General features: G+C 43.5%; 55 protein-coding genes (1 of these 55 running past the window's edge). 28 read left to right on the top strand and 27 right to left on the bottom strand.

Annotated elements, in window-relative coordinates; genetic code table 11:
* Positions 1-650, top strand: partial view of a hypothetical protein gene (locus BLP33_RS22835; protein ID WP_090533507.1) — the final stretch only. The gene continues 745 nt to the left of window position 1, outside the view; only the last 650 of its 1,395 coding nucleotides appear in the window; its start codon lies off the left edge, out of view; the stop codon is at positions 648-650.
* An 8-nt stretch (positions 651-658) separates the two neighbouring features.
* On the opposite strand, the gene BLP33_RS22830 is transcribed toward BLP33_RS22835, so the two are convergent.
* Positions 659-1,825 carry a hypothetical protein gene (locus BLP33_RS22830; protein ID WP_090533505.1) on the bottom strand — a complete coding sequence of 389 codons (1,167 nt, stop codon included), beginning with the start codon at positions 1,823-1,825 and terminating at the stop codon, positions 659-661.
* Between the two features lie 166 nt (positions 1,826-1,991).
* On the opposite strand from BLP33_RS22830, the gene BLP33_RS27225 reads away from it, so the two are divergent.
* From BLP33_RS27225 to BLP33_RS22805, 6 genes are all read left to right on the top strand, one after another.
* On the top strand, positions 1,992-2,147 hold the full coding sequence (locus tag BLP33_RS27225; protein WP_139160049.1) for a lmo0937 family membrane protein: 156 nt from the start codon (positions 1,992-1,994) through the stop codon (positions 2,145-2,147).
* Positions 2,148-2,356: 209 nt separating this feature from the next.
* Positions 2,357-3,157, top strand: a complete 801-nt coding sequence (locus BLP33_RS22825; RefSeq protein ID WP_090533503.1) for an N-acetylmuramoyl-L-alanine amidase — start codon at positions 2,357-2,359, stop codon at positions 3,155-3,157.
* A 63-nt stretch (positions 3,158-3,220) separates the two neighbouring features.
* Entirely contained in the window at positions 3,221-3,613 is a 393-nt protein-coding gene (locus tag BLP33_RS22820; protein ID WP_090533501.1) for a hypothetical protein, read from the top strand.
* Positions 3,614-3,629: 16 nt separating this feature from the next.
* Positions 3,630-4,103, top strand: a complete 474-nt coding sequence (locus tag BLP33_RS22815; protein WP_090533499.1) for an HAD domain-containing protein — start codon at positions 3,630-3,632, stop codon at positions 4,101-4,103.
* Between the two features lie 61 nt (positions 4,104-4,164).
* Positions 4,165-5,046, top strand: coding sequence for an AraC family transcriptional regulator (locus BLP33_RS22810; RefSeq protein ID WP_175490095.1), 882 nt, complete (start codon positions 4,165-4,167; stop codon positions 5,044-5,046).
* Between the two features lie 71 nt (positions 5,047-5,117).
* Positions 5,118-6,059, top strand: coding sequence for a nitrilase family protein (locus BLP33_RS22805; protein ID WP_090533821.1), 942 nt, complete (start codon positions 5,118-5,120; stop codon positions 6,057-6,059).
* Between the two features lie 176 nt (positions 6,060-6,235).
* Here the strand turns inward: BLP33_RS22805 and serS are convergent, their stop codons facing one another.
* Positions 6,236-7,507, bottom strand: coding sequence for a serine--tRNA ligase (gene serS / locus BLP33_RS22800; RefSeq protein ID WP_090533497.1), 1,272 nt, complete (start codon positions 7,505-7,507; stop codon positions 6,236-6,238).
* 137 nt (positions 7,508-7,644) lie between these two features.
* Between serS and rsmI the strand changes: the two genes are divergently transcribed.
* Both rsmI and lnt read left to right on the top strand, forming a co-directional pair.
* Positions 7,645-8,373, top strand: coding sequence for a 16S rRNA (cytidine(1402)-2'-O)-methyltransferase (gene rsmI, locus BLP33_RS22795; RefSeq protein ID WP_175490094.1), 729 nt, complete (start codon positions 7,645-7,647; stop codon positions 8,371-8,373).
* 152 nt (positions 8,374-8,525) lie between these two features.
* Positions 8,526-10,160: an apolipoprotein N-acyltransferase gene (lnt, locus tag BLP33_RS22790; protein WP_090533493.1), complete on the top strand. Its 1,635-nt coding sequence runs from the start codon at positions 8,526-8,528 to the stop codon at positions 10,158-10,160.
* A 19-nt stretch (positions 10,161-10,179) separates the two neighbouring features.
* On the opposite strand, the gene BLP33_RS22785 is transcribed toward lnt, so the two are convergent.
* The 8 genes from BLP33_RS22785 to BLP33_RS22750 all read right to left on the bottom strand — a co-directional run bounded on the left by BLP33_RS22785 (position 10,180) and on the right by BLP33_RS22750 (position 19,314).
* Complete coding sequence (locus BLP33_RS22785; protein ID WP_090533491.1) at positions 10,180-10,761, bottom strand: TetR/AcrR family transcriptional regulator; 582 nt, start codon at positions 10,759-10,761, stop codon at positions 10,180-10,182.
* Between the two features lie 101 nt (positions 10,762-10,862).
* Complete coding sequence (locus tag BLP33_RS22780) at positions 10,863-11,612, bottom strand: SDR family NAD(P)-dependent oxidoreductase (RefSeq protein WP_090533489.1); 750 nt, start codon at positions 11,610-11,612, stop codon at positions 10,863-10,865.
* A gap of 365 nt (positions 11,613-11,977) precedes the next feature.
* Positions 11,978-12,844, bottom strand: a complete 867-nt coding sequence (locus BLP33_RS22775; RefSeq protein WP_090533487.1) for an N-acetylglucosamine kinase — start codon at positions 12,842-12,844, stop codon at positions 11,978-11,980.
* Positions 12,841-13,221 (bottom strand): response regulator, encoded by a 381-nt coding sequence (locus BLP33_RS22770; RefSeq protein ID WP_090533485.1) that lies wholly within the window; start codon positions 13,219-13,221, stop codon positions 12,841-12,843. Before BLP33_RS22770 ends, BLP33_RS22775 begins: the two co-directional genes overlap by 4 nt.
* Before the next feature lie 41 nt (positions 13,222-13,262).
* Entirely contained in the window at positions 13,263-14,585 is a 1,323-nt protein-coding gene (locus tag BLP33_RS22765) for a TolC family protein (RefSeq protein ID WP_229701719.1), read from the bottom strand.
* A 6-nt stretch (positions 14,586-14,591) separates the two neighbouring features.
* Positions 14,592-17,750 carry an efflux RND transporter permease subunit gene (locus BLP33_RS22760; RefSeq protein WP_090533481.1) on the bottom strand — a complete coding sequence of 1,053 codons (3,159 nt, stop codon included), beginning with the start codon at positions 17,748-17,750 and terminating at the stop codon, positions 14,592-14,594.
* Between the two features lie 6 nt (positions 17,751-17,756).
* Positions 17,757-18,839 carry an efflux RND transporter periplasmic adaptor subunit gene (locus tag BLP33_RS22755; protein WP_090533478.1) on the bottom strand — a complete coding sequence of 361 codons (1,083 nt, stop codon included), beginning with the start codon at positions 18,837-18,839 and terminating at the stop codon, positions 17,757-17,759.
* A gap of 7 nt (positions 18,840-18,846) precedes the next feature.
* Positions 18,847-19,314 carry a MarR family winged helix-turn-helix transcriptional regulator gene (locus tag BLP33_RS22750; RefSeq protein ID WP_090533476.1) on the bottom strand — a complete coding sequence of 156 codons (468 nt, stop codon included), beginning with the start codon at positions 19,312-19,314 and terminating at the stop codon, positions 18,847-18,849.
* Between the two features lie 183 nt (positions 19,315-19,497).
* On the opposite strand from BLP33_RS22750, the gene BLP33_RS22745 reads away from it, so the two are divergent.
* From BLP33_RS22745 to BLP33_RS22735, 3 genes are all read left to right on the top strand, one after another.
* Positions 19,498-21,252, top strand: a complete 1,755-nt coding sequence (locus BLP33_RS22745) for a M61 family metallopeptidase (protein ID WP_090533475.1) — start codon at positions 19,498-19,500, stop codon at positions 21,250-21,252.
* Positions 21,253-21,500: 248 nt separating this feature from the next.
* Complete coding sequence (locus BLP33_RS22740; protein ID WP_090533473.1) at positions 21,501-22,823, top strand: APC family permease; 1,323 nt, start codon at positions 21,501-21,503, stop codon at positions 22,821-22,823.
* 411 nt (positions 22,824-23,234) lie between these two features.
* On the top strand, positions 23,235-24,881 hold the full coding sequence (locus tag BLP33_RS22735) for a M28 family metallopeptidase (RefSeq protein ID WP_090533471.1): 1,647 nt from the start codon (positions 23,235-23,237) through the stop codon (positions 24,879-24,881).
* A gap of 141 nt (positions 24,882-25,022) precedes the next feature.
* Here the strand turns inward: BLP33_RS22735 and BLP33_RS22730 are convergent, their stop codons facing one another.
* From BLP33_RS22730 to BLP33_RS22720, 3 genes are all read right to left on the bottom strand, one after another.
* Positions 25,023-25,385 carry a TM2 domain-containing protein gene (locus BLP33_RS22730; RefSeq protein ID WP_090533469.1) on the bottom strand — a complete coding sequence of 121 codons (363 nt, stop codon included), beginning with the start codon at positions 25,383-25,385 and terminating at the stop codon, positions 25,023-25,025.
* Between the two features lie 511 nt (positions 25,386-25,896).
* The gene (locus tag BLP33_RS22725) at positions 25,897-26,205 is read right to left on the bottom strand and encodes a DUF2752 domain-containing protein (RefSeq protein ID WP_254780226.1); all 309 of its coding nucleotides are present in this window, start codon (positions 26,203-26,205) and stop codon (positions 25,897-25,899) included.
* Positions 26,198-26,608 carry a DUF4199 domain-containing protein gene (locus BLP33_RS22720; protein ID WP_090533467.1) on the bottom strand — a complete coding sequence of 137 codons (411 nt, stop codon included), beginning with the start codon at positions 26,606-26,608 and terminating at the stop codon, positions 26,198-26,200. The genes BLP33_RS22725 and BLP33_RS22720 overlap by 8 nt, the downstream gene beginning before the upstream one ends.
* Before the next feature lie 156 nt (positions 26,609-26,764).
* On the opposite strand from BLP33_RS22720, the gene mfd reads away from it, so the two are divergent.
* A complete protein-coding gene (mfd, locus tag BLP33_RS22715; RefSeq protein WP_090533465.1) occupies positions 26,765-30,112 on the top strand; it encodes a transcription-repair coupling factor in 3,348 nt (1,115 codons plus the stop codon).
* Positions 30,113-30,342: 230 nt separating this feature from the next.
* Here the strand turns inward: mfd and BLP33_RS22710 are convergent, their stop codons facing one another.
* From BLP33_RS22710 to hpt, 3 genes are all read right to left on the bottom strand, one after another.
* A complete protein-coding gene (locus BLP33_RS22710; protein ID WP_090533463.1) occupies positions 30,343-30,873 on the bottom strand; it encodes a hypothetical protein in 531 nt (176 codons plus the stop codon).
* Between the two features lie 105 nt (positions 30,874-30,978).
* Positions 30,979-31,479, bottom strand: coding sequence for a hypothetical protein (locus BLP33_RS22705; protein WP_090533461.1), 501 nt, complete (start codon positions 31,477-31,479; stop codon positions 30,979-30,981).
* Between the two features lie 115 nt (positions 31,480-31,594).
* Positions 31,595-32,134, bottom strand: coding sequence for a hypoxanthine phosphoribosyltransferase (hpt, locus tag BLP33_RS22700; protein WP_090533458.1), 540 nt, complete (start codon positions 32,132-32,134; stop codon positions 31,595-31,597).
* 152 nt (positions 32,135-32,286) lie between these two features.
* On the opposite strand from hpt, the gene BLP33_RS22695 reads away from it, so the two are divergent.
* The 4 genes from BLP33_RS22695 (at position 32,287) to BLP33_RS27815 (ending at position 35,423) form a co-directional block, all read left to right on the top strand.
* A complete protein-coding gene (locus BLP33_RS22695; protein WP_175490101.1) occupies positions 32,287-33,516 on the top strand; it encodes a M16 family metallopeptidase in 1,230 nt (409 codons plus the stop codon).
* Positions 33,517-33,533: 17 nt separating this feature from the next.
* Positions 33,534-34,106 (top strand): peptide deformylase, encoded by a 573-nt coding sequence (gene def, locus BLP33_RS22690; protein WP_090533454.1) that lies wholly within the window; start codon positions 33,534-33,536, stop codon positions 34,104-34,106.
* 195 nt (positions 34,107-34,301) lie between these two features.
* Positions 34,302-35,186 (top strand): sugar phosphate isomerase/epimerase family protein, encoded by an 885-nt coding sequence (locus BLP33_RS22685; RefSeq protein ID WP_090533817.1) that lies wholly within the window; start codon positions 34,302-34,304, stop codon positions 35,184-35,186.
* 108 nt (positions 35,187-35,294) lie between these two features.
* Positions 35,295-35,423 (top strand): hypothetical protein, encoded by a 129-nt coding sequence (locus BLP33_RS27815; protein ID WP_256382338.1) that lies wholly within the window; start codon positions 35,295-35,297, stop codon positions 35,421-35,423.
* Between the two features lie 20 nt (positions 35,424-35,443).
* On the opposite strand, the gene BLP33_RS22680 is transcribed toward BLP33_RS27815, so the two are convergent.
* Genes BLP33_RS22680 through BLP33_RS22665 form a run of 4 tightly spaced genes read right to left on the bottom strand, consistent with a single transcriptional unit; the run spans position 35,444 to position 39,221 of the window.
* Complete coding sequence (locus tag BLP33_RS22680; protein WP_090533451.1) at positions 35,444-36,811, bottom strand: MFS transporter; 1,368 nt, start codon at positions 36,809-36,811, stop codon at positions 35,444-35,446.
* 55 nt (positions 36,812-36,866) lie between these two features.
* Entirely contained in the window at positions 36,867-37,667 is an 801-nt protein-coding gene (locus tag BLP33_RS22675) for a molybdopterin-dependent oxidoreductase (RefSeq protein ID WP_090533450.1), read from the bottom strand.
* The gene (locus tag BLP33_RS22670) at positions 37,651-38,358 is read right to left on the bottom strand and encodes a cytochrome b/b6 domain-containing protein (protein WP_175490093.1); all 708 of its coding nucleotides are present in this window, start codon (positions 38,356-38,358) and stop codon (positions 37,651-37,653) included. Before BLP33_RS22670 ends, BLP33_RS22675 begins: the two co-directional genes overlap by 17 nt.
* 29 nt (positions 38,359-38,387) lie before the next feature.
* The gene (locus tag BLP33_RS22665) at positions 38,388-39,221 is read right to left on the bottom strand and encodes a DUF1223 domain-containing protein (RefSeq protein WP_090533448.1); all 834 of its coding nucleotides are present in this window, start codon (positions 39,219-39,221) and stop codon (positions 38,388-38,390) included.
* Positions 39,222-39,470: 249 nt separating this feature from the next.
* Here BLP33_RS22665 and BLP33_RS22660 point away from each other — a divergent pair, with 249 nt between their 5' ends.
* Together BLP33_RS22660 and BLP33_RS22655 are read left to right on the top strand one after the other, a co-directional pair.
* Entirely contained in the window at positions 39,471-40,046 is a 576-nt protein-coding gene (locus BLP33_RS22660; protein ID WP_090533446.1) for a sigma-70 family RNA polymerase sigma factor, read from the top strand.
* Between the two features lie 6 nt (positions 40,047-40,052).
* On the top strand, positions 40,053-40,322 hold the full coding sequence (locus BLP33_RS22655) for a hypothetical protein (protein ID WP_090533444.1): 270 nt from the start codon (positions 40,053-40,055) through the stop codon (positions 40,320-40,322).
* A gap of 147 nt (positions 40,323-40,469) precedes the next feature.
* Here BLP33_RS22655 and BLP33_RS22650 read toward each other — a convergent pair whose 3' ends face one another.
* Together BLP33_RS22650 and dtd are read right to left on the bottom strand one after the other, a co-directional pair.
* Entirely contained in the window at positions 40,470-40,844 is a 375-nt protein-coding gene (locus BLP33_RS22650) for a GxxExxY protein (protein ID WP_090533442.1), read from the bottom strand.
* A gap of 190 nt (positions 40,845-41,034) precedes the next feature.
* Positions 41,035-41,490: a D-aminoacyl-tRNA deacylase gene (gene dtd, locus BLP33_RS22645; protein ID WP_090533441.1), complete on the bottom strand. Its 456-nt coding sequence runs from the start codon at positions 41,488-41,490 to the stop codon at positions 41,035-41,037.
* Positions 41,491-41,718: 228 nt separating this feature from the next.
* On the opposite strand from dtd, the gene BLP33_RS22640 reads away from it, so the two are divergent.
* Both BLP33_RS22640 and BLP33_RS22635 read left to right on the top strand, forming a co-directional pair.
* A complete protein-coding gene (locus tag BLP33_RS22640; protein ID WP_090533440.1) occupies positions 41,719-42,957 on the top strand; it encodes a cystathionine gamma-synthase family protein in 1,239 nt (412 codons plus the stop codon).
* Positions 42,958-43,091: 134 nt separating this feature from the next.
* Entirely contained in the window at positions 43,092-44,285 is a 1,194-nt protein-coding gene (locus tag BLP33_RS22635; protein ID WP_090533437.1) for a serine hydrolase domain-containing protein, read from the top strand.
* A 43-nt stretch (positions 44,286-44,328) separates the two neighbouring features.
* Here BLP33_RS22635 and BLP33_RS27570 read toward each other — a convergent pair whose 3' ends face one another.
* Both BLP33_RS27570 and rsgA read right to left on the bottom strand, forming a co-directional pair.
* Positions 44,329-45,171: a GIY-YIG nuclease family protein gene (locus BLP33_RS27570; protein WP_175490092.1), complete on the bottom strand. Its 843-nt coding sequence runs from the start codon at positions 45,169-45,171 to the stop codon at positions 44,329-44,331.
* A gap of 96 nt (positions 45,172-45,267) precedes the next feature.
* Positions 45,268-46,188: a ribosome small subunit-dependent GTPase A gene (gene rsgA, locus BLP33_RS22625; protein ID WP_090533435.1), complete on the bottom strand. Its 921-nt coding sequence runs from the start codon at positions 46,186-46,188 to the stop codon at positions 45,268-45,270.
* A 676-nt stretch (positions 46,189-46,864) separates the two neighbouring features.
* Between rsgA and thrA the strand changes: the two genes are divergently transcribed.
* The 5 genes from thrA (at position 46,865) to BLP33_RS22600 (ending at position 53,020) form a co-directional block, all read left to right on the top strand.
* Positions 46,865-49,315, top strand: coding sequence for a bifunctional aspartate kinase/homoserine dehydrogenase I (gene thrA, locus BLP33_RS22620; protein ID WP_090533433.1), 2,451 nt, complete (start codon positions 46,865-46,867; stop codon positions 49,313-49,315).
* A 48-nt stretch (positions 49,316-49,363) separates the two neighbouring features.
* Positions 49,364-50,362 carry a homoserine kinase gene (locus BLP33_RS22615; protein ID WP_090533431.1) on the top strand — a complete coding sequence of 333 codons (999 nt, stop codon included), beginning with the start codon at positions 49,364-49,366 and terminating at the stop codon, positions 50,360-50,362.
* 177 nt (positions 50,363-50,539) lie between these two features.
* Positions 50,540-51,850, top strand: coding sequence for a threonine synthase (gene thrC, locus BLP33_RS22610; protein WP_090533430.1), 1,311 nt, complete (start codon positions 50,540-50,542; stop codon positions 51,848-51,850).
* 211 nt (positions 51,851-52,061) lie between these two features.
* On the top strand, positions 52,062-52,418 hold the full coding sequence (locus BLP33_RS22605) for a hypothetical protein (protein WP_090533428.1): 357 nt from the start codon (positions 52,062-52,064) through the stop codon (positions 52,416-52,418).
* Positions 52,415-53,020 (top strand): HAD family hydrolase, encoded by a 606-nt coding sequence (locus BLP33_RS22600; protein ID WP_090533426.1) that lies wholly within the window; start codon positions 52,415-52,417, stop codon positions 53,018-53,020. Before BLP33_RS22605 ends, BLP33_RS22600 begins: the two co-directional genes overlap by 4 nt.
* A gap of 323 nt (positions 53,021-53,343) precedes the next feature.
* On the opposite strand, the gene cysM is transcribed toward BLP33_RS22600, so the two are convergent.
* Positions 53,344-54,216, bottom strand: a complete 873-nt coding sequence (gene cysM, locus BLP33_RS22595; RefSeq protein ID WP_090533424.1) for a cysteine synthase CysM — start codon at positions 54,214-54,216, stop codon at positions 53,344-53,346.
* A 24-nt stretch (positions 54,217-54,240) separates the two neighbouring features.
* A complete protein-coding gene (gene epsC, locus BLP33_RS22590) occupies positions 54,241-55,071 on the bottom strand; it encodes a serine O-acetyltransferase EpsC (RefSeq protein ID WP_090533421.1) in 831 nt (276 codons plus the stop codon).
* Positions 55,072-55,196: 125 nt separating this feature from the next.
* Between epsC and BLP33_RS22585 the strand changes: the two genes are divergently transcribed.
* A complete protein-coding gene (locus BLP33_RS22585; RefSeq protein WP_090533419.1) occupies positions 55,197-55,637 on the top strand; it encodes a nuclear transport factor 2 family protein in 441 nt (146 codons plus the stop codon).
* Positions 55,638-55,699: 62 nt separating this feature from the next.
* On the opposite strand, the gene BLP33_RS22580 is transcribed toward BLP33_RS22585, so the two are convergent.
* Entirely contained in the window at positions 55,700-56,581 is an 882-nt protein-coding gene (locus tag BLP33_RS22580) for a DMT family transporter (protein ID WP_090533416.1), read from the bottom strand.
* A gap of 602 nt (positions 56,582-57,183) precedes the next feature.
* On the opposite strand from BLP33_RS22580, the gene BLP33_RS22575 reads away from it, so the two are divergent.
* A partial coding sequence (locus BLP33_RS22575) for a two-component regulator propeller domain-containing protein (protein WP_305777675.1) occupies positions 57,184-57,671 on the top strand: 488 nt, incomplete at its 3' end.

Genomic DNA, 57,671 nt, shown 5'->3' with positions numbered 1-57,671 from the left:
ACTCCGCCGCAAATACAAGCAATGCCGCCGTGCCAAATGGAAAAACCTTGCTTTTAAAAGCCAATACCGCCCATGGAGGCGATAAACTGAATGCCCTGAAAACCGCCCGGTTAACAGGTTCCGTTTCGGGGTTAAAAGTTGTTGAGCTGATTGATATTCCCAACAGCAAGGTACGCGTTGAAATATGGAAAAACGGCAAACCTGTGTCGGTGCAACAAACCGAAGGCAGTAACGGATGGCAATGGAGCAGCGGCAACAAATCCGATCTTCCGGCCAATAACGTTGCCGAGATAAAAACCGCCTTATATACCGGGGTTATTGGGTTGCGCAGGTCATCGCTTGATCAAATGCAGATCATCAATACTCAAAAAATCCCCGATAATGATATGTATACGGTTCAATGCAGGTTAAATGGCAACGAATACGTGTTTGCTATAAATAATCAGAACCAACTAATGGCTTACGGCTATAAGGTAGGCGACAAAACCCTGTTCGCTATGCTGTCAGATCTTCGGCCGGTACAGGGTATTACCATTCCGTATCGTGAGGCCACAACAAGCGGCCAGCAAAAGCTCAATATTCAATACGAGAGCATGGATGTAAACCCTGTTTTAGACGGGCAAAGCTGGGCAGTACCTGCCGGCAACTAAATTCTATTTCAGGTAGATAATTTATTTGGCTTCAGGTACAGGTAATCATTCTTAAAATCGAGAATCATATTGAACCGTTTTAAAAGACCGTTCCCCAAATAGTTAATTTCAAAACCCATCGGGTTTTTATTGCTCAGCATAATGGCCGGCACATTACTAACAGGGAATCCATTGAGCCTGAATAGTGGTGTTTCTACAATCTTCATTTCATATTTTACCCCGCGCGGATCGCTGATGGTGGATGACTTGATGAGTTTAAGATCCCTGGGGAAATTATTTTTAACAGCCCATTCACTATCCAGGATCAATGACTGTTCGGATCCGGTATCCATAGAAAAATTGCCGGTGTATTTTTTGCCGCCTATTTCAAACGTACCGGTAACATATGGGAACGAATGGATAAAACCAATCTTCGAGCGTTCATAACCTTTTAAGTTTTCAGGCATTTTATCGCGGATGATGATACGGTTGTTATCATAATCAACCTCTACCTGTTTACCCTCAAACAGGTTCCAGCCAAAACGGCCATCCATTCCAGTCGAGGTTATGTTTGTGGGCAACATTTCCAGGTTGTGCCAAACTGATGTGCCGATTTGCAGCTTCAAAGCTTTGCTCATGTCATTAAAATTTGGCTTTGCTTTACCGGCCAAAACATCAGCCTGGTTAGGCAGCAGTTTCGTTTTATTTAATATGGCATCACTTGTTAAATGAAAGTCAAATGAGCTTAGGTCAAAGTGAAGAGATAAAGTGTCGGTATCATTCATCACTGCCTTTACTGCAATGGCATTATAGGCTGTAAGTTTAAAGGGAATAGTATCGTTTTTGCTGATTCGGGCTTCATGTTTGGCCGCCGGCGGTATAGCGCTTGCAATTTGCGTATAACATGAATCCTTACCGTTAAGCAGGATAACGAAGTTATACCTTGTGCCAGGCTTAACCTTTATCCTTATCGAATCGATATCTGTATAAAATGTAACCCATTTAGTTTCCCGGGTCCTATCGGCAGTATAAATGTCCGGTCGTGTTTTTGGCGAAAGCGACCATGCATTTTTATCCAAAAATCCGCCATCATTGATGGCTACTTTTTCAGAAGTGGCTTTGATTACCGGCAGTTTCGACTGGCCAAACACAAGCCCGGCAGGCAGCAGGCAGATAAGCAGCAGAAAATATTTCATCGTTTTTATGAGGTAAGGTGCCTAAAGATACACAGGGAATAAATCTTTCCAAAACACAACGTTAAATGAGCTGTATCTCCCCTAAAAAATACAAAATCTAAAACTTTTCAGTGGTCACAGTTATTATACTAATATCTATGAAAATCATTAATTAAAACAAAGTATTATGAACTCACTCCTGTATATCATTGCAGTCATCCTTATAATAGGATGGGCAATCGGCGTATTTTTTACAACGGTAGGCGGCCTGATCCACATTTTGCTGGTGATAGCTATTATCGCGCTTCTGTTAGGCGTAATCAGGCGGTCAACAGCTATATAATGCTGCTGAAAATATAAAACTAATAGGCTATCTCCAAAGAGATGAGCTATCTGAACCTTGATTCGATTGATTTGCGGATTACCTGATAAAATCAGAAAGTCTTTAAATCAAACGGATCAAGGTTTTTTGTATACTTGTTTAAATCATCAGGGAGAAATTCTTAATCAGGGGAGAATCAAAGTTTGAAAAATACATACATTTTATTATTTATGGCAGTTGCAGCCACCATCAGCGCATGTTCGCCTAAAGTTCAACCCTTCGCTGCCACTAATAAAGTATACCACAACCAAACCGATTCATTGACAGAGGTGATTAGCCGCGAGCAGCCGGCCATGCTGGTTGACAGTGCGGGAGGCGCCATCCCTTCGGAGTGGGTTGGCACCGTGAATTTCAACCTGCGTAAGCCCAATTATGTCATTATACATTATACTGCCCAGGATTCGGTTAAACAAACCCTCACCACATTCACTCTGGTAAAGCCGCAGGTGAGTGCGCATTATGTAGTAAGTAAAGATGGCAAGGTTTACCACATGCTAAATGATTACCTGCGGGCCTGGCATGCCGGCATCAGCAAATGGGGCAGTATTACCGATATGAACAGCTGTTCCATCGGCATTGAGATTGACAATAATGGGCACGAGCCTTTTAATGAGGTACAGGTAAAAAGCCTGCTGGCTTTATTGGCCCAATTAAAGAAAACCTACAACATTCCGCAGGCAAATTTCATAGGGCACCAGGATATAGCACCATTGCGCAAACCCGATCCGGGGCCATTATTTCCCTGGAAACTATTAGCTCAAAAAGGTTTTGGGTTTTGGAGAGAAGAACTGCTTGAACTTCCGCCCGATAATTTTGATTATGCTACAGCACTTAAGGTGATTGGCTATGATATCAGCAATCTCCCGGTAGCCATTGTTGCCTTTAAGCGGCACTTTGTACAAACGGATGAAACACCGGTAATGACACAGCTGGATTTGAATATTCTTTATAACGTTTACAGGAAATATTAGCCCGCAGGCTCTAAGGAGGAAGTGGAAATTGCTTTAGAAGCAACCTAACTTTTATCACATAAAATGAAAAAAATCACACCGCAGTTTATTGTGGAATTTATTGCAACTAATAATATTCCTTTTATTCCAACGCAATCCAGATTATCTATACCCATAATCTCAAGAATGTGTAGCAAGATGGAACATCATGTAAAATTTGGCGAGATAAAAATATGCGGCAAATTGATTATAGATGGGCATCACAGATACTTAAGTTCTTTGATCATGAATTTTGAGCTGGGACAAGTGGCGACTAACTTAACGTCGGCAACCAAAGAAACCCCATGGAACCAAATTGAGTTTGATGAAAATGATTGGGATTCTGCTGCAGGAATTGAACACCTAAATAGATTAGACGCGGAGTACAATAAATTAGAATTGGAATTTTTAAGACGAATAACATCTAATGACGAATAAGTAGTAATTTTGTATTATGTTGATTTTATTAGATATAGATGGAGTATTAGTCCCAGCAAACTCGTGGAAGAAACCTGAGTTTATGCCCGACGGCTTTCCCGTATTTAATTCAAGGGCGGTAAAGGCGCTTCAACATATTATAGCGGAAACTAATGCCTCTGTAATATTAACTACTTCACATAAATCGAAGTATAAAGTCGCCGAATGGAAAGATCTATTAAAGACGAGAGGGATTAGCCCTAAAAAGGTTCACCGACTGACGACAAATAGTTTAAAAAAGACACGTACTGAAGAAATATTGGAATGGTATAAAAAGAAACATCAACCGAGTCAAGAGTTTGTGATTATCGACGATGATAAAATGCTAAATGGATTACCTGAAAATATAAAACATAACCTTGTTTTAACCAGCCCATCGGTAGGGCTCACGGAAGATCTTGCAGAAGATGCCATTTCTATTTTAAGGAAAAAGAATTTTACTTTTTCTTAATTAAACAATAATATAAAGCCTCGGCGCAATGCACCAGGGCTTTATTATGATCTTTTTTAATATGTCATGGGTGAAAGCTATCGCCTACAGTTCCACATTTTTATTTATTTTTAGGATCTGGCTCAACATCACCATGCAAATAGCCCCACATCCCTTGCTTTCGGGTATTGTTAAGCACTATTTAATTATAGCGCATAATCAGCGGGTTGTCATGAATTACCGCCTGTTTTCGGACGGTAATCCGGGAATGGTGTTTCATCTGAAAGATCCTTTACTCCAATATAACCAACAACATACCCTTGCCAGCAAGCAACCGGGCAGTTTTGTTTACGGACAAATAACTCATTATAATGATATTACTTCGGTTGGCGAACTGGCTATGCTGATTGTGGTTTTACAACCTAATGCTTTACTATCTTTACTTGATGTGGCGACCTATGAGTTAACTAACAATACCGTACCGTTAAAAGACCTTTTCGGGCAGGAAGCCCTTGAACTTGAAGACCGGATCGCAAATACAGCTAACCTCCAGGCAGCTGCGGCAATTGCCGAACAGTTTTTATTGAACAAAACGGCTTCGAAAGGAAAACACGCCGGCATTACAGATCAGGCTATAAGCATCATTCATACAAGCAAGGGTATCATCAATGTTAAAAATTTACTTGATGTGATGCCCGTAACCGAACGGCAACTTGAGCGCAAATTCAATGAGGAAGTAGGTCTTTCTCCTAAAAAATTTATTGATGCCGTAAAGTTTCAAACCTATCTTAAACAACTTCAAAAACTATCTTCAATAAAAGAACTAAGCTCATTGAGTTATGCCTGCGGATATTACGATCAGGCGCATCTTAATCACTTTTTCCGGAAACATACAGGCCTTACTCCCCTGCAATACAAAGCCAATCATCATCTGTTGGCTATAAACTTTATGCCGCTCGTTTAAATTGCGTTTGTCGGTTTTTTACAATGCTTTTCGGTATAGCTCTGGTAGTTTTGAAAAAAGATGATCAGCGTATGGAAAACCTAACAATCGCCACTGCTCAATTTGAAAACAGAAGCGGTGATAAAGCCTATAATTTATCAGTTATTGAAAAAATGACAGCGGATGCCGCGGCACAAGGTGCCCAAGCAATAGCTTTTCATGAATGCTCGATAACAGGCTATACCTTTGCCCGGAAACTTAATAAAGCACAAATGCTTGAGTTAGCCGAAGAAATCCCCGGCGGGCCAAGCATCGCCACATTAACCGAATACGCCCGGCGATACGACATTGCCATACTGGCCGGGTTGTTTGAAAAGGACAAAGATGACAACCTTTACAAGGCTTATATATGCGTTGATAAAACCGGGATCGTTGCCAAACATCGTAAGCTGCACCCTTTTATCAACCCGCATCTTTTACCCGGCACAGCATATACCGTATTTGATTTGTATGGATGGAAATGCGGCATATTGATTTGTTATGATAATAATATAATTGAAAATGTACGTGCAACTACCCTCCTCGGTGCACAGGTTATTTTTATGCCGCACGTCACCATGTGCACACCATCAACCCGACCGGGCGCCGGTTTTGTTGACCCAGAATTATGGAAAGACAAAGAAGCAAATACAGTGTTACTTCGCCAGGAGTTTGACGGCCTTAAAGGCAGGCAATGGTTAATGAAATGGTTACCTGCCCGGGCATATGATAACGCAATTTATGCAGTATTCGCCAATCCGATAGGCATGGATGATGACCAGCTGAAAAATGGCTGCTCCATGATCCTCGATCCTTACGGCGATATTATAGCCGAATGCCGATCATTAGACAATGAGCTTGTTTTGGCTGAGCTAACCGCCGATAAACTAACCAAAGCGGGAGGCTATCGTTACATCCAGGCCAGGAAGCCCGAACTATACCGGAATATTATCGGCCGTGAACATGAAAGCTTTCAAAAAGTGGTTTGGCTTTAGGCCTTAACAACTTGCGCTCATTTGTAATGAGCGGTTAATCTGGTTTGGCTATTGCATCGCCAGTCGCGTTATAAACGCTAACCCATGTTTAAACCATCGCAAGAAAAAAAATGCCCCGGCACAACAAATGTACCGGGGCGCTATGCTTTTGACCTCCCCCTTTAGGAGGCCGGGGGCTAATCAATCCACTCAAACTTAGTATAAGGCACAAGCACTTCAGGCACTTTAATACCTTTTTCAGTCTGGTTGTTCTCTAACAAAGTAGCAACAATCCGCGGCAGGGCCAGCGCGCTGCCGTTTAGCGTATGTGCTAACTGCGTTTTACCATCGGCATTCCGGAAACGCAGCTTAAGCCTGTTACTCTGGAAAGTTTCAAAGTTTGATACTGATGAAACTTCCAGCCAGCGTTGTTGTGCCGCGCTCCAGGTTTCCATATCGTAAGTTAAGGCAGAACCAAAACCCATATCGCCGCCACAAAGGCGTAATACACGGTATGGTAAGCCTAATTTTTGTAACAGGCCCTGTACATGGCTGCTCATCAGCTCCAATATTTCGTATGATTTATCGGGATGGGCAATGGTTACTATCTCTACCTTATCAAACTGATGCAAGCGGTTCAGTCCGCGAACGTGTGCGCCATATGAACCGGCCTCACGACGGAAACATGGCGTATGCCCGCAGTTACGCACCGGTAACTGATCTTCTTTCAATATCACTTCACGGTACAGGTTAGTAATCGGCACCTCGGCGGTAGGGATCAGGTACAGGTTATCTACACCTACATGGTACATCTGTCCCTCTTTATCCGGCAATTGTGATGTGCCAAAGCCGGATGCTTCATTCACCATTAATGGTACACTTACCTCACTATAGCCTGCTTTTTCGGCCTCGTCGATAAAATAATTGATCAATGCGCGTTGCAATTTAGCACCCTTGTTTTTATATACTGGAAAACCGGCTCCGGTTATTTTAACGCCCAGTTCAAAATCAATCAGGTTGTATTTAGCGGCCAGTTCCCAATGCGGTAAAGCATCGGCAGGTAATTCGGGCCTGGTACCGTTTTCCAATACCACCTCATTGTCTTCAGGAGTTAAGCCTTTGGGTACTGAACTATGTGGCAGGTTGGGCAGCAATACCAGTTTCTGGTAAAGTTCCTCTTCGGTAATGGTAAGCAGATCGCCGAGCTTTTTGATCTCTTCTTTCCAGGCACCGGTTTTGCCCTTAAGGCCTTCCGCTTCTTCTTTTTTACCGGCACGCATCAGCTCGCCTATTTGTTTTGCAGCTGCATTGGCCTCGGCCGAAACATTATCCATACTGGTTTGAGTGGAGCGACGTTTGTCGTCCAGTTCAATTATTTCATCAACCAGTTGGGGCTGTTTAAAATTTTTTACAGCCAAACGTTCCAAAACCTGTTCCCGGTTATCACGGATATAACTAACTTGCAGCATTATTTTATTTTTTAGGCAAAGATATAAATAAGTCTATAGTCCATAGTCGATAGTCCATAGTAATTTACGTTAGCGGTGTAAGCCCGGAACGATGAAGAGCCATGGACCATCGACTATCGACTATCGACTCAAACAACATGAACAATCCAATAGGCAAACTATATTTAGTCCCCACCCCGATAGGTAATTTGGAAGATATGACCTTCAGGGCTATCCGCGTGTTGAAAGAGGTTGATCTGATACTGGCAGAGGATACCCGTACCTCCGCTCCGATGTTGAAACACTTCGAGATCCATCAAAAAGTATTTGCGCATCATCAACATAATGAGCATCAATCAAGCAACGAGATCATTAAGTTTTTGCTGCAGGGGAAAAATATCGCGCTTATTTCGGATGCCGGTACACCGGCTATTTCCGATCCGGGCTTTTTCCTGGTACGCGAGGCTTTGAAGTTTAATATCGCTGTGGAATGTCTGCCAGGCGCTACCGCATTTGTGCCGGCCCTGGTAAATTCGGGCTTTCCTACCGACAAGTTTTGTTTCGAGGGATTTTTGCCATTAAAAAAAGGCCGTCAAACCCGGTACAAGTTTTTGGCCGAAGAAGAGCGGACCATCATACTATATGAGTCGCCCCACCGTTTGTTAAAAACACTGGATGAGATGGCCACCTATTTTGGGGCCGACAGGCAGATCTCGGTATCCCGCGAGCTTACCAAAATGTTTGAAGAAACCGTGCGCGGCACTGTAGTTGAGGTAAAACAATACTTTGAAACGCACCCCATGAAAGGCGAGTTTGTGATGTGCGTGGCCGGCGCAGCGGCTAAACCGGCAAAAGGGAAATATGAAAGGGATGAGGAAGAAGAGTAAAACTTCAACTCTCCCGCATGTCATTGCGAGGCACGAGGCAATCGCATGCTATACAGAATTGCTTTGCTTCCGTGCGATTGCCACGCTACGCTCGCAATGACATTTTACAATTTTAAATATAAGCGACAACAGCATAATTCTTGTCACTCTACATGAAAAAAAACCTACCATTAGCCATACTATCTGGCTTGCTTTTATGGATAGCCTGGCCGCCTACCCCTTATACTACATTTTTACTCTTCATTGGCTTTGTACCTATGTTACTGGCGATTGAAAACATTATTAACGATGATAAACCTAAAAAAGGCAGGCGGGTATTTAATGTAACTTTCATCGGCTTTTTTATCTGGAACTCATTATCTGTTTATTGGGTTTATAACGCGTTAAAAATAGTGGGCGAGGTTGTGGCCATACCCATTACCCTTATCCCCTATTCGCTTGGGCCGCTGTTAATGGCGACGGCTTTCTGGCTGTATTACCGGTTTAGACTGGTTGCCCCTCGCTGGGTTGCACTAATTGGCTTAGTTTGCTTCTGGATCGGGTATGAATACCTGCATCAAAGCTGGGATCTCTACTTTCCGTGGATGACGCTTGGTAACGGTTTTGCCGTATCGCATCAATGGGTTCAATGGTATGAATATACCGGCGTTTACGGCGGCACTTTATGGATCTGGGTTGTAAATATCCTGGCTTTTTTAATTTATACAAGTCTTCACGAAGCTCAAACCAAACGCCACAGAATGGCATTGATCATGGCGATTGCAATTGTTGTAACAGTGCCTCTTGGCTATTCATTATCGGTTTATCATAACTATGTTGAAGAAGTAAACCCATCAAACATCGTTATTGCCCAGCCCAATATAGATCCGTACGAGAAAGATGGTACCATTCCCCCTGCTTCACAACTTGATATCCTGATCCAGCTTTCAAGACAGGTGGCCCAACCCAATACCGAGTTTTTTATATGGCCCGAAACAGCTATCCCCGCACCTGTTTATATTAACGAGGAACAGATAGGCCAAAATGATTTTATTAAGCAGGCCCAGCTTTTTTTACGGAAATATCCTAATGGCAACCTGGTTACCGGCGCCGAAACATACAGGCTATATAACAACAGGGCAACCCCAACGGCGGTTCCCTCACCATGGGGAGGCGACCAGTTCGCAGACTTTTATAGTACAGCCCTCAATATTGAAAATGGCGACAGGATTCAAACTTACCATAAATCACGGTTAGTACCCGGGGCCGAATCATTGCCTTTTGGCGATGCGCTTTCATTCCTGAAACCCGTATTTGAACATTTAGGCGGCGCTACCGGCAACTATGCTCCCGAAAAAGACGCAAAAGTGCTTTATTCGCAAAGCGGCATAGGGGTTGATCCGGTTATTTGCTATGAATCGATATGGGGAGGTTACATTGCCCGCTCTGTTAAAAAGGGTGCCCAGTTCATCGCTATTATTACTAACGATGGCTGGTGGGAAAACACATCGGGTAAAGATCAGCATTTAGATTATGCCAAACTTCGGGCTATCGAAACACGCCGCTGGGTTTGTCAATCGGCCAATACCGGTATTTCCGGGTTTATCAACCAGCGCGGCGATGTGGTTAAACATACTGAATGGTGGGTTAAAACCGCCATCAAACAGGATATCAACCTCAACAGCGAACTTACTTTCTACGTTAAACATGGCGATTATATCCCACAAACCGGCAGCGTATTGGCAGGGCTTGGCATTGTGTTTTTACTGGGGATGAGATTGAGGAAAAAACAAACGTTAACAGCTTAGGAGGCCAACTTAAAGGCTTTCAATCAAGTACAGAAAGGGTGGTTTTTATAATATCATCAAAAAAAGCCTTATCGGCTGTGGCTTTAGCTGATACCTGCATGCCTCTTACCGCATTCATGATGAACCGGGCCAATGCCAGGGAATCCTGAGGGCTACGGATCTCACCACTGTCCTGCCCTTTTTTTATAGCCTGAAGAATGGCATCTTCAAACTGCTGCTCATTTCGGCATACCACATTCTTAACTTCAGCATCCAGCGATGCCAGTTCAATTTCGGCATTTACCATGAAACAGCCTTTACGTTGTTCATCGTTTAGCAAATCGCGCATGGTAAGCTCTAAAAGCTTTTGTATAGCCTCTTTGGCCGATGCTGAATTATTGATAATATCACACATCTGGTTTCCACCCGCCTTTTGATAGCTATCCAAAGCTTTAATATATAAAGCGTGTTTATCACCAAAAGTATCATACAGGCTTGAGCGGCTGATGCCAAGGCCGTCAACCAAATCCTGCATAGACGTGCCATTGTAGCCCTTGTGCCAAAAAATGCAAACGGCCTTGCTTAATACCTCGGCTTCATCAAAATCTTTACTTCGTGCCATAACAAAAAAGCTTTACCCGTTTTGGGCAAAGCTATTCATTTTTAATTAATTGTTTAGTTATACCCTTCCCCGTTTACGTTAACCGGGTTTTACAGGCATGATTATCTCACACCGCCACTGGCCAGGATAATTTCACCGGTTAACCAGCGAGAATCATCAGATGCCAGGAATACGGCAACAGGTGCAATATCATCCGGCTGACCGATACGGCCAAGCGGTGTGGTGCTTTCAATTTGTGCTTGAAAATCACTGCCGATAAAACCTGCGGTGTGTGTTCCTTCGGTTTCGACCATGCCCGGGTTGATGGCATTCACACGGATCTTCTTAGGGCCAAGCTCTTTTGACAAAACCTGGGTAATAGAATCAACCGCGCCTTTGGTACCGGTATAGACAGCGCTTTGTGGAGGAGTGATACGGGTTACCGTTGAGCTTATGTTGATTATGCTGCCGCCTTTATCGCCAAAGCTATTTACCGCTCCCTGGGTAGCAAGCAATAAGCCCAGTACATTGATATCAAACTGGCGGTGAAATTCTTCTTCGGTTACAGCTTCTATTGGTGTAAACTGGTATACACCCGCATTGTTCACCAAAACATCAACACCACCGAACGCTTCTTTGGTTTCGGCAAAAAGACGGTCGACGTCGGCCTTCTTTGCCACGCTGCCTTGTACGGCGATAGCTTTGCCGCCTTCGGCGGTAATTTCGGCCACTACTTTATCAGCACCATTTTTATCTGATGCATAATTTACTACTACTGCAGCACCTGCCGAAGCCAGACTTTTAGCTATACCTGCGCCAATACCTTTTGAAGCTCCTGTTACTACTGCAACCTTGTTTTCTAATTTTTTCATTTTCTGGAAGATTAATTTAATTTTGGATCAATCGTTCCACAAATATAAACTCATTTCGGAACAATCATTCCTGAATTAATTTTTATTAGGCTGGGATGACAAATGAAGGGGGGGACACACTGGCGAACGTAATACAGATTTGTCAATCCAACAATACAATTGTCCATCATAGCTAAAAATTGGTGTCATCCCGAACTTGTTTCGGGAACCCACAGGACAAGCCACATGAAGTATACTTAGCAAGTGAGGTGCTGAAACAAGTTCAGCATGACGGATGGTGGAGACGTCATTTTACCTTCAGAGTTCGCCGGATTTAATTACTCAGAATGCAGGTGCTTTTTAATCTTGTATGGATATAATTCAAGTTACTCTTCTGTTGCCATTTCATTCCTTTTCAGAATAAAGGCCATCAGGTCATTGATGGGCTGTTTGATGATCTTGCCGGTTTTTACACCGTGCAGGTGGCACAGAGACACAAGCTCCTCAGAAAACGAATAAGCTATAGAGCCCACAAAGTGGCATTTATACTTGTGGTATTCGGGGTACGATTTAATATTGGTTTCAATAAATTCAACCAACCCGTCAACCAACATGGAATGTCCGTATTCGGTGGCCTTTATTTCGCTTACAAACTTACTGAACGATGCCAGGTAGGTATTGGCATTAGGCTTTTGATACACATTTTTGATCACGATCTCCTTGTTCAGGTGGTAGGCCTTATCAAATTGCTGGCTGATATCATACGGCATATTGCCATATAAAAAATCGGTAACCAGCTTTTTGCCAAACCATGTGCCGGCACCTTCATCGCCCAAAACAAAACCAAGGCCATGCTGCCCGTCATAGATATCTTCGCCATCAAAAAAGGAGATATTACTGCCGGTGCCCAGCACACAACAAATCCCTTTTTCCTGGCCACAGGTTGCATAAGCGCATCCCAGCAAATCGCTGTCAACACTGATATAGGCTTTGCTAAAATGCGTGCTCAGGGCATTTGATACTATTTCGTGCCTGTCGGGACTGCTGCATCCGGCACCAAAAAAATAAATTTCAGAAATTTCGCCGGCAAACGCCACCATTTCAGGGGCCTGCTCCAGCACAATGCGGGCTATCTCTTTTTCGGTTAAAAAATAGGGGTTTAATCCCGCAGTAAGGAATGAGCGGCTTTCCTGGTCTGAAACGGTCAGCAACCAATCAGTTTTTGATGATCCGCTATCTGCTACTAAGATCATTGACAAATTTCTTCGAGCGCTTTAACAGTAAGTGGCTTATGAATAAATTGTGTAATATGCTTATTATCTTCCGAGTCCCTGATATCGGTAGGATCAAGCGATGACGATAACATATATATTTTTATTCCTTTTTTAGCGATATCCAAACCGGCAAATTCGTGCAGAAACTCAAAACCCGTCATTATTGGCATCCTGATATCTAAAAAAATAACGTCGGGGTTCACCGATCCATCTTTTAATGATTCAATAGCTTCCATTGGCGAGTGACGCACAATGATATCTTCGGCAAAGTTGCTGCTTTCCAAAACCCGGCGTGTTATAAAGCTATCAATGTAGTTATCATCAATAAGCATACAGGTTTTGAAAGGCGCGGTCATGATTCAAAAATAAGTTTTTAAACTTACTATTAAAATATTTTTTATTTGATGTTAATACTGTTTGTTATCTGTTTTAACATGATCTCGGCCTGTTTACTTTGGTATTGCGCAGCAAAGAATTTTGATTGTGCGTCAAGATAGTTACGCTGTGCTTCCCTTACCTCAAGCGGGGTAATATTACCTAACTTATACTTATCAAGCGTAATATCCAGGTTTTTTTTGTTAAGGTTTACATTGGCTTCTTCCAGCTTTACAAGGTCAAGCCCCGAAAGGTATGCTACAAATAAGCTGTTGATCTGGCTTTCAATATCCAGTTTGGTTTGTTTAGCGGCAATGCCGGCATTGTCAATCTGGATCTTGGCATTCTTTTCGCGCCTGTTTTGGTTAAAGCCATTAAAAATGTTAATGCTTGCGGTGAGGCCGTAATTAAAGCCATGTACATTTTGCGACAAGGTAAACCCTGCCGGTGTTTTGCTGTTGGTAAAAGTATATCCCGATGTTACCCCCACCTGCGGATACCGTGTAGCGCGCACCTGTTTAAGATTGATCTCGGCCAGGCGCTGGTTTATTTGTGCCGATAATATCGCCGGATTTTGCAGTTGCGCGTTGTTAAGCACATCGGCCAGCGCAAGCTTTTCATCAATTACAATGGTATCGGCAACAGAAAAATCGGTTTGCAGGTCGCGGATCAGTAACTGGTTAAGCTGTATTTTGGTTGTCTTGAATTGCTGGTACTGGATCACCAGGTTGCCGGTATCTGTATTCAGATTTACCTGGGCATTCAATACTTCCAATCGCGAAGCCCTGCCTACAGCAAACTTATCATTGGCAATGCGCAACTGCGTGCGGGAAATATCAATAGCTCCTTTTAATGCCTTGATCTGTTCGTTCTGGCTGATCAAGTTATAATAGGTATCGATAACGCTGGCCACTGTTCTTTGTACGGTATCCTGTAATCTCAGCACACCCAGTTTATCCATCTGCTTTAGCTGATCATAGTTTGCAAACATGGCGAAGCCATCAAAAATTGTCCAGTTAAGGTTTACCCCATAATTATTATTGGAGTTTTTGGCATTGCGGATATTGTTAACCGTACCATCATTACGGGTTTGCTTGGTTGTTTGGCGACTGTTATTGTCATTAAAGTCGCCGGTAACCACCGGCAAGATCCCGGCATTACCAAGTGTAACATTATTTGATGCTATGGTTGAGTTGTTTTGCGACAACTTGATATTATAGTTGTTTTTCAGTGCTATTTCAACCGCGTCTTTTAAAGTAAGTAAGGGCGCATCCTGCTGGGCTAAAGCCATGGTTGATATCATAGCGAAACAACAAACCAGGCAGGCTATTTTCTTGATCATCATATTATGTTACAAGTTTTCGATCAGTTTAGGTTCTTGATGGTGCGGGTGACGGGCAGCTTCGGCTATTTCAGCCTCTGCAGCCAGGTCCTCAGGGTCGTGGTCATGGTCTTTACGGGTTTTAGCAGCCAGCAGCAGGTACATCATCGGGATGATGTAAAGGGTTAACACCAATGAAAACAGCATCCCGCCCATAATAACTATCCCCAACGACACACGGCTTTTTGCACCGGCACCCAATGCAAACGCAATTGGCACAGCACCAAGCACCACGGCTAAGCTGGTCATTAATATGGGGCGTAAACGCGCAGTTGCCGCTTCAATAACTGCCTCGTATTTGGCTACGCCCTGTTCCATCCGTTGGTTGGCAAACTCCACGATAAGAATACCGTTTTTAGTTACCAACCCTACAAGGGTGATGATCCCAATCTCGCTGAAAATATTGAGGGTTTGATTAAACAACCACAACGATAAAAACGCCCCCGAAATAGCCAGCGGCACGGTAAGCATCACGATAAGCGGGTCCATAAAGCTTTCAAACTGGGCTGCAAGTACCAGGTAGATCAGCAGCAAGGCAAAGCCAAAAGCAAAAAGAATGTTCGATGAACCTTCGGCATAGTCACGTGAGGGGCCGCTTAGCGCGGTACTAAAAGTATCGTCAAGTAAACTTTTGGAGATCCTGTCCATCTCCTTGATACCGTCACCTACGGTATAACCCGGAGCAAGCCCGGCCGAAAGAGTTGCCGATTTATAACGGTTAAAATGGTAGATGGCCGGAGGCGTGGCGCCCTCGGAGGTTTTAACTACGTTATCCAGTTGAACCAACGTCCCTTTTGAGCTGCGCACATAAATTGATTTCAGATCAAGCGGCTGATCGCGGTTAGCGCGGTCAACCTGTGCTATTACCTGGTATTGCTTACCGTTTATCAGGAAGTAGTCGAGCCGGCCGGCGCTATAATATAGTTGCAGCGTTTGGGCAATATCATCAACCGAAACACCTAAGTCGCGAGCACGCTCACGGTCGGTAACCACGCGCAACTCGGGTTTAGTAAATTTGAGGTTAACATCCGTTCCCTGGAAAACCGGGCTTTTGGATACCTCGGCAAAAAAGGTCGGCAGCACTTTACGGATCTTTTCAAAATCCTGGTTTTGGATAACATACTGCACCGGCAACGATGTTTTTGATCCGGAACCACCGCCGCTGATAGTTTGCTCCTGCACCACAATGGCACGTGCATCGGGCATTTTGCGTAGTTTACCATTCAGCCAGTCGGCAAGTTCCTGCTGGGTCCGTTTTCGTTCATCCGGACCAACCAGCCCTACCCTGCCAAAGCCGGTATTTGAAGCACCGCCGCCGCCAAATGATGGCGAAACAATTTCAAGGTTAACATTAGCCTCCGGAATTGAATCTGCAACCAGGTTAGACACCTTATCCATATACCGGGTCATGTACTCATAGGTTGCGCCTTCCGAACCGGTAACGCTGTAACGGAGCAAACTACGATCATCAAGCGGGGCAAGCTCGGATGGGATAACTTTTACCAGGACGCCGATGATAACCAAAGATGCAGCAAGAATGGCAAATGATACCCATTTACGCTTCATGAACTTAATGAGCGATTCGGTATATGAAGTGGTCATATTAATGAAGAACGGCTCCGTTCTTTCGTAAAACTTCGATTTCTTTTGGTTTTTGCGAATCAGCTTTACGTTAAGCATCGGGGTTAATGACAGGGACACGAATGCCGATATCAACACCGCTCCGGCCACTACTACCGCAAACTCGCGGAACAAACGCCCGGTAAAGCCCTGTAAAAACACAATAGGTAAAAACACAGCTGCCAGTGTAACCGATGTGGATACTACCGCGAAAAAAATCTCGGCCGAACCTTCAAAAGCCGCTTTACGGATCGCCATGCCCGCCTCTACCTTCTTATAGATGTTTTCTGTTACTACAATACCGTCATCCACCACCAGGCCCGTCGCCAGAACTATCCCCAAAAGGGTTAAGATATTAATAGAAAAACCGAAGATGTACATAATAAAGAAAGCACCGATCAATGATACCGGGATATCAATCAGCGGGCGGAAAGCTATCAGCCAATCGCGAAAGAAAAGGTAGATGATAATTACCACCAGTACAAAGGCCACGATCAATGTTTCCTGCACCTCAGATATCGACTGATTAATGAACCTCGTATTATCCAAAGCCACTTTTACCGAAATATCAGGCGGAAGGTCTTTTTTAATCTGTTCTAAACGGGTATAAAAATCCTTGGCTATCTGTACATAATTAGCACCCGGCTGTGGTACCAGTGCCAGACCAACCATCGGCACCCCCGACTCTTTAAATATGGTTTCCTCGTTTGCCGAGCCCAACACAGCATAACCAATATCGCTCAGCCTGATCACCCTGTTGCTATCGGCACGGATAATGAGGTTGTTAAAATCTTTTTCCGTTGCCAGTTTGCCCAAAGCCCTGATGGTAACTTCGGTATTATTACCCTCAATTTTACCTGCAGGCAACTCTACGTTTTCTTTAGCTAAAGCCGCACCAATGTCGGTAGCTGTAACGCCAAGTGCCGAAAGCTTGGTAGGGTCTATCCACAGGCGCATAGCATACTGGCGCTGCCCCTGTACGTTAATGGTACTTACACCGGGGATGGTTTGTAAGCCTTCCAGCAGCACATTTTCTGCATAATCATCCAACTGGTTGATGTTACGGGTGTCACTGCTCACGGTAAGGGTAATGATTTGGTCGGCGCTGGCATCGGCTTTGGTTACTACCGGCGGGGCGTTAATATCCTGCGGTAGCTGGCGCTGGGCCTGGCCCACTTTATCGCGCACGTCGTTTGCTGCTGTTTCCAGGTCGGCATCAAGGTCAAACTCAACGGTGATGTTGCTTTGCCCAACCGAACTGGTTGATGAAATGTTGCGGATGCCCGGAACACCATTAATGGATTTTTCGAGCGGCTCCGTGATCTGCGATTCAATTACATCGGCATTGGCACCGGAGTAACTGGTTGATACCGAAATTATGGGCGGGTCGACCGAAGGAAAATCCCTCACGCCCAAAAACTTATAGCCGATAATACCAAATACAACAATAACCACAGACATTACTGTTGCCAATACCGGCCGCTTAATACTTACTGAGGATAAACTCATATTGGTTTATTTAATAACTTTTAAAATTTTCAAAGGCACTTTTGGCCGCATTTGGATCAGGCCCGATACTACCACACTGTCGCCAGGCTTTAAGCCTTCAATTACCTGGATTTTTGTATCGGTACGCAGATCTGTTTTTACCGGTTTTGACATGGCTTTACCATTGTGGTAGATCCAAACCAGGCTGCTTTTCAAATCGGGAATAACCGCCTCTGTTGGCAGCAAAATGGTTTTAGGAATTTGATCAAGCGTTAAATTGATCTTGGCAAAGCTGCCCGCGGTAAGGATCCCTTTAGGATTGGGTGCCTTAGCGCGCACAGTAATAGTACGCGAGCTTGCATCAATTGAAGGGTCAATGGCATACACTGTACCCACAAAACTCTCCATCGAGCTTTCTGTTTTGAACCTGATCTTACTGCCGGGGCCAAGTATAGAAAGATACCTTTCAGGCACAGCAAAGGTTACTTTTGCCGGATCGATATTAACCAGATCGGCAATAGGCGATGATGGCGAGAGGTAACTGCCCGGGCTCACATTCCTTAAACCGATAGTCCCCGAAAAGGGCGCCCGGATCTCGGTACGGGCAATCTGCGCCTTAATTACATCGGCTGCAGCTTTTAACGAATTTAATGATGTTAATGAAGTATCATATTCCTCCTGGCTTATGGCTTCTTTTTGAAGCAACTGACGGTTGCGGCTTTCCTGTTGTTTTGCCAATGCCACCTGATACTGGTTTTGCTGCAACGATGCTTCCAGGTCCTGGTTGTACACTTTAACCAGCAACTGGCCCTTTGTTACTTTAGTGCCTTCATTAAAATAGATCCCGGTAATATTCCCTGCTGTTTGGCTTATCAGGCTTACCTTTTCATTGGCATCAATGGTGCCGGTAATATCAATAATGTTGTTTACGGCGGTATCTTTAACTATCATTACTTTAACCCCTACCGCGCCGCCGCCTTTTTTCTTATCACCTTTACCCGAAGCCATAGCCGCGGCCGATTTCTTTGCCCCTTCGCTAAAAAATTTATTGTAAATTAAATAGGCAACCAGCAGGGCCAGCGCCGTGTAAATAATATATTTCGTTTTCATACTTTGTTTAATCCGTGTGTGATTTAGCTTGTAGGGTTGTTTCGGGTGATACCAATGGTTTTAAATTTTTATGCATGCGGGTAAGTACGCTTTCAAATACCTGCATATCGGCTTCGGATATGCCTTCGGTAATATCCGCGTTGATGGCTTCAAATGTTTCAATGATCTGAGGAACGGCCAGTTTTGCCTTATCGGTAACGCGAAGCAATTGCTGCCGCCTGTCGTTCGGGTTGTTTTCGCGGTAAACAAAACCTTTTGCTGTAAGCAGATTAATGATGCTTACCATAGCCGATTTATCCTTGCCCAGCAGATGTGCCAACGCGTTTTGGGTAAGTTGCCCGTCATGAAAGTAAATGAGCGAAAGTATATAGTGATACCGGGTAACATCCAGGTGAACGGTATGCTTTACCAGTACATTAAGGTACAGTTTACCTAAGCGTATCAGCTTGCGCGAAATAGGTTCAATCAGTTCCATTTACTTAAAAATCGATGTAAAACTAATAGCATAATATCAACAATAGTTGCATGTATCAACCATTTTACAACGGTGTTTAGGGCGCTGTAACGCCACATACATAACTGATTATATAATATTTTATAAATTGCGGCCATGAAACTGACCAACCTACGCACGTTATTTTTTCTAACGATTTTTATTATGAGTACTACTATCAGCAAAGCCGCCGCCAGCGCTCAGATTACCTACAATGTTTCGTTTCCTGAAGCCCAGGCCCATTATGCTGATATTGAAATGCATATTACCGGCCTTCAGCAAAACACCCTTGAGCTCAAAATGCCGGTATGGACACCGGGCTCATACCTGGTGCGCGAGTTCGCAAAAAACATCGAATCATTAACTGCTGAAGCTAACGGCAAACCCGTTGCAGCACCCAAAATCAATAAGAATACCTGGCAAATTGTTACAAAAGGAATTTCATCGGTAACGGTAAAATACAGGGTTTATGCCTTTGAGCTCTCCGTACGTACCAGCTTTATAGATGCCTCGCATGGCTTCCTTTCCACTACGGGCATCTTTATTTACCCGGCCAGCATGCTGCATTCGCCCGCTATCATCCACATCAAACCATATAAAAACTGGGATAAAGTTTCAACAAGCCTCGATATGGTGAATAATGATCCGTTTACCCGTTTATCACCAAGCTTCGATATCCTGTTCGATTCGCCAATTGAAGTAGGCAACCAGGATGTTTTTGGATTTGATGCATCTGGTGTTCATTATGAAATTTGCATGTACGGCGGCGGCAATTATGATAAGGAAAAATTAAAAGCCGATATCCACAAAATTGTTGATCAGGAAACGGCCGTTTTTGGCGAAAACCCCAATAAACACTATGTATTTATTGTACATAACCGCCAACGTAATGGTGGCGGTTTGGAGCACCTGAGCTCGACAGTTTTAGGAGCATCTCGCGATAACTACACCAACGATAAAGGATATCAAAGCTTTTTAGGCCTTGTTGCCCACGAGCATTTTCACTTATGGAACGTGAAACGCCTGCGCCCGATTGTGTTAGGCCCTTTTGATTATGACAATGAAAACTATACTACCAATTTGTGGATAGCCGAAGGTTTTACCGAGTACTACCAGGGTATCATTGTACGTCGTACGCAGCTGTTCCCGGTCCAGAATTATTTTGATGTTTTGGAAGGCGAGTTCAATGTTCTGGAAAACCTGCCCGGAAAGAATGTACAAACCGTTGCCGAATCAAGCTTTGATGCCTGGATCAAGGCTTACCGGCCTAACGAAAATTCAAACAACACCACGATATCATATTATAATAAAGGAGCAATCATTGGGATGATGCTCGATCTGGAGATCATCAACGACAGCAAAGGCAAATACTCGTTAGATGATGCCATGAAGTACATGTACACCCAGTATTATAAAATCAAAAAGCGCGGTTATACCGATGCTGAGTTTAAAGCAGCCTTTGAAAAATTTGCAGGTAAAAAACTGGATGATTTTTATGCCAGATACATCAATGGTCTAACCCCTATCGATTATAATAAATATTTAGGTTATGCCGGTTATAAGGTAGAGGATGAACTGGCCGATAAAAACGATGCGGCTTTAGGTATCACTACTACAACAACCGCAGCTAAAAAAATTATTGTTACGAGCGTGCAGCGTGGTACTGCCGCTTATATTGATGGCATTAACGTAAACGACGAGATCACTGCTATTGACGGAACGCCGGTTACTGATGCTGCAACCCTGATCAATGGTAAAAATCCCGGCGATAAAATTGAAGTTACTGTAACCCGCGACGGGCAAGTTATGACCTTACCGGTTACCCTGCTGAAAAGCAACCGCGTTAAATACAATATTGTTACTGTTGATAGCCCAACCGAACAGCAAATGGTTGTTAGGAAGAAATGGTTAAGCATATAAAAACTACTATTTACAGGGAAAGGCTGGCTGAGAAGCTGGCCTTTCTTGTTTAACACCCGTCTCCAATCGTCATCCCGAACTTGTTTCGGGAACCCACAGGACAAGCCGCCGATTGCCTGGCAAACGTGCTACTTAGCGTGTGGGGTGCTGAAACAAGTTCAGCATGACGGTGAAAGGCTAGCATTTTAGAATGTCCCCGTCAACAAAAAAATTAAAATATTAAAGCATAAGTTATATTTTTATAGCTTATGCCCGCTGCAACCTCATTAAAAAAAATACGCCCGATACAGCTTGTCGCTGTTATTTTTTTTACTGTATCCGGTGGCCCTTACGGCCTTGAGCCGCTATTAAGTTATGCAGGCGATCATGGCGCGTTAATCATCCTGCTCATAACCCCGTTAATGTGGGATGTGCCGGCAATATTTACCGTGCTTGAGCTTAACAGCATGATGCCTGTTACCGGCGGCTATTACAAATGGGTAAAATATGCCCTCGGTACCCACTGGGGTTTTATTGAGGGCTGGTGGACCTGGCTCTATACTTTTGTCGACCTTGCCATTTACCCTGTGTTGTTTGTACAATACGCCGGTTTCTTTTTCCCCGAATTGCTAAATTTTCAGATTCCGGTTTGTTTGGTGATCATCTGGGCATCAGCCGGGTTAAATATTTTAGGCATTATGCCGGTGGGTAGGGTATCTGTATTTTTGAGTGCGGCCGTTCTCGCCCCGATCATATTAATGATAGCGTTAGGTATTTATCACCATAGCGGGCCAATGCACATCCCCTCAACATCATTAAAAGGGCTCAGCTTTCCGTCGTTTGGTATGGCTTTGTACACGGTAATGTGGAATTGCCTCGGCTGGGATAATGTAACCACCTATGCCGAAGAAGTTGAAAAGCCGGTACGCTCCTACCTTATTTCTATTTTTACAGCTTTCGCGTTGGTAATGGTGGTGTACTTTTTTGCCATCTGGGTTGCCCAGCAATCGGGCATTAACCATGATACCTTAACCGAAAATGGGTTTCCTGCATTAGGCGAATTGATTGGCGGGCATTGGCTGGGTATAGTAGTTGCAGCAGGCGGTATGGCCAGTACCCTCGGAATCTATACCGCTGTATTGTTATCGGTATCACGCGTGCCGCAGGTAATGTCTGAAGACAATTTACTTCCAAAAGGAGTTAACAAACTGCACTCTCTTTTTAAAACACCCTTTGTTTCCATCATCATTTGCTCCATAGTAGTGAGTTTTATGGTATTGTGGACTTTTGCCGATCTGCTCATCATTGATGTAACCGTTTACGGCGCGGGGCTTTCTTTAGAATACATCGCCCTCGTAAAACTCCGCGTCAAGGAGCCGATGAAAGAGCGGCCTTTCCGCATCCCGCTTAGCGTTACCGGCCTATGCCTAATAATGCTGTTGCCATTTATTGTTTACAGCGTAGCACTTGGCGGGGCATTAAGCTCAACACCGAAGGCCCTTTCGGCTGCTGTTTTTGCACTGGTTGCATTATCAAGTGCGGAAGTGGCCTGGCAAATTATTAAACTAAGCAAGCCTGAGCTGAAGCAATAATAATACATGAATCAATTGGCCATCTAATACAATTAATTCCAACTTCGCAAATCGTGGTGCAGAAACAGGGCAATCGTTTTTAAACAATTCGATCTGTTTTACAAATCTCACACTGAAAAATTTTCACACAAATGCTTTGCATGCTGTCCACAATTAATCGAATTACACGAATCTCAAATTAATTCAATTCGTGTAACTCGATTAATACGTAAAAATTAGTGTGAAAATTTTCATTTATTGCTTTTCAATATACAACTGGTTAAAAGCTATTTCCCTGAGTGAGGAAAGAAAAATTCGTGCAATTCGATTAATTCGGAAAAATTTGTGGCGATAATTTCTTCAACGTTTCAATGATTGGATAATTGACCGGGATTTGCGTAAATTCGATCCTTTCCCGAAAACTCACATCATATGAAAATCAAACACCGATACCTGATGCTCATTGGTGGCCTTGCTATTTTTGCAGGCTGCCAGAATAATAAAAGTGTGCCGGCCGAAAAAGCTATTACCGCTGCCGAAATAAAAAAATACATCTCGGCTTTAGCCAATGATTCCATGATGGGCCGCAAACCTTTCACCGCCGGCGAAGACAAGGCGATCAAATACATTTCGGAGCAGTTTAAACTGGCCGGGCTCGAACCGGGCAACAATGGCAGTTATTTCCAGGATGTGCCCATGGTGCAGATCACCAGTACGCCATCCCCTGTCATGGAAATAACCGGCGGTAAAACGCCGCTCAGTCTGCATGCTACTACAGATTTCGTAACCTTCAGCCGCCGCGAGGTTGATTCGGTAACGCTTAAAAACTCACCGCTGGTTTTTGCCGGGTATGGTGTTGTTGCTCCCGAATATCACTGGAATGATTATGCCGGACTTGATGTTAAAGGCAAAACAGTTGTGGTACTGGTGAACGATCCGGGATTTAAAAACGGCGATCCTACATTTTTCAAAGGCGATACGATGACCTACTACGGCCGGTGGACTTACAAATACGAGGAAGCCGCGCGTCAGGGTGCTGCAGGGGTGCTTATCATCCACCAAAAAGAGCCTGCAAGTTATGGATGGGAGGTGGTATCCAACAGTAACACAGGCGCCAAACTTTACCTGCAGCAAAAAGACAAGCATATGAACCGCTGCAAGGTTGAAGGCTGGATCACCGAAGATATGGGTAAAAAGCTTTTAGCTGAAGTGGGCATAACCGGCGATTTCCGCGCCCTGGCCCGTAAAAAAGATTTTAAAGCCATTCCGCTTAAGCAATCAGTTACTTTAACCATTAACAACCAGTTAAAGTATTCCACATCGCACAATGTGATCGGCACACTTAAAGGCAGTTCACAGCCGGGCGAATATGTATTATACACCGCCCATTGGGACCACCTGGGCGTAGGTAAGCCTAACGCCAAAGGTGATAGCATTTACAATGGCGCTGTTGATAATGCCGATGGTGTGGCTGCTATTATCAGTGTGGCCAAAGCATTTAACAAGGCCAAAGAAAAGTCCAAGCGCTCTATTGTATTTTTAGCTGTTACAGCCGAAGAGCAGGGTTTACTGGGTTCGGAATATTATGCCACCCATCCCATTTACCCGGTTAACAAAACAGTTGCCGATCTCAACATGGATGCCCTGGGCGATTACGGCGAAACCAAAGACATTGCTGTAACCGGGAAAGGTCAAAACGATTTGGAAGATTATGTTGACGAAATAGTAAAAGCACAAGGGCTTAGCACTGTTGGCGACAGGCACCCCGGCTCTGGCAGCTACTACCGGTCGGACCATTTTAACTTTGCCAAGGTTGGTGTACCGGCCCTTGACATTAACAATGGCAGCATCAGCGCAGTACACGACGGCAGCTACGGCGAAGCTAAACAAAAAGATTATGGCGACAACCGCTATCACCAACAGGCCGATAATTACACCGATACTATGGATGCCACAGGCATGGCACAGATAGCTAATATCCTTTATGAAGTTGGCACTAAGCTGGGTAACGAAACAACCTTCCCCGGCTGGAAAAATGGCTCGGAGTTTAAGGCGATAAGGGAAAAATCGATGAAGTAAAGTCTCTTAGGGGAGACTTGAAAATGGCCTTCTTAAGCCCTCCCCCTTGGAGAGGGTTTGGGTGAGGTTAAAAAAAATCCACCCCGTAACAGAAGGTGGATTTTTTTTTGATATATAGTGAAACTATACCCTTAAAGGGATTTAGTTGCTCATTTTAGCTATGTTGAAGCTTTCGTAAGCCATTTGCCTGTTGTAATCGTTGGCGATGGTTTTGTAGTTGATCAGGTCGACAATGGTACCGATGAAACAAAAACCAGCTGTGAAAAAATAAAGGATCCCCATACCGATCTGATCGGTCATGAAACGCTGTACACCTGATACACCAAGGAAACCTGCAAGCGTTGCGAACATGATATCCTGCGGATTGCGCCTTTTGCTGGCATAAAATGACATAAAAGTGCGAGCCTGGTTTTCTGTTAATGAGGCAGTAGCCTGTTGCAGAAATGTATATTCTTCGGGAGTGATACCGTCGAAAGACATATATGGATTTTGATAAGCGTTCATTTCAGTAAGTTTTAAAGTTTGCGATTGTTTTATGATATAAAGGTACAGTGGTGCTCATAAAACGCCTAAGGGAGATAGGTTAGCGGAGATAAGTAGTCGGTGAAATGACAGGTTTTAACGGTGAAAAGTAGCGTGGAAATTTTACCGAGGATAGGAGTAGCAATAAAATGTCATTGCTGTAAGAAACGACCTGAGAAATCCCAAAAAAAAACCGTGATGGCGTATAAAGTATATTTTGGTGATAGTGCGCTGGGGCCGCGTTAGTGATAGGAGCGGATACCGGCCTGTGGCTAATGCCTGCGCAGTATGAGCGGATAGCACGGGCCGCAGGCAACGCCCCAATTTATAATATCGATCAAAAACGCACCTAATACTCAAAAACTTACAATCACATCATTATACAGAAAGAAGCAATTGCACGGAAACATGGCCACTCTGTATAGCATGCGATTGCCACGTCGCGCCCTGCTCATACCCCTCCCGCTCCTCGCAATGATATGATTTATAAAATTTAGGTAAGGCTCTTAAACTGATTCCTTTCCAGGAGCCTTGTTTTGGTAAGCACATAAATCCGGTTAAAGATCACTGCTACAGCAGGGATGCCAAGCCAGTGGGCGCGGAACGAATTGCTGATATCGCCGTGGAAAAGATAAATAATACTATGCCCCAGGCCGCAGCCCGGGCACCAGCCTATACCCATCAGCTTAAGAGGGCACAGAGTAAAGTGCGATGCTTCGGTTGGCGAGGTCATCGCCAATGAAAGCATCGCCGCTATCCAGAACAAGAGTTCAAAATATTTTGAAAAATAACGTTTAATCAAGTTTGTTTGCTTTGTTGGTGAATAATAATGATACCGCGAAGGCGAGCAGTACCCCAACTATTAACGCACCAAAAATCCGTTCAGAAAAATCCTTTATGTTAGCACCGGATGACGATACGTAGCTGATATAAAGTATTGAGCCGAAAACGGCGATGATGCCGCCTACAATTAATATTTTAAAACTTTGAAAAAGAGCTTCCAAAAAGCCCATCTGCCCATTACACTCGTTTTTTCGATAACTCATGATGCCGAAAAAAAGCCCGATAGCCGGTATAATAAATGAAAAGTATTCGACTGGGGCCACAACGTCTTTTTGCGGCATAACGCCAAGCCGTGGCATAGCAAAGATCCAGATGATACTTAATACGCCGATGATACCCCCTGATAACACTGCATTCTTCATAATTATATAATTAAGATTGATTTATAAATCGGTATGCGCGTTTACATACATAAATTTATCATTAAAAAGTAAATAAGCCCTCATATTGTTTGCATTAATTTTTAGCCTGGCGCTTTTTTATTTTGGCTTTCCTTTTTTGTTTATCTTTGCCGCGGTTTGAACATCCGTGATATATTAGACAGATATAAGGCTGATGACAGGATAAAAGCGTTGGCTACTGCGCTTAACGCATCAAAAAATCCAAGGGTACAGCTACGTGGTTTGGTGGGATCAAGCGATTCGGCCATGGCGGTAGCATTGTATTTTTTGCAGCACAAACACATGGTATTTGTACTGCCCGACCGCGAAGAAGCAGGTTATTTCCAGGCCGACCTGGAAAACCTTACCGGTAAAGAAGCCCTGCTGTTCCCTTCATCATACCGCAAGCCTTTTGAATTTACCCAGCCCGATAGCAGTAATGTACTGGCCCGTGCCGAGGTATTGAATGAGCTTAACCACAGCTCAGAATATGGCCAGCTCATTGTAACTTATCCCGAGGCTTTGGCCGAAAAGGTGATCGATCGTTCATCGCTTGAAAAAAACACCCTCGAAATAGCCGTTAGCAACAAGCTCAGTATTGATTTCATCAACGAGTTTTTGATAGAGTATGATTTTGAACGGGTTGATTTTGTATATGAGCCGGGGCAATTTTCTATCCGTGGCGGTATTGTTGATATCTTCTCTTTTTCGCATATGCTCCCCTACCGGGTTGAGTTTTTTGGTGATTTCATTGAGTCGATCCGTACGTTTGAAATCGAGAGCCAACTATCGGTTGAGCATGTTAAAAGCATTACCATTGTTCCCAACGTACAATCTAAATTTCTAACGGAGAATAATATCTCCCTGCTTGAATATGTTGAAGCAGGTACACAGGTGTGGATCAAAGACGTTCAGTTTACGCTGGACATTATCCAAACCGGTTATAAAAAGGCTGTAAACCTTTGGAAAGCCCTCTCTGCAGATGAAAAAGCACAAAACCCTGATTGGATTGACCCCAAATTTGGTTTTACCGACGAAAAACTGATCGGTGATCAGTTGCATGATTTCCCTGTGGTAGAGTTTGGGAAGCAGTTTTTTTACCATGACGCTACCGCTATCAATTTTGATATGCGCCCGCAACCATCGTTTAATAAAGATTTTACGCTGCTCATTCACAATTTCAAAAACAACGAGGCTGATAAGATAGAGAACTTCATCTTTACCGATTCGGCCAAACAAGTTGAGCGCTTATACGCCATTTTGGACGACCTGGACAAAACGGTAAAATTTACGCCGGTAAGCATCTCCATACGCGAAGGCTTCATTGATCACGAGCAAAAGATAGCCTGCTATACCGATCACCAGATCTTTGACCGTTACTATAAATACAAAACCCGCAAGGGCTATCAGCGTTCCCAAGCTATTACGCTGAAAGAGCTCCGCGACCTTAAACCTGGCGATTATGTTACCCATATTGACCACGGTATAGGCAAATATGCGGGCTTGGAAAAGGTTGACGTGAACGGCAAACAACAGGAAATGATCCGCCTGATTTATGCTGATAACGACCTGCTGTATGTGAACATCAACTCACTTAACCGCATTTCCAAATTTAGCGGCAAAGAAGGCTCCGTTCCCAAAATGAACAAGCTGGGTACCGACACCTGGGAACGTTTGAAGAAAACAACAAAAAAAAAAGTTAAGGACATAGCCCGCGACCTGATCAAGCTTTACGCCCTTCGTAAAGCCCAGCATGGCAATGCCTTTTCGCCCGATAGCTACCTGCAAACCGAGCTGGAGGCATCGTTCCTGTACGAGGACACTCCCGACCAGGAAAAAGCCACTGCCGATTTTAAAAAAGATATGGAATCGCCCCACCCTATGGACCGCCTTATTTGCGGCGACGTGGGTTTTGGCAAAACCGAAGTTGCGGTCCGTGCTGCTTTCAAAGCCGTTGCCGATAGCAAGCAGGTGGCCATTCTGGTACCAACAACCATCCTGGTAGCGCAGCACTACAAAACTTTTACCGACAGGCTCAAAGGTTTTCCTGCCAATATTGATTATGTTAACCGCTTTAAATCAACCCGGCAGATCAAGGATACCCTGGAGAAACTAAAAGAAGGTAAAGTAGATATCATCATAGGCACACATCGTTTGGTAAGCAAGGATGTGAAATTTAAAGACCTTGGCCTGATGATCATTGACGAAGAGCAGAAGTTTGGCGTATCGACCAAAGAGAAGCTGAAACAGATGCGCGCTAATGTGGATACGCTTACCTTAACGGCAACGCCCATTCCGCGAACGCTTCATTTTTCGTTAATGGGTGCACGCGACCTTTCTATTATATCAACTCCGCCGCCAAACCGCCAGCCGGTTGTTACCGAGCTGCACGTATTTAATGATAAGTTGATTAAGGAAGCTGTTGAATTTGAAATAGACCGCGGCGGGCAGGTGTTCTTTATCCACAATCGCGTGGCCGATCTGCCGCAATTGGGCGGCATGATCCGTAAGCTGGTACCGAAAGCCCGTATAGGTATAGCCCACGGCCAATTGGAAGGTGACGATCTGGAAGATGTAATGCTTAAATTCGTGAACCACGAGTATGATGTGTTGGTAGCTACAACCATTATTGAGGCCGGCCTGGACATTCCCAATGCCAATACCATTATCATCAACTACGCCCATATGTTTGGATTGAGCGACCTGCACCAGATGCGCGGCCGTGTGGGCAGGAGTAATAAAAAGGCGTATTGTTATTTGCTAAGTCCGCCTTTGTCAACGTTAACCAGCGAGGCGCGCAAGCGCCTGAGCGCCATTGAAGAATTCAGCGACCTGGGCAGCGGCTTCAATGTGGCTATGAGGGATTTGGACATCCGCGGCAGCGGTAACCTGCTTGGCGCCGAACAAAGCGGCTTCATTGCCGAAATTGGCTTTGAAATGTATCATAAGATCCTCGACGAAGCCATACAGGAACTTAAGGAAGATGAGTTTAAAGGCGTATTCCCAGAGGATAAGCCCCGCCCCTACATTTCTTTTACCCAAATTGATACCGACCTGGAGATCCTCATCCCCGATGAGTATGTAACCAATCTCTCCGAGCGATATAACCTGTATACCGAGCTTTCCAAACTGGAAAACGAGGTAGAATTACAGGCCTTTCAACAAAAACTGAACGACCGTTTTGGCCCGGTGCCGGCCCAGGTTGACGGTTTACTCAATACCCTACGCCTGCAATGGCTGGGCAAGGCCATTGGTTTTGAAAAAATCTCGCTCAAGAAAAACGTTTTGCGTGGTTATTTTATCACTAACCAGCAATCAAGTTACTTTGAAACCGAGGTCTTCCGTAATGTGCTCGACTTTGTGAAGAATAACCCAAGGCGCACCAATTTGAAAGAAGTTAAAAACACGCTCCGATTGGGCATTGAGGGAATTGATAGTGTTGACGAGGCGGTGAGCATGCTGAGCGAAGTGGCGGGGATAATATAACCATCTCTTGTTGTCGTGCCCCACAACAACATAATGTCTTTCTATGCATTGGGATTCCAACAATGGTGAAAAGTTGTGGTGAGGACCTGACAACAGGTATGCAAAGGAAAATAATGATTGCACAGGTGCATCTTCGCTTATAACGATACACCCTTTTCGTAATATCCTTTTATGGTTACGAGCATGATATGCAAAATAGGCAAATGTTATACGTGATCGATTATATCCAATTAAAAAAGCACGACGGGCCAGTATATTTTCTCAAAGCCTCTGCAAACATTTACAAAAGCGGTACCGTCCACCGGCTGCATCCAACCGTAATTTAAGTTCTGTAAGCCCTGGTTATTTTTATCCAGTACTATTCCCGATTCAAAAACCATATGCCCATCCCGTATAAGGTAAAAAGAACTGTTTACTGTAGCCATATCATCATTTTCACGATATTTAAAAACCCAGTTTTTTTTCATTTGAGCCAGTAGGGTTCTGCTATTTGTTTTCCAGCAAATCCTTTTTCTCATAAGAGGATTAAGACCGTCAAAATCTTCGGGCGCAATTACTATATAGGCAGTCCAATCGTCTTTTGAAAAATCACAATTTGAAAAGAGCTGTAACCTTTCGCCCGGCTTTACTTTAGGCAATAAGGGATTGAGCCTATTATTATTAATCTGCGACACCGGAATAGCGAGGTTATAGCCAGTTAATGACATAACAACAACTATTAAAAGCAGGATAGCAACCAGACTGATAAATATTCTTTTCATTAATTGAGAAATGCTGATTGCTTAAAAAAAACAGCCCTTTCTATTAAACAGTAAAGCTACCGATTTTCACCGGTAGCTTTACTATAAAATGAGTCTCTCTGTAAATTAATAAACCGCTAAGCTGTAATTAAGCGTTTGTCCTTCTTGCAAAAACAAATTCGGTGCTTTTGCTTTGTCTGAGTCGTTGATAACGCCATCGTTATTGGTATCTTTAAATTTCACTGAGCCAATTATCGCTGCAGGTGTTTGTTTAGGGCTGCTGTCAATATCGGCCTGGGTTTTAAAAATACCTATCGGAATCAGTCCATTGTAATAGCTTTTTTGGGTTCCTTTTTCAGCAACAATGTAATACTCTCCTATATAGGCAACTACTGCAGTCGCTTTTCCTGACGCATCCGTAGTAAGTGTGTATGAGGGCGCTTCCCCGGTATTGGGTTTATTTACATCATCATACAGTTTTACTGTTGCACCTGCCGATGCAGCGCCGGTCTGGCCATCAGTTATGGTAATAGCAACAGTTGAAGTAGCCGGCCCTTTTTTATCACATGAAGAAAACAAAAACGATGCTGCTATGCAGCCTGATAAAAGTAAAGATGTATATTTCATAAACCCTAAAACGAAACAAGGGAGCTATTGTTTTAATCAGTTGTTAAAAAAATTACCCGTAATGTACTATCCCTCAATAGCAACCGCTACATTTTCTGTTAAGATCCGTTTATTCTTATCCTAATTTTTTATAAATATCTTTTAAATTACGCCCCATTTCCTTGTAATCAAGGCCATAACCTACTACAAATTCGTTTTCTATTTCAAAGCCTACATACTTAAGCTCCTCTATCTTTTTTTGAAGAGCGGCCGGCTTTAATAATAATGAGCATAACCTTAATGAGGCGGGCTCTCTTTCCTTCAGTTTCTGGATTAGATAGTGAGCTGTATTGCCCGTATCAACAATATCTTCAATAATAACTACATCGCGTCCCTTAATATCAACCGTTAAATCAATATCTTCCCGTATTTTTAGCTTACTGGAGGTGCCACCATAGTATGATGCTAATTTGGTGAAGTTAATTTCGCATGGAATACTCACTTGTTTGATCAGGTCGGCTGTAAAAAGAAAGCTGCCGCTGAGTACCCCTATAAAAACGGGTATGCTATTATTATAATCTTCATTTAATTGTATGCCAATGGCTTTAACACGTTCTTCAATCTTATCGGCAGTTAGTAGTATCTCAAATTCCAGATCGGCTATTTGTTTTGTCATTGGGTTTAGTTTGTGTTTTTTAAAGGCAGTATAATTCCGCCGTTTACATTAATCCCGGCGAAATTGGATTTTAAGCGCCTAAAATACTATTAATCACTTACAATAGCGTGAAAAATAATTGTGACATATAAGCTTATCTTTGCAGCCGAATGATTGACTATCAACTTTATACTTTACCTAATGGTATCCGCATACTGTATAAGCACTGGCCATCGGCAATTACACATTGTTGCTTTATTGTAAACGCGGGATCGCGCGATGAAGCTCCGGGACAGGAAGGCCTTGCCCATTTTATTGAGCACCTGCTGTTTAAAGAAACCGAACGCCGTAACACCAGCCAGATCCTCAACAGGCTCGAGCTTGTTGGCGCCGATCTTAACGCTTATACCACTAAAGAATATACCTGCATCCACGCGTCGTTGCTTAACCAGCACCTTGACCGCACTATGGATCTTTTTGAGGATATATTATTTCATTCCACGTTCCCGGATGATGAACAGGAGAAAGAGCGCGGTGTCATTTTAGATGAAATAGCTTCCTATCTTGACCAACCGGAAGAAGCCATACAGGATGATTTTGAAGAGCTGCTGTTTAAGGAGCACCCCATGGGGCAAAACATTTTAGGTACGCCCGAAACCGTTGGCAGGCTTAACGGGGACGACATCCGGGGGTTTATAGCGGCAAACTATAATACAACCGAAATGATCTTTGCTGTACACGGCAATTATGAGTTCAGGAAACTGGTGGCCATGTCTGAAAAGTATTTCGGCCATGTGCCTTTAAATGAGCTTAAAAAAAATCGGGTAATGCCCGTACAAAGTAAAGGTAGTATCCATATCGTTAACAAACCTATCTCACAAACGCACTGTATTATAGGCACACAGGCTTATTCATCGTCGCATGAGCATAAATGGGGCTTATTATTACTTAACAACCTCCTGGGCGGGGTGGGCATGAGCAGCAGGCTCAACCTCGAAATCAGGGAAAAACATGGTATAGCCTATACTGTCGAATCAAATTACACCCCCTTAACCGATACCGGCATCTTCTCTATTTACTTTGGTACCGATACCGAAAAAGTGAACAAAGCTTCAAAACTGATTCATAAGGAACTGAAAAAGCTGCGTGAACAAAAGCTGGGCACATTGCAATTGCACCAGGCCCGGCAAAAGTTTATCGGGCAAATAGCATTAGCGGAAGAAAACCGCATGAGCCTCATTATAGCCATGGCCAAAAGTATGATTGATTTTAACCGTGTTGACACTCTCGAAGAGATCTTTGCAAAAATTAACCTGGTAAGTGCCGAGCAATTGCTGACCATCAGCAATGAAATTTTTGATAATAACCGCCTGATCACTTTGCTATTTGAGCCTAAGCAATAATCCTTTATTTTTGCAAGATGAAGTATCCTATCATTGCCTACGGTGATCCTGTTTTAAGAAAGAAAGCAACAGCTATTGAGCCCGATGAGTATCCGCATATAAAAGAACTGGTTGAAAATATGTTTGAAACCATGTACGCGGCCCGTGGTGTTGGTCTGGCAGCGCCGCAGGTAGGCATGTCAATGCGTTTATTTGTGGTGGATGCCACCCCTTTTGATGATGACGAACCGGAACTGAAAGATTTCAAAAAAGCGTTCATCAATGCTACCATACTGGAAGAAACCGGTGAGGAATGGGGTTTTAACGAAGGCTGCCTGAGCATTCCGGATATTCGTGAAGATGTATACCGCAAGCCGGTTGTACGCATGTCATACTATGACGAGAACTGGAAACACCATGAAGAAACTTTTAAGGGCATGGCCGCGCGTGTTATCCAGCATGAATATGACCATATTGAAGGCAAACTGTTTACCGATAAGCTAAGTCCGCTGCGTAAACGGCTTATCGAAAAAAAGCTTAACGATATTTCAAAAGGAATGGTTGATGTGGATTATAAAATGAAGTTTCCCAACGTTAAAAAAGGAAGATAATACCTTACCCAAAGCATATGAAAAGCCGCCATACAGCGGCTTTTTCTTTTTATATATTTTTATAAATATTTAACCACGCCTGTAAAAATTACAACACTATACCATTGCATTAAACCAATCGGCGTAATTTCGGTCTTTGTTTTGGCATTTTTAATGCGTTATATTTACACAACCAATCATAAAAATCATAAACCAATGACTACCAGACGATCTTTCCTAAAAACTTCGGCGCTACTTTCAGCAGGCCTGTTGGCAGCTCCTAATTTGTTTGCATATGATAAAAAATATATAGGCTTACAATTATATACTGTGCGTGATGCAATGGCTGCCGACCCTGTTGCTGCATTGGCAAAGGTTGCCAAAACAGGTTTCACATCTGTTGAAGGTGCAACTTATACCGGTACCGAATTGTTTTATGGCATGCGCCCCGGCGATTTTGCAAATGTTTTAAAACAGAACGGCCTCATCATGCCCAGCGCGCATTACCGTTTAGGCGAGGAGCTGGTTAACGGCGAACAACAAAAAGGAACCATCATGAACGACTGGAAAAAAGCCGTTGATGACGCCGCCGAAGCCGGTGTGCAATACATGGTTTGCGCATATCTTTCACAATCTGAACGCGGCAATCTTGACCATTATAAAAACGTGGCCAACATGCTTGATATAGCCGGCGAAACCTGTAAAGGCGCAGGTATCCAGCTTTGCTATCACAACCACGACTTTGAATTTATACAGGAAAACGGTAAATACCCATATGAGATCCTTTTGGAGAACACCGATAAAGACCTGGTAAAAATGGAAATGGACCTGTATTGGGTTAATAAAGCAAACCAGGACCCAATCGCCCTTATTGATAAACACCCGGGCCGTTTCCCGCTTTGGCATGTTAAGGATATGGACAAAACCCCTGAAAAGAAATTTACTGAAGTTGGCAACGGGGTTATCGACTTTAAAAAGATCTTTACCCAGGCTAAAAAATCAGGCCTCAAATATTTCTTTGTTGAGCAGGATGTTTGCCCGGGCGATCCGTTTGTAAGCATTGCACAAAGTATCAGTTATATTAAAAAGAACCTGGTGTAATATTGCTTTTACACCGATATCCTGAAGGCCTGCATTTAAAACAAATGGCAGGCCTTTTTTATTCTACAAGGGCAAATTGTTTTATAACACATTTAACGGCAAAGGAAAATGAGCGCAACTATAATCAAATACCTCATAGTCATTTTGATGGCTTCGCTTCTTTTTGCCTGTGTTGCTGAAGCGCAAACCGATAAACAGCCGATTCAGGCCGCACAGCAACATGTTACCTGCCTTTAAGGTCTGGCGGGATTTGAAGCTCAATGATGAGCGGTTCTTTTTTTGCCCCTGTTCCTACGCTCCCTGAACCGGTTAAAGAAAACAAAAGCCAGCAAACAGAGTACACAACCGCAAATGCCATTCAGGCGCAGGCCATAATCGTTGCCCGGGTCTTTTCCGTAAATGGTTAAAAACGCAAACAATGCAATACCCAGTGTTTGGCCCAGTTTTACAAACAGGTATTTAACCGCAAAAAACATCCCCTCGCGATTCTCGCCGGTACGTTTAGCCTCGTTCTGTGCTATTTCGGCAAGTATCGCATTGGGCAAAATACCCAGCGAGGCCAGCGGAAACGATGCGCTGATAACCAGCGTATAGATTTGCACCTGCGGTGTAAATGGAAGTTTGCCCAGGAAAAATATCGCTACAAAAATCAAACTCAGTAGCCCGAACGAAAAAAGCACGATAGGTTTTTTGCCAATCTTTTGCGACAGGTAATTAACCAGCGGATAAAACAGCAGTGATACCAATACCATCGTAGCCATAAGTTCTCCGCCCATAGATTCGGGCAGATTTAACAACGATTTTAAAAAAAACAGTAAGCCGCTTGATATGATGCTTAATGCCATATAGTAAGAAAAATCGGATATTAGGTAATATTTGAAATTCCGGTTTTCAAAGGTTTTTTGAATAGCAGGCAATAGCGGCAAGTGCGATGGGTGACCGTTTGAATACCGTTTTTCGTCAATGGTGAATACAGGCACGAGCATCACCAGCCCGGCAAATATGGCCAGCCCCCAAATGGTGTACTGTACGGAGGTATCGCGATTGAGGGTACCGGCAAAGCGTTGTACCCAGTCGGCAAAGTTATTGACCATGGCCGATAGGATAATCCCTATCACAAAACCCACCTGTTGTAATGATGATAGTTTAACCCTTTCGCTGCCCGTGCGGGTAAGCTCCGGCAGCAGGGCGTTGTACGGGATAATATAGGCCGTAGCACCCATAAAAAAGCAAATAAGCGTAAAGGTAAGCCAGTAAGCGTTATGGATACTTTCGCCCTTTACCATGGGGTAAAAGGTTAATCCGCAAAATAAAGCTGCAGGTAAAACAGCCCATTGCATAAAAGGAATGCGCCGCCCACGACGATTTTCGCTTTTATCACTTAGCGAGGCAATAAAAGGATCAAAAAAAGCATCCACCAACCGCCCGGAAGCTGTAATCACAGACATGATATTGAACAGGCCAAAAAGCAACAATTGAGGTACCAGCGTAGTAAGCCCGGCATTGTTTGGCGGCAGGTAAAAGTAAGGCAGCATCACAATGATAATATTGGTCATGATGCTCCACCCTATCATTCCGCAGGCATAAGCAAGCTGTTTGGAAAGTGGTAGTTTATTGGCTGGCATTTAATGCAATATGCAAATATTACATCAATATATAATGGAGGTTTAACCGGTTGTTTTACAACCCTGCGTAATAATCATAACCCTGTTCGGCCCAGTAATCGCGGGGGCGGTTATTACTGAAAGTAATGCTGCCTATCCGTTTCAGGTTTTTGATGCCATATTTTACAGGGATAATGAGCCTTAGCGGTGCGCCATGCTTTGGAGGCAAGGGTTTTTCGTTAACCTCATAGGCCAGCAGGGTTTGCGGGTGCATAGCGCTTTGCATGTCAACGCCCACGTAATATTCCTTGTCAGGCGTTTCCATGCCTACATACTCAAACCGGGTTTCGGCATCAAGCTTAAAGTGAGCTATAAAATCGCTAAATTTTACACCGCCCCAGTGCGAAATCTGGTCCCAGCCCTCTACGCACTTAAAATCATAAATGATCTCGGTTTTAGGAAGTTTCTTTATTTCATCGATACCGATATTCAAGAGCTCACCGTTCTGCTTTTTGACCGACAGTTTCCAGTTGTCTACATCAATCAAACCATCCGAGCCTATATCACTGTTGTGGCGCACCACCTTCGCCGCCATTTCCTTTGGATAGGTTTTTACCAGGTTTTTATTGCTGTATAGCTGGCGAACCACCTTTTCGTTGGCATTAAGCACCGCACGTAATGGCTTGTGGGCATCTCCTGTAATGCCCGGCACCTCATTGGGCGAAGTATAAAGCCAGCGCCAGCCGCCATATGCGGCACCGCCCAATACCAGGAAGCTGCCGAAGGAGATAAAATTGCGCCGGCTGATCTTCTGCTCAACGGTAAGCTCCTTTTTGGGGCCTTTGTTTTTACTGAAACCCTTATTCAGCTTTTTCATTAGTTTCATCGTTTTGAATTTGAATAGCGGGCTGCGGTTTTTCATCTATCACCTCAAACCCCGAAATAACCGACCTGAAATTATTCCAGCCGGCAAGTATTACCTGTACAACATGCACCAGGAAAAAAAGCACATAGCCAATAGTAAGCACAAAATGCCAGATACGGGCCAGGTGGTACCCGCCGCAGAGCCAGGCCAAATAATTAAACTGTACCGGTTTGTAAATAGCCAGCCCTGTTATCAGCGAGCCAAAGCCCATAACAATAATAGCCGTATAGGCAATACGCTGGGCCGCATTGTATTTGTTTTGAGGTGGGGCCGTTTTGCGGATATGCAGGTCGTGCAAAACCACCAGCCAGGCTTCTTTAAACGAGTGCCGGCTTGGCAACAGCTCCCGCCACCGGCCCGATATAATGGTATATGTAACATACAGAAAGCCGTTCAGCGCAAAAAACCACATAAACAAAAAGTGGAAAGCCATGCCCTCGGCCAGCCGCCGGGGAATGTGCAGCGCATCATAAAAACCCTGCGGAAAAAAGCGAATAAAAGTAACACCGAAGAGCGTGAACGTGTAAGTATCGTTGGCCCAGTAAATGAGTAAGCCACTCCAGATCATGATGGTGAGGATGGGGAAGTTTACCCAATGCGTCCAACGCATTAACAGGGTGTGTTTCTCTTTAATTACTTTCATCTAAATGCTCTTAATGCTATTCAACACAACTATTGTATGTTTTTATCTTGTCGCCCCACATCCGCCGAAACTTTGAACAGGCTTTTCGATGCTGCCAAAACAGCACCGTTGCTTGTATTTTGCACAAAACCTATTACTTCCCATCCCCGGGCCTCAACCCCGGCAGGCAAAGCAATAGTTGCGCTGCCATTGTTTTTGTTTAAAGGCATAGTTTGAAGGTTTCGTACAATTTGAGCGTGGGCCAAAGTGCGGCCGCCGTTTTCACCACGCTCAACTTTTACAACAGCTTGTTTTTGTACCAATGCCACTGATATCACATTAGGTGCGCTCCCGGTATTGCCTTCAACTTTGTATTGTACCGAAGCTGTATTATTCGCATTAAGAGTAACACCTAAGTTTAATTGAACACTGCCGCTCCCCTGCAAGCCGCTTTTAATAGTGCTGCGTAAACGCTCCTCCTGCGAACCTACAAACTCCGTTTTACCATTAACCACAATTTGCGGCGTGTAAACCTGCGACAGGTTTAACCAACGCGCATATTCATTTTGCCGTTTTGAATAATCGGCACTACTGAAAACGTCTTTCCAGCCAAGACGGTTCCAGTAATCAACATGGTAGGCTAAAATATAAACGGGCTTATCGCCAATCTCTTTTTGAACTTTGGCTACCAATTCGTCGGCAGGCGGGCAGCTTGAACAGCCTTCGGAAGTAAACAGTTCAACGAGGGCAAAACCTTTACCATCAAACTTTAAATTATCGTTTTGGCTGGTTTTAGCCCCGCTTTTGCAATTTATAAATGCAACAGAAACGATTACTGCACCTATAACAAACGGCACAAACGCAAGTATTCTGATCTTTCTCATTTCACTTAGATTAAATGATATACGTTTTTTACTGCTTTGTCGGGTTCATGGGGATAACCTTACAATAATTTTTAACTTTTTTTGACTGATATAAATATCGGCATAATAAGCTCAAATCAAGGCATGTAGCGTAACTTAGCAATCATCAGGAATGTCTTGGATTAAAATAAAATAAATTTGAACTTATTTTGTAAGGATTAAGCCCAGCGCCCGACTAAGCCTGTAATTTTATTAGCATTACCGCATTTCATGTTAACCGAAACTAATGTATTAAACCCACATAAATGGGTTGCCGCCTATGCCGATTACCTGTATATGTACGCCATTGTGCGCATCAACGATGAGGACACGGCCAAAGACCTGGTACAGGAAACTTTTTTGGCAGCCCTTGAAAAAGTGGACCGGTTTGAGGGCAAAAGCACCGAACGAACGTGGCTTACCGCTATCCTTAAAAATAAAATTATTGATGTATACCGCAAAAAGTCATCTGGTTTAGCTATAGCTTCGGCTAATAAAGCAGCTCAGGAGCAAGATGATTTTTTTGAGGAAGACAATGGGCACTGGAAAGCTGAATATGCTCCTCAGCCCATCGCGGCAATGGATGATCAGGACCCTTTGTTAAAAAAAGAATTGAACGGCATCCTGCAAAAATGCCTTCAAAAATTACCTGCCCTGTGGAACGCGGTATTTACCATGAAACACATAGACGATGCGGCTACCGAAAACATTTGTACCGAACTGCATGTTAGCCAGGCCAACTTCTGGGTTATCATTCACCGGGCAAAAGTTAACCTGAGGGCATGCCTTCAAAAAAACTGGAATTAAACTGAAATGAGCTATTTAAAAAAAATTATATATAACTGTAAACAAGCCACTTTTCTCATTGAAAAAAAGCAGCTTAAACGACTTACCTTCCGCGAGGAAATGGAACTGCGCATTCACCTGGCCGGTTGCGGCGTGTGTGTATTATACAATAAACAAAGCCGCGCTATCAATGATATGGTGCAGCAGCTATTTCATGATTCGCTAAAAAATGAGCTGAAACTTGATGATGCTTTTAAAGCAGATTTGCAGGCAAGGATTGAAGAGGGCTTGGCGTAATAAGATTTTATCACGAATGGATTTGCATTATGACTAAAATTTGAGCGAATTACACGAATCCATGTTTGACACGAATCTTTGCTTGGCGTAGATAATAGGATCGAATTATACGAATTGGCGTGGGTGATTAGATAGCCGGATCCTTTTTTAGAAAACAACTCGTTGATATTCAATTGAAGGTTTTCCGAAATTTATTACAAGGCCTAATTTGAGGCCAGAGGCTTTTAAGTAGTTAAGCGTTTGTTTGATATATGGGTCGCCGATGTAATTGCCTATTTTTACTTCGAGAATGATACCGTCATCAACTACAAAGTCAGCAACAAAGAAATGCTTGAGCTTTTGTTCTTTATATGTAATGGTAAATGGTCTTTCTCGTACAAATGGGATATTTAACCTGGCAAACTCAAACTCGAGGGCATCCTTATAAACTGCTTCTTTAAATCCGTGCCCCAATATGTTATGAACCTCAAAACATGCCCCGATAATTTTGTAAGATTCTTCCTTAAATAAGATTTCAACCACGGTTAACAGAATTGGTGACCAAAATATAGAATGATTTTAATTTCATCAATAATTTAATTAACTCTCGCGAGGAGTCGATAAAAAACAATTCGTGTAATTCAAAATAATTCTCTTCAGAGAGCAAGGATTCGTGTCAAACATGGATTCGTGTAATTCGATCTAATTGTAATCGACACGCAAAATATTCGTGTTAAAACTCCCTATCCTTCGTATCCATTATAATAGTTACCGGGCCATCATTTAACAGGCTGATCTTCATATCAGCACCAAAAATACCGGTTGCTATCTTTTTGCCTGTCAAGGTTTCAAGCGTTTGTACCATTTGCTCATACATCGGGATAGCCTTGTCAGGTTTAGCAGCCCTTAAAAACGACGGACGGTTTCCCTTTTTAGTTTGAGCAAATAAAGTAAACTGGGAAATCAGTAATATATTCCCGTCAATATCTGCAAGGGCTTTGTTCATGAGGCCGTTCTCATCTCCAAAAACACGCATGCCGACTATCTTATTGGCCAGCCATTGCAGGTCTTCGGTAGCGTCGGCATCTTCCACTCCTAATAAAACCAAAAAGCCGGCGGCTATTTCGCCGGTAATATTCCCGTCAACAGTACATCTTGCCTGGGTAACGCGTTGTAGTACAGCTCTCATATATTTTTACACCAATTCTTTATATCGGCCACAATTTAGGCGAATTTCACTAATCATCTGCCTTATATAAAGTAATTCGCATAATTCGATAAAATTCAAGTCATCATAAAGCATCAGTGTCAATTCGTTATCATTAGTACAATTAGTGTCAATTCCATTCGTGTAATTAGTGCGTAATTAATTAAGTTCGCAACCGCTATTATGTATATCTAATTAATAGGATTTAAAATGAGTACAAAAAAAGGCTTCACTACCACCATATTACATGCCGACCGGCTTGGTAAACCCGAGCATGGTTCGTTACATAAACCCATCCACACCTCTGTAACCTACGGGCACGAGGATGTGCAGGACCTGGTTGATATTTTCCAAAATAAAAAAAGTGGTTACGCTTATTCGCGCCAGGGTAACCCTACTGTTACCGCTCTGGAGCAAAAGGTAACTCAAATGGAACATGGGGTATCAAGTATCGCTTTCTCAACCGGTATGGCGGCAATTTCGGCAACGGTGATGGCCCTTATTAAAGGCACTGACCATATCGTAGCCAGCTCGTTCCTGTTTGGGAACAGCCGCAGTATTTTCCAAACCTTTATTGATATGGGTATCAGTATTGATTTTGTTGATGCTACCTCGGTTGATAATGTACGCGCGGCGGTAAAAGCAAATACCCGCATGGTGTTTGTTGAAACTATTGCCAACCCGGCTACTCAAATTGCCGACCTAAAAAACATTGGCGACCTGTGCGAGGAAAAAGGCATTATGTACGTGGTTGATAATACCATGACATCGCCATATTTGTTTAATCCAATTAATGTTAAAGCCAGCCTGGTGATCAACTCGCTTACCAAATATATTGGCGGCCATGGTAACGCACTGGGCGGCGCGGTTACCAATACAGGCTTGTTTGATTGGTCAAACTATCCAAACATTTTCCCCGGCTTTAAGGCAGTTGTAAAACCCGAGAACCTGGGCATGACCCAGATCCGTAAGAAAGGGTTACGTGACGCCGGCGGCACTTTATCACCCGAGGCCGCGCACACCATTTCTGTTGGTGCCGAAACCCTGGCCCTGCGCCTTGACCGTGCCTGCAGCAACGCTTTGGCACTGGCTAAATATTTCGATAATCACCCAAAAGTTAAAAAAGTATTTTATCCGGGCGTTGAATCGCACCCACAGCACGCATTGGCCGGCGAGTTATTTGCACGCTATGGCGGCTTGATGAGCATCGAGCTTGATGAAAGTATCGACTGCCTGGCATTTTTAAATAAACTGAAACTGGTTGTAAAATCAAGCAACCTTGGTGATACACGTACCCTGGCCATCCCGGTAGCGCAAACCATTTTCTTTGAGCTTGGTGCCGAGCGCCGCGCAGAAATGGGCATTCCTGAAAGTATGATCCGCCTGTCGGTAGGGATTGAAGACCTCGACGATTTACTCGAAGATTTCAAAACCGCCTTAGGCGAATAAATATTGGGCCTTGTGTTATTCACAAGGCCTTTTTTGTTGAATACCATTACCTGTTCACGACTATCGTCGCAGAACATAAAATAATTTTCATTGATCGATAGGGGTTTATATGCTGTTTGTTGTAATATAGACATATGAAAACCTATAAAACCTTGAAAACACTTCTTCGTGTGCTAACCCTTGCACTTATAACCGGCGGCATCCAGGCGCAAACCCGACCAGACTCTTTAACCATCAAATTACACCAGGCTTTTACGCATGAAAGCCTGCCTGGCATGTATGTGATCATGACCGATGGTAATAAAGTTAGTTACTCCCATAGTTTTGGCTATGCAGATGTGGCTAACCAAATCCCCTATTCGGCCAATACAATTCAAAACATTGGCTCGGTAAGCAAAACCTTTATTGCCGTAGCGTTGATGAAAGCTATCGAATTAAAGTATTTTACTTTAGAAACTGATATCAATGATGTTCTTCCTTTTAAGGTGACTAATCCTAACGATCCCAATGGAAAAATAACCATCAGGGAGTTAACCAACCATTCATCGGGGATTATTGACAACCCTGAAATATATCATTACTGCTATCATTTTTATCCTAAGCTGAGGACTTACGACAGTGTTTCGATAAAAACCCTGAACCAGATGGGTTTTGGTGATAAATTAAAGGATACAACTTTAGCCCAGTTCTTTTACAACTATTTATCGCCGCAAGGCCAATACTATAGTAAGGCCAATTTTGGTGAAGGCCCGGCAGGAGGCGTTTCCTCATACTCCAACATTGGCTCGGCACTGGCGGCTTATCTCATCGAGCTCAAATCAGGTCTTTCTTATGCGGAGTTTACCAAAAAATATATCCTGAAACCACTAAAAATGGATCATTCAGGCTGGCATGTTTCAGATATAGATTTAAAGAAACATGCCTATTTATATCTCGATCTAAAGAACCGGTTCCCGTTATATGACCTGGTTACTTACCCTGATGGTGGCCTCAAAACTTCGCCCGAAGATTTGAGCAAATATTTAATGGCCATCGCCAGGCATGACAAAAAACTGCTTACCGAGGCATCATACCAGGCTATGTTCACTCCGCAGTTCAGTAAGGAACATCCGCCTAAAAACATCAACTTAACCTACCGCAACAAAGGCATCTTCTGGAATTTATATACCAACGGCACCATCGGTCATGACGGTGATGACCCGGGTGTTGGTACTTATTTGTTCTTTAATTCCTCGACAGGCAAAGGAGGATTATTTTTGACTAATAAATATTTGCCGAATAAGCAGGCTATTGTTGATGTGCTGGTGAAGGAAGCAGCTGAGAAGTAAGGCTGATGGTGTTTGGGTGATAATACTGACCATAGGATAAATTCTATTTATCAGTTCTTAATGCCGATAAAACTTTTCGAAAATCTTTATTAATACTATTATTATTACCCTTTAGATTCAAAGGAGGATTAAAATGATTTATCAGTAACATTTCTATTTTTTCATAGTGAGGTGTTGGCAATGTGTACATTATCAAATTAGCCTTCATCCAAGCTGACAATTGCCGCTCATCCTCATCGTTGAATTTGGTTTTAGTCGAATTAGGGTCTTTATCTCTGGGGACTTTTTTAAATCCAAACATCACGCCTAAACTCTTTCTTAGAGTTGAACGACCTGCGTTATTGCCCATAAAATGTTGCTTATAATCTCTTGTTCTTAGACTGATGCTGGCGATTCCTGTGTAAACCACTTTAAGACCTTCGAAACATTTGTATATTGGAATACTGTAGCACTCTGGAAGGGTACAGTTCTCTTTTAGGCATAAAATATAAACTCCGCCTTTGTCTCTTAATGCTAAATGACTATCATATTGGGGGTTAAATAAATTATTTTTAAGTTGTCCCAAAATAAAATTTAAATCAATTATTGAGTCCTGTAGCAGTTTTTCTTCTTCATGTTTCGACACTTTTTCAATCGGAGAGACCGAACGAGTCAATAATTTTTTAAAGTCCCCCTCAACAACCTTTATTCTACCCGAAAAAATTAGAGAATTTAAATCCGCAACCTGGAGGTCAACTATACCCCAATCATCTTTACCGTAGAATCCGATATCTCTCATTTTTTGACGAATAGTCTTTTGACCTGATGACGGCGCCTCGTTACGAAGCTCAATAAGCCTTATTAACTCATTAATAGCGGCCGAAGTAAAAGTATCTTTACCTTTCATTTAAGATATCCATATATCCCTCAAAATACTAAATCTGTTGCAAAAAACGTAAAGCTTTATTAAAAAGACGGCTATCAAAATTGCATCTGATGTCTTCTAAGCCCTTGTATCATTACCATGATAAATGCTCAGATAGCTTTCGTAGCGCGATAGGGTTATCTCGCCCTCTTCCAAAGCTTCGAGCACGGCGCAGCCGGGTTCATTGATGTGGCGGCAATTGTTAAAACGGCATTGGTTCATCCGTTCGCGCATTTCGGGGAAGAAATGGCCAAGCTCCTGTTTTTCTATATCGATAACGCCCAGTTCACGGATGCCCGGAGTATCAATAATAAAACCGCCCTGCGGCAGCTCAAACATTTCGGCAAAGGTGGTGGTGTGCATGCCTTTATCGCTCCAGTCGGATACCATGTGCGTGCGCAGGTCCAGCTCGGGCAGCAACGCATTGATCAGGCTTGATTTACCAACACCTGAATGACCGGAAAACAGCGTAACTTTATCTTTCAACAGATCCTGTACATGGCTGATATTAGTACCTTCAATAGCCGAAACCTCAAAGCAAGGATAGCCGATGTCTTCGTAAATGGATTTATAATCGGCCAAAACTTCTAGGCCTTCATCGCTGAAAAGATCAAGTTTATTGAATACCAGCCTTGCGGGAATATCGTAAGCCTCGGCAGTTACCAAAAAGCGATCGATGAAACCCAGGGAAGTACGCGGTGAGGCCAGGGTAACTACCAAAATAGCCTGGTCAAGATTGGCAGCAATGATCTGCGCCTGTTTGCTCAGGTTAATAGCCTTGCGGATGATGTAGTTTTTGCGTTGATGCAGGTTGGTGATCACGCCATCTTCCCTGTCGGGCTCCATTTCAAAATCAACCACATCGCCAACGGCAATAGGGTTGGTTGTGGTAATACCTTTAATACGGAACTTTCCCTTGATGCGGCAATCTATCCTTTGCCCATCGGGAGTTTGTACCTGGTACCAGCTTCCGGTTGATTTTGTAATTAGTCCCTGCATATAATCAAGCTTCAAAAGTAGCAAATTAATTTTGACACTAATTTTTTCGAATTTGAGCGAATTACACGAAGTGCCATTCTACGTCATAATTTGTGTAATTCGGTTAATTGTGAATGGCATGCTGAGCATTCGTGGTAAAAATCTCTCCACGAATTTATTCGAATTAGCGAATTACACAAACTGCCTTTCCGAGCCGTAATTAGGGTCATTCGATCGAATCATACCCCTTGCTCAGCATTAGGTTGAAATAATTCGCGTAATTCGCATAAATTATTGACGCCCTGCAAGCATTCGTGCTAAATAATCAAAATATTTAACTGCATATAGGATCCGCAGTCGTTTCCCTGTACGCTTACAATAATCCGCAATGACAGATAAAACCTTTTACCTATCCCCCTCATTATCAAATCCATCAATCACCCCCTCAATCGCCTTACAATTATTACGAAAATCATAATTTGTTAAATAATCCTTGCAAATCAGAAAATAATCTACTTACTTTACAGACATTATATATGACAATTAACAACACCATTTCTACAATTATTATTACCACCGGTATAAACCTCGGAGGAAGATAATCGTATGGTGTAAAACATAAAATGAAAGCCAAAAGAAAAACCTTCCTCCGCAAAGAGGAAGGTTTTTTTGTTACAGAACGATTACTAACCCATAAATGAAAGTTTTAAAATTCGGAGGAACTTCCGTTGGATCTGTAAACAGCATCCAAACCCTGTTAAGCATCCTGAAGGATGAAGTAAAAAATGAAGAAAAGCCGGTGGTGGTATTGTCAGCCATGGGCGGTGTAACCAACCTGCTTTCGGCCATGGCCGAAGATGCAGCCAACGGTATTGATTTTACCGCCGGGCTTGCCGAACTGGAAAAGCGCCACTTTGATGCGGTAAAGGCTTTGCTCGACGTGCAGAACCAGAATCCCGCCCTCACCCGTTTAAAAATTCACTTCAACCAACTGGAAGAATTGCTGCAGGGTGTACTTACCCTCCGTGAGCTTACGCCTAAAACCCGCGACCAGGTGCTGGCTTTCGGCGAGCGCTGCTCAACACTGATGGTGAGCAAAATTGCAGCCCAGCATTTTGGCGATGTACTTTTTGTTGATGCTGCTGATGTAATTAAAACCGACGGCGCTTTCGGCAATGCTAAGGTAAACACCGAGCTTACCGAAAGGCTGGTACAAGGCCTGTATACCGAAAACAAAGGCAAAACATTGATCGTTACCGGTTTCATCGCCTCAAACGATGCAGGGCAGACAACAACATTAGGTCGCGGTGGGTCTGATTATACTGCAGCCATATTCGGCGCAGCGTTAAATGCTCAGGAGGTTCAAATCTGGACAGATGTTAACGGTATGATGACCGCTGATCCGCGCATGGTTAAAAAAGCGTTCTCTTTAACCGAGCTTACTTATACCGAAGCCATGGAGCTTTCCTACTTCGGCGCCAAAGTGATCTATCCGCCAACCATGATCCCGGCATTTCTAAAAAAGATCCCTATCGTGATCAAAAATACCTTTGAGCCTGAGTTTGAAGGGACGGTGATCCGGCATGATTGCAAGGCCTCTACCCTGCCCATCAAAGGGATCTCATCTATCAATAATATCAGCATCCTCAATTTGGAGGGTAGCGGCATGGTAGGCAAATCGGGCTTTAGCGGCCGCTTGTTCTCCTTGCTTGCCCGCGAGCAAATCAACGTAATCCTGATCACCCAATCGTCATCTGAGCACAGCATTACTTTTGCAGTTCAGCCGCAAGATACAGACAGGGCAAAACAGGTTATCGAACAGGAGTTTGAACTGGAGCTTGCCGCCAAAAAATTGGAACATCTGGTTATCGAAAAGAATCTGGCCATCCTGGCCATTGTTGGCGAAAACATGAAACAAACTCCGGGCATGTCGGGCAAGTTGTTCCATGCGCTGGGCCGTAACGGTGTTAACGTAAGGGCTATAGCACAAGGCTCATCAGAATATAACATCTCGGTGATCATCTCGGCGAACGATCTGTCAAAAGCCTTGAACGCCGTGCACGACGCCTTCTTTGTACAGTTGACCAAAACCCTGCATGCGTTTTGCCTGGGTACCGGCAACATCGGCAAAACATTGTTTAATCAATTGAACGCCCATAGCGAATACCTGAAAGATAACAACGGCATCCAGGTTAAAATAGCCGGTATCAGCAATACCCGCAAAATGACGTTCAATAGTGATGGCATCTCTTTAGATACCTGGCAAAATGACCTGCAATCGTCGCCTTATGAAGCCGATCTGCAATCGTTCATCAACCGGATGAAAGAAATGAACCTGCCAAACTGTGTGTTCATTGATAATACAGCCAGTCCCGTTCCTATCGGTTTTTACGAGGAGATCTTTAAAGCCAATATCTCGGTGATCACCTGTAATAAAATAGGTAACTCGGGCAGTTATAAGCAGTACCGCACGTTTAAAGATACCGCACGCGCTCATGGCGTTGATTTCTTCTACGAAACCAACGTTGGTGCCGGTTTGCCAATCATCAATACCCTTAAAAACCTGATGAACAGCGGCGACAGAGTGCAGCGTATCGAAGCAATACTTTCGGGCACTATATCGTTCATCTTTAATAACTTTAAAGGCGATGCCAATTTCCACGATGTGGTAAAAGAAGCACAGGACAAAGGCTATACCGAACCAGACCCGCGTGACGACCTGAGCGGTAAAGATTTTATGCGCAAAATGCTCATCCTTGCCCGCGATGCAGGTTACGCAATGGAAGAAGCCGATGTTGAAATTGAAAGCGTACTGCCAAAAGCAAGCCTTGAAGCTAAAACTGTTGAGGATTTTTATGCAACATTAAAAACCGAAGACGCGCATTTTGCCAAACTTAAAGATGCAGCCGAAAAAGACGGCAAAGTATTGCGTTACATTGGCAAGTTAGAGGAAGGTAAAGTAACTATAACCCTGCAAATGGTTGATGAAAACCATCCGTTTTACATGCTGTCGGGCAGTGATAATATCATATCCTTTACTACCGACAGGTACCGCGAACGCCCGCTGGTTGTAAAAGGCCCCGGCGCAGGTGCCGAAGTAACCGCCGCCGGCGTATTTGCTGATTTAATAAATGTGGGCGCTAATTAAGCGCCCCCTAACCCCCTAAAGGGGGAACTATAGTTTGATATTTTTAATATGGAAAATAATTTAGAAGAAGTTAAAGCCGCCCCAGAAGCAGCTCCCCCTTTAGGGGGCGGGGGGGGCGACAGTATCCACGTTTTTGCCCCGGCTACAGTTGCCAATGTGGTTTGCGGCTTCGATGTGCTGGGCTTTGCAGTTGATGAACCCGGCGATGAGGTGATCATGCGCTTGACCGGTAAACCGGGCATCACCCTCAGCAAGATTACCGGTGATGACGGCAGGCTGCCGCTTGATCCGGCTAAGAATACCGTGAGCGTTAGTGTTCAGCATTATTTACAAAGTATTGGCCGTACCGATATTGGTTTAGATATCGAGCTGCATAAAAAAATGCCTATTGGCAGTGGTTTAGGTTCAAGCTCGGCCAGTACAGTTGCCGGTTTGTTTGCTATTAAAACATTATTAGGCGATGATTCCGACCCTATAAAACTGCTTCCGTTTGCCATGAAAGGCGAGGAAATGGCTTGCGGCCATGGTCATGCGGACAACGTTGCTCCTGCCCTGTTTGGTGGTTTTGTGCTCATCCGCAGTTATGAGCCCCTTGATGTGGTAAGGTTGCCGCATCCTAAAAACCTGTGGTGTGCCATCGTGTTCCCTGATGTTGATGTACCTACAAGAGAGGCCCGCCAAATAATCCGTAAAAACATCCAGATGAAGGATGCCGTTACCCAGTGGGGCAATATTGCCGGCTTAGTAAGCGGTTTATTTATGCAGGATATCGACCTGATTGGCCGCAGTATGAAAGATGTGCTCGTTGAGCCAGTACGCTCTATGCTGATCCCAGACTTTTATAAAATGCGTGAAATGGCTATGGAACTTGGTGCGGTAAGCTTTGGCATCTCAGGATCAGGCCCGTCTGTTTTTGCTTTTACCAAAGACGAAGCCACCGCACGAGCCATCACCCAAAAGCTGCAACAGCACTTAACCGATTTAAAAATCGGATCCAATAGCTACGTATCAACTATAAATGACGCCGGACCGAAGGTTTTGGGGTAGTCTTAAATCCTTCGCAATACAAACCACTATGTCATTGCGAGGTACGAAGCAATTGCACGGAAGTAAATCCGCTCTGTATAGCATGCGATTGCTTCGTACCTCGCAATGACATCGATTAGATGAGCTCCAATAAACTTAAAAAATCCGAAATCGAAAATCCGAATTCCGAAATCAAAAATGAAACTCTACAGTACCAATAATACCCTATCTGAAGTATCTTTCAAAGATGCTGTTTTCAACAGTATGCCGCAGGATAAAGGCCTATACATGCCTTACAGCATCCCCCGTTTGGATGACGACTTTATCAACAACCTTGATAAATACTCCTTACCCGAAATTGCTTTTAAAGTAGCCCAAAACCTGCTTGGCGATTCTATCCCCGAAGCTGATCTGAAAGCGCTGATCGATGATGCTATCAGCTTCCCTGCTCCTATTGTAAAGCTGGAAGACAATGTATATGTCCTCGAGCTTTTCCACGGCCCATCACTGGCATTTAAAGATTTTGGCGCTCGTTTTATGAGCCGCGTAATGAGCTATTTCCTTGAGCCCGGCGAAAAACAGCTTGACGTATTGGTTGCTACCAGTGGCGATACCGGCGGTGCGGTGGCTCTTGGCTTTTTAGGTGTCCCCAATACCCGTGTTACCATCCTTTATCCTAAAGGCAAGGTAAGCGGCGTTCAGGAGCAGCAACTAACTACCAATGGTCAAAACATCCGTGCCCTTGAGGTTGACGGTACTTTTGATGATTGCCAGGCCCTGGTGAAACAGGCATTTGTTGATGATGAGCTAAACGAAAAATTCCGCCTTACATCCGCCAATTCCATCAATATTGCACGTTTGGTTCCGCAAACTTTTTATTACTTCAATGCATATGCACAGCTATTAAGGCAAGGCATTAAAAAAGTAGTTTTCTCCGTGCCAAGCGGCAACTTCGGTAATATAGGCGCAGGTTTGTTAGCCTGGAAAATGGGCTTACCTGTCGAAAAATTTATTGCGGCTACCAATGTCAATGATACCGTGCCTGAGTTTCTAAAAACCGGCGTTTATCAACCCAAACCATCGGTAGCAACTTTATCTAACGCAATGGACGTAGGCAACCCAAGTAACTGGGTACGCATTGCCGACCTGTTTAAAAACGACACCGAAGCGCTTAAAGAATTGATTGTTGGCTTTAAGTACGATGACGAGGAAACTGTAAAAGCCATCAACTGGGTATTTGATAACTATAATTATGTGGTTTGCCCACACACTGCTATCGCATGGCAGGCTTTAACCGATTATAAGCAGGACCATGCCGCTGTTGACACCGCCGGTGTATTCCTTTCAACCGCACATCCTTGTAAGTTCCCGGATGTTTTCAGCGATGAGGTTGCTGCCAAAATTGAAGTGCCCGAGCAGGTAAAAGAGCTGGAATCAAAAACCAAACTGGCGGTAGCCATCAGTAAAGATTTTGCTGATTTTAAAGGCTATCTTTTAGGGGTTAATTAATTTCAGTATTTTTAGCTGCTGGAAAACCAACAACTATCCGTTATTGCAGAAAGCTGGGTAGGCCTGTCAGTCTGAGCCTGTCGAAGACTCGTGCGGAGAGGCCTGCCCACCATACTTCGACAGGCTCAGCATGACACCCTTTTTTGGTCGTGGGAAAGCTACGCAATAACAGGCAGTTGAAATATGGCCAACTTCAATACCGAAACATAAAATGCTTAGCAAAACCTTGATATTTATCTGCCTCCTGGCAGTTTGCCTAACCGCCTGCAGCCGTAAACAAAAGTTCGACCGTGATAAATGGGATGATGGAGATGGCCTTACGTTCGCTTATCGCCCGGGTATGGTTAATGACCTGATTGAAAGTAAACAGCTTAATAATCTTAAATATCAACAGGTGATCCATTTGCTCCACCGTCCTCAATTAAGCAGTAAAGACAGCATGGTATACGACCTTGACAGAGAATACAGCAGGGGCAAATTAATTTATACCCAAACGCTTGTTGTTTTTTTGAAAGATTCGGTAGTTACAAAGGCCGAGGTTCATGAAACCCACGCAAATAAAAAATGATCAACACCATAATATTCGATTTGGGAGCCGTTTTAATTGACTGGAACCCGCATTATATGTACCGCACCCTGTTTACTGATGAACAGGAAATGATAGATTTTTTGGCCAATATCTGCACTTCCGACTGGAATGAGGAACAGGATGCCGGCCGATCTTTACAGGATGGTACAGATTTGCTGGTGGCTCAATTTCCGGAGCACGAAGCTAATATCCGCGCTTTTTATTCCCGCTGGATAGAAATGCTTGGCGAGCCTTTTCACGATACGGTAGAGATCTTCAAACAATTAAAAGAAAGCGGTAAATACAAAATCTACGCATTAACCAACTGGTCGGCCGAAACTTTTCCGATGGCGCAGGAGCGTTTTGATTTTTTAAACTGGTTTGATGGCATTGTGGTATCCGGCACCGAAAAAATGCGAAAACCAACGCCTGCCTTTTATCAAACCCTGCTTGATCGTTACCATGTAAATGCAGGTGAGGCTTTATTTATTGACGATAATTACCGTAATATTTTAGCGGCAGAAAAGATGGGCATCAAATGCATCCACTTTACATCGGCCGAAGCTTTAGAGATAAAGCTGAAGGAGTTAGAGGTGTTGTAAAATCTTGCAAACCGGCCGCGAGAACATCTGTGATGAAGTACTTAACACGGGCTTACATTTCTAACGAAAGCTCCGGTAATGGCGTTACAAACGGGCGCAAGTTTATGAACAATACATATTTATTTCTGCGGGGCAACTATCCATGCTACAATTACCACAGCCAGTATCCCGGCAATAATCAAATAACTTAACGGGTGGGCAAAATTCACTGTCCAGCCATGTACTTAATTCTTTTGGGCACAATGATCCGGCTATCATCTTTATTGTAATAAAATACGCCGTATTTATAATTATTACTATCCTCTGTAGGTTCCATTCGGTATTTATCCAAATAACTCGCTGCTCAAATACCTGTCGCCCCGGTCACAGCAAATAAAAACGATTAGCCCCTCTTCCAGCTCCTGCGCAAGTCTTACAGCCGCAGATAGTGCGCCGCCGCTGCTCATGCCTGCAAATACGCCTTCTACTTTGGCCATCTGACGCGCCATCTGGGTAGCTTCTTCCTGTGAGATATCCATCACCCTGTCAACGCGTTTAGCATCAAAGATCTTGGGCAGGTATTCCTCCGGCCACCTGCGGATTCCCGGGATAGACGAGCCTTCAACCGGTTGGCAACCTACTATCTGTACGTTGGCGTTTTGCTCTTTCAAATATCTTGAACAGCCCATGATGGTGCCGGTAGTACCCATCGCACTTACAAAATGGGTGATCTTGCCTTCGGTATCCCGCCAAATTTCGGGGCCTGTTGTTTTTACGTGGGCCATGTAATTATCCGGGTTGGCAAACTGGTTCAACAGAAAATACTCACCGGTAGCGGCCTTTTCTTCAGCATAATCGCGGCAAAGCTCTATCCCTTCAAGCAACGTAACTTTAGCGCCAAAGGCCTCCATGGTAAGCGTACGCTCGCGGGTGGAGTTGGATGGCATCACCAGCTCTATCTCCAGATCAAACAACCTTGCAATCATAGCCAATGCTATCCCTGTATTGCCGCTGGTAGCTTCAATCAACTTTGTGCCGGGCTTAATATCGCCGCGCTCGATAGCACTCCTGATCATGTTGAGCGACGCACGGTCTTTTACGCTGCCGCCCGGATTATTGCCTTCCAGCTTGGCGAAGATCCGCACTTTTGGATTTGGGTTCAGCTTTTTAATTTCTACCATAGGCGTGTTGCCTATCAGGTCTATCAATGAAGCCATTATATATTTTTTATGGTAAATGTTCTATTTCTTGTGGCCGAACAATTTAATGCTCAATCTTTTCAGTACCCTGTGGTTAGGTGTGTGGTATACCCTCGAATTTGGTGGCAAACTCTTGGTGAGCCAAACGTTTCCTCCTACCACACTGTTATGCCCGATGATGGTTTCGCCGCCTAAAATGGTGGCCCCCGAGTAAATCACCACATTGTCCTCCACCGTTGGGTGCCGCTTGGTATTGGCCATACTTTTATCCACACTTAAAGCACCTAAAGTAACGCCCTGGTACAGCTTTACATGCTTACCTATTTTACAGCTTTCGCCAATAACAATACCGGTACCATGATCTATATAGAAATACTCGTCTATTTGGGCGGCAGGATGAATATCTATCCCTGTTTTAGAATGCGCATATTCTGTAAGGATCCTTGGCAACAGAGGAATATCATCGATATAAAGGCTGTGCGCCACCCTGTAAAGCGAAATGGCATAAAAGCCCGGATAAGTACGGATCACTTCAAATTCGCTGCGAGCGGCCGGATCGCCGTTAAAAATAGCCTGGATATCGGTATTCAGAATGCGGAATAGCTCGGGAAGGCCCTCAAAAAACTTTTTGGCCAGCTTTGAGGTATCACAGTTACTGCAGGCTTTGGTGGCATGCATAATGTCACAAAGTTCATTCTCAAGCCTTAAAAACTCATCCTTCAGCTCCTCAACTGAAGCATACTGTTGCCCGGTTTGTTCGGGGTACAGCAAATGGATCACTTTTAGTGCCCAGGCAGTAATCTCCCTGTTTGAAGGCACAGCCTCCAGCTTTTGCTGTTTAGCAAAAATATGTTGATAAAAATCCTGACTCATGTTTTATGGTGGGGCTGTTTTGGGAAAACAACCAATAACAGTACAAGTTTATATAAAAGATTGTTGTTAATATGTAAAATGAGCTGGATAATTGATATTTGAGTGAATTTAACCTACGCAAAACCATGAAAGAGCAGATAATTGAAACGGTAATAAGGCTGTTTGCCGGAGCTGACGAGCGCGACTGGGGCAAAGTTAAAAATACATTTGCCGAAAATGTCGAGCTTGACTATAGTTCGATGACCGGCAATCCGGCAAGTGTTGTACCATCCGAAGGTATTATTACGGCGTGGCGCGGCTTTTTGCCCGGCTTCGACAAAACCCATCACCAACTGGCCGATTTTTATGTCATGCAAAACGGATCGGCAGCGCTTGTTCATTATTATGGCAAAGCCGATCATTTTATTGGTGACGACCTATGGATTGTTGAAGGCACTTATGATACCGAGCTTATTGAAACTCATGGCAAATGGGTCATCACCAAACATAAGCTTAACCTAATTAAGCAGGATGGTAATATGGACTTACCGGTACAGGCAACCGCCCGGGTATCTGAACGGGGTTAATAAAAGACCTTGAAGATTTACGAAGTCTTGAAAACTTCGTAAATCTGGGATTATGTAACTCATTACAAATCTGCCCCTGCCCTTTTTCTCCGGCTTAGTCCCGCCTGTAAGATTACGGATATGATGATGATCAACAGGCCTCCATAAAAGGATAAATTGAGCTGCCGGGATTCATTGAATAAAATCATTGCCAGTAAAATACTGTAAACAGGCTCCAGGTTAAAGGTTAGGTTAACCGTAAAGGCAGACATTTTCCTCAAAACCTCGGCCACCATAACATAAAGGCCAACCGTGCAAAAAAGCGATAAAAGCAGCAAATAAATGATATCCAATGTGCCTGGTATTATCATTTTTGAAGGGAAGAAATAAAGATATAGCGGCGAGGCCAGTATTAGCGCGGCAGATCCAACCAGCATCTGATACAAGTTCATAACGGTTGAATCATACTTTTTAACCAGACGCTCGTTCAATATGGTATAAAGTGATGCCAGGAAAGATGATATTACACCGAGTATGATCCCCGTTCTGAATGAGGTATCAAAATGAAATATCAAACCGATACCGGCAAGGGTAAGCATGCTTAGCAGCAGTTCAGTAATATTGAAAGGTTTTTTGTTGATAAGCGGAGACAGAAATGCAGTAAAAAAACTGGTGAGGCAATAGCAAACTACGCCTACAGAAACGTTGGAATATTTGATGCTGGCATAAAAGAACACCCAGTGAAAGGCAATTAGTAATCCAGCCTTACCCATTTCCGTTATGTTATTCCATGAGTACTTAAATTGTGGCTTTTTGATCCATACCATAATCATCAGGAATAAAAAAGAGAACAGGGTACGGTAACAGGTAAGCAGGTATTCATTTAAAGAAATAAGTTTACCAAACACCCCGGTAAAGCCGGCAAGTATTACGGCTATGTGCAATAGAACAAATGTCTTTTTCATTTTTTGCTAAATTAAGAATAGGTTGGGCAAAGCATAACAATACCTGCAATTGCCCGCATTGAATAAATTGTTTTGAAAATAGTGTTGAAAAAATTCAGACCCGATAGAATAATCGATGATCTGTTAGCAAAAAAGAGCTGGTGGTGAATCATTGAAAAATGGCTCCGACGCAAGGATATTGCGAGTAAGGGATTTTGATGTCCCAACTGTGCCATATTTAATGTTTGCTGTTATCATTTGTTGACGAGCCAAAAATATGGAAAAGTTTTGTTTTAACTAAAGATTTGTGATTGTCTTGTCACTTTGGCTATTACCATAAAATTGAAGGCCATTTTGTTCACAGAGATAACTTCTACCGAAGATAACTTAAGCAGAGACCGGTGCGTCCCCACAAGCCGAACGGCCGGGGCACACAACCTATGTGTATGAGCCGGGACACTTATATAATAAATATTTACAGGCGAGCTGCCTATATTTAGATGGATATAACTATGTATCATTTCTTTTTAAATTTATCGGTGATATAGCAACACAAAAGCCTTACGCTCCGTATCATTGCGTATTGATAAAAGCAGCAATGTTAAATTGATACAAATTATAGAATGCCGCTAAAAAGCCCTTTTTTTAAACTTTTAATATTAACGCTGTTTCTATTCCCGGGCCGGGTATATGCCGACATTCCATATCAGTTAGTTTACCTGAAAAATTATAGCGCCCCTGATGGCCTGCCCAGTTCAAGGGTTAACTATTTAATGCAGGACAGCAGGGGTTTTATCTGGCTGGCCACCGATAAAGGCGTGAGCAGGTTTGACGGCCAGCATTTTAAAAACTTCACATCGGCCGATGGGCTGGAAAACAACGAGTGTTTCCGGATTGCCGAGGATAATTATCACCGGATTTTTTTTTACTGTAATAACTACCGGGTTTGTTACTATGAAAACGGACTTATACATAAACTTAATTCATCTCAAAAAGTAATCGTTTTACCTTTTGCCAATTTCTTTTTTAACCGTTATAATGAGCTCTGTGTAAATTACAGGCTTAGTACCAAAGTTTACCATTTTGAGGAATTGAAATCGGAAAGACATGC

The organism is Mucilaginibacter sp. NFR10 (assembly GCF_900100445.1).
Lineage (GTDB): Bacteria > Bacteroidota > Bacteroidia > Sphingobacteriales > Sphingobacteriaceae > Mucilaginibacter > Mucilaginibacter rubeus.
This window is presented reverse-complemented; position numbering and strand designations above follow the sequence as displayed.

What these genes read in the sequence shown, in the direction of transcription:
- BLP33_RS22740 (WP_090533473.1), top strand. Translation starts at nt 21,501, where the DNA reads ATGCCCGCTGCAACCTCATTAAAAAAAATACGCCCGATACAGCTTGTC.
- serS (WP_090533497.1), bottom strand. Translation starts at nt 7,507, where the DNA reads ATGCTGCAAGTTAGTTATATCCGTGATAACCGGGAACAGGTTTTGGAA.
- BLP33_RS22705 (WP_090533461.1), bottom strand. Translation starts at nt 31,479, where the DNA reads ATGAAATATACATCTTTACTTTTATCAGGCTGCATAGCAGCATCGTTT.
- BLP33_RS22735 (WP_090533471.1), top strand. Translation starts at nt 23,235, where the DNA reads ATGAAAATCAAACACCGATACCTGATGCTCATTGGTGGCCTTGCTATT.
- BLP33_RS27225 (WP_139160049.1), top strand. Translation starts at nt 1,992, where the DNA reads ATGAACTCACTCCTGTATATCATTGCAGTCATCCTTATAATAGGATGG.
- BLP33_RS22750 (WP_090533476.1), bottom strand. Translation starts at nt 19,314, where the DNA reads ATGGAACTGATTGAACCTATTTCGCGCAAGCTGATACGCTTAGGTAAA.
- BLP33_RS22780 (WP_090533489.1), bottom strand. Translation starts at nt 11,612, where the DNA reads ATGAAAAAATTAGAAAACAAGGTTGCAGTAGTAACAGGAGCTTCAAAA.
- BLP33_RS22805 (WP_090533821.1), top strand. Translation starts at nt 5,118, where the DNA reads ATGGAAAACCTAACAATCGCCACTGCTCAATTTGAAAACAGAAGCGGT.
- BLP33_RS22660 (WP_090533446.1), top strand. Translation starts at nt 39,471, where the DNA reads ATGTTAACCGAAACTAATGTATTAAACCCACATAAATGGGTTGCCGCC.
- BLP33_RS22670 (WP_175490093.1), bottom strand. Translation starts at nt 38,358, where the DNA reads ATGAAAGTAATTAAAGAGAAACACACCCTGTTAATGCGTTGGACGCAT.
- def (WP_090533454.1), top strand. Translation starts at nt 33,534, where the DNA reads ATGAAGTATCCTATCATTGCCTACGGTGATCCTGTTTTAAGAAAGAAA.
- BLP33_RS22820 (WP_090533501.1), top strand. Translation starts at nt 3,221, where the DNA reads ATGAAAAAAATCACACCGCAGTTTATTGTGGAATTTATTGCAACTAAT.
- BLP33_RS22810 (WP_175490095.1), top strand. Translation starts at nt 4,165, where the DNA reads ATGTCATGGGTGAAAGCTATCGCCTACAGTTCCACATTTTTATTTATT.
- BLP33_RS22585 (WP_090533419.1), top strand. Translation starts at nt 55,197, where the DNA reads ATGAAAGAGCAGATAATTGAAACGGTAATAAGGCTGTTTGCCGGAGCT.
- BLP33_RS22675 (WP_090533450.1), bottom strand. Translation starts at nt 37,667, where the DNA reads ATGAAAAAGCTGAATAAGGGTTTCAGTAAAAACAAAGGCCCCAAAAAG.
- BLP33_RS22640 (WP_090533440.1), top strand. Translation starts at nt 41,719, where the DNA reads ATGAGTACAAAAAAAGGCTTCACTACCACCATATTACATGCCGACCGG.
- BLP33_RS22830 (WP_090533505.1), bottom strand. Translation starts at nt 1,825, where the DNA reads ATGAAATATTTTCTGCTGCTTATCTGCCTGCTGCCTGCCGGGCTTGTG.
- BLP33_RS22680 (WP_090533451.1), bottom strand. Translation starts at nt 36,811, where the DNA reads ATGCCAGCCAATAAACTACCACTTTCCAAACAGCTTGCTTATGCCTGC.
- BLP33_RS22600 (WP_090533426.1), top strand. Translation starts at nt 52,415, where the DNA reads ATGATCAACACCATAATATTCGATTTGGGAGCCGTTTTAATTGACTGG.
- BLP33_RS22580 (WP_090533416.1), bottom strand. Translation starts at nt 56,581, where the DNA reads ATGAAAAAGACATTTGTTCTATTGCACATAGCCGTAATACTTGCCGGC.
- thrA (WP_090533433.1), top strand. Translation starts at nt 46,865, where the DNA reads ATGAAAGTTTTAAAATTCGGAGGAACTTCCGTTGGATCTGTAAACAGC.
- BLP33_RS22745 (WP_090533475.1), top strand. Translation starts at nt 19,498, where the DNA reads ATGAGTACTACTATCAGCAAAGCCGCCGCCAGCGCTCAGATTACCTAC.
- rsmI (WP_175490094.1), top strand. Translation starts at nt 7,645, where the DNA reads ATGAACAATCCAATAGGCAAACTATATTTAGTCCCCACCCCGATAGGT.
- BLP33_RS22775 (WP_090533487.1), bottom strand. Translation starts at nt 12,844, where the DNA reads ATGATCTTAGTAGCAGATAGCGGATCATCAAAAACTGATTGGTTGCTG.
- BLP33_RS22615 (WP_090533431.1), top strand. Translation starts at nt 49,364, where the DNA reads ATGGAAAATAATTTAGAAGAAGTTAAAGCCGCCCCAGAAGCAGCTCCC.
- lnt (WP_090533493.1), top strand. Translation starts at nt 8,526, where the DNA reads ATGAAAAAAAACCTACCATTAGCCATACTATCTGGCTTGCTTTTATGG.
- BLP33_RS22635 (WP_090533437.1), top strand. Translation starts at nt 43,092, where the DNA reads ATGAAAACCTATAAAACCTTGAAAACACTTCTTCGTGTGCTAACCCTT.
- dtd (WP_090533441.1), bottom strand. Translation starts at nt 41,490, where the DNA reads ATGAGAGCTGTACTACAACGCGTTACCCAGGCAAGATGTACTGTTGAC.
- cysM (WP_090533424.1), bottom strand. Translation starts at nt 54,216, where the DNA reads ATGGCTTCATTGATAGACCTGATAGGCAACACGCCTATGGTAGAAATT.
- BLP33_RS22755 (WP_090533478.1), bottom strand. Translation starts at nt 18,839, where the DNA reads ATGAAAACGAAATATATTATTTACACGGCGCTGGCCCTGCTGGTTGCC.
- epsC (WP_090533421.1), bottom strand. Translation starts at nt 55,071, where the DNA reads ATGAGTCAGGATTTTTATCAACATATTTTTGCTAAACAGCAAAAGCTG.
- BLP33_RS22685 (WP_090533817.1), top strand. Translation starts at nt 34,302, where the DNA reads ATGACTACCAGACGATCTTTCCTAAAAACTTCGGCGCTACTTTCAGCA.
- BLP33_RS22605 (WP_090533428.1), top strand. Translation starts at nt 52,062, where the DNA reads ATGCTTAGCAAAACCTTGATATTTATCTGCCTCCTGGCAGTTTGCCTA.
- BLP33_RS22720 (WP_090533467.1), bottom strand. Translation starts at nt 26,608, where the DNA reads ATGAAGAATGCAGTGTTATCAGGGGGTATCATCGGCGTATTAAGTATC.
- BLP33_RS22785 (WP_090533491.1), bottom strand. Translation starts at nt 10,761, where the DNA reads ATGGCACGAAGTAAAGATTTTGATGAAGCCGAGGTATTAAGCAAGGCC.
- BLP33_RS22815 (WP_090533499.1), top strand. Translation starts at nt 3,630, where the DNA reads ATGTTGATTTTATTAGATATAGATGGAGTATTAGTCCCAGCAAACTCG.
- BLP33_RS22765 (WP_229701719.1), bottom strand. Translation starts at nt 14,585, where the DNA reads ATGATGATCAAGAAAATAGCCTGCCTGGTTTGTTGTTTCGCTATGATA.
- BLP33_RS27815 (WP_256382338.1), top strand. Translation starts at nt 35,295, where the DNA reads ATGAGCGCAACTATAATCAAATACCTCATAGTCATTTTGATGGCTTCG.
- hpt (WP_090533458.1), bottom strand. Translation starts at nt 32,134, where the DNA reads ATGACAAAACAAATAGCCGATCTGGAATTTGAGATACTACTAACTGCC.
- rsgA (WP_090533435.1), bottom strand. Translation starts at nt 46,188, where the DNA reads ATGCAGGGACTAATTACAAAATCAACCGGAAGCTGGTACCAGGTACAA.
- BLP33_RS22770 (WP_090533485.1), bottom strand. Translation starts at nt 13,221, where the DNA reads ATGACCGCGCCTTTCAAAACCTGTATGCTTATTGATGATAACTACATT.
- BLP33_RS22760 (WP_090533481.1), bottom strand. Translation starts at nt 17,750, where the DNA reads ATGAGTTTATCCTCAGTAAGTATTAAGCGGCCGGTATTGGCAACAGTA.
- BLP33_RS22665 (WP_090533448.1), bottom strand. Translation starts at nt 39,221, where the DNA reads ATGAGAAAGATCAGAATACTTGCGTTTGTGCCGTTTGTTATAGGTGCA.
- BLP33_RS22710 (WP_090533463.1), bottom strand. Translation starts at nt 30,873, where the DNA reads ATGAAAAGAATATTTATCAGTCTGGTTGCTATCCTGCTTTTAATAGTT.
- BLP33_RS22825 (WP_090533503.1), top strand. Translation starts at nt 2,357, where the DNA reads ATGGCAGTTGCAGCCACCATCAGCGCATGTTCGCCTAAAGTTCAACCC.
- thrC (WP_090533430.1), top strand. Translation starts at nt 50,540, where the DNA reads ATGAAACTCTACAGTACCAATAATACCCTATCTGAAGTATCTTTCAAA.
- BLP33_RS22730 (WP_090533469.1), bottom strand. Translation starts at nt 25,385, where the DNA reads ATGAACGCTTATCAAAATCCATATATGTCTTTCGACGGTATCACTCCC.
- BLP33_RS22655 (WP_090533444.1), top strand. Translation starts at nt 40,053, where the DNA reads ATGAGCTATTTAAAAAAAATTATATATAACTGTAAACAAGCCACTTTT.
- BLP33_RS27570 (WP_175490092.1), bottom strand. Translation starts at nt 45,171, where the DNA reads ATGAAAGGTAAAGATACTTTTACTTCGGCCGCTATTAATGAGTTAATA.